The sequence below is a fragment of the Oscillibacter sp. genome, assembly GCF_028693505.1.
Classification (GTDB): Bacteria; Bacillota; Clostridia; order Oscillospirales; family Oscillospiraceae; genus Oscillibacter.
The window spans coordinates 1-55,670 of record NZ_JAQUVF010000007.1 but is presented as its reverse complement, the minus strand read 5'-3'; the positions used below and the strand labels follow the sequence as shown (position 1 = coordinate 55,670).

Annotated in this window: 56 protein-coding genes, 5 tRNA genes and 1 riboswitch (1 of these 62 running past the window's edge); of the genes, 40 read left to right on the top strand and 21 right to left on the bottom strand. The window is 58.5% G+C overall.

The window, feature by feature from the left end:
• The 7 genes from PHI30_RS03470 to PHI30_RS03440 all read right to left on the bottom strand — a co-directional run.
• Positions 1–319, bottom strand: partial view of a hypothetical protein gene (locus PHI30_RS03470; protein ID WP_300023932.1) — the beginning only. The gene continues 734 nt to the left of window position 1, outside the view; only the first 319 of its 1,053 coding nucleotides appear in the window; the start codon lies at positions 317–319; its stop codon lies beyond the left edge, outside the window.
• On the bottom strand, positions 309–590 hold the full coding sequence (locus PHI30_RS03465) for a YlxR family protein (protein WP_300023930.1): 282 nt from the start codon (positions 588–590) through the stop codon (positions 309–311). The genes PHI30_RS03470 and PHI30_RS03465 overlap by 11 nt, the downstream gene beginning before the upstream one ends.
• Before the next feature lie 22 nt (positions 591–612).
• The gene (nusA, locus tag PHI30_RS03460) at positions 613–1,773 is read right to left on the bottom strand and encodes a transcription termination factor NusA (protein ID WP_300023928.1); all 1,161 of its coding nucleotides are present in this window, start codon (positions 1,771–1,773) and stop codon (positions 613–615) included.
• Between the two features lie 53 nt (positions 1,774–1,826).
• The gene (gene rimP / locus PHI30_RS03455; protein WP_300023925.1) at positions 1,827–2,288 is read right to left on the bottom strand and encodes a ribosome maturation factor RimP; all 462 of its coding nucleotides are present in this window, start codon (positions 2,286–2,288) and stop codon (positions 1,827–1,829) included.
• Between the two features lie 243 nt (positions 2,289–2,531).
• Positions 2,532–3,344, bottom strand: a complete 813-nt coding sequence (locus tag PHI30_RS03450; protein WP_300023923.1) for a metal ABC transporter permease — start codon at positions 3,342–3,344, stop codon at positions 2,532–2,534.
• The gene (locus PHI30_RS03445; RefSeq protein ID WP_300023920.1) at positions 3,341–4,054 is read right to left on the bottom strand and encodes a metal ABC transporter ATP-binding protein; all 714 of its coding nucleotides are present in this window, start codon (positions 4,052–4,054) and stop codon (positions 3,341–3,343) included. Before PHI30_RS03445 ends, PHI30_RS03450 begins: the two co-directional genes overlap by 4 nt.
• The gene (locus PHI30_RS03440; RefSeq protein ID WP_300023918.1) at positions 4,041–4,460 is read right to left on the bottom strand and encodes a Fur family transcriptional regulator; all 420 of its coding nucleotides are present in this window, start codon (positions 4,458–4,460) and stop codon (positions 4,041–4,043) included. Before PHI30_RS03440 ends, PHI30_RS03445 begins: the two co-directional genes overlap by 14 nt.
• Before the next feature lie 160 nt (positions 4,461–4,620).
• Here PHI30_RS03440 and PHI30_RS03435 point away from each other — a divergent pair, with 160 nt between their 5' ends.
• The 5 genes from PHI30_RS03435 (at position 4,621) to PHI30_RS03415 (ending at position 9,575) form a co-directional block, all read left to right on the top strand.
• Positions 4,621–5,538, top strand: coding sequence for a sugar phosphate nucleotidyltransferase (locus PHI30_RS03435; RefSeq protein ID WP_300023915.1), 918 nt, complete (start codon positions 4,621–4,623; stop codon positions 5,536–5,538).
• A gap of 170 nt (positions 5,539–5,708) precedes the next feature.
• On the top strand, positions 5,709–6,545 hold the full coding sequence (locus PHI30_RS03430) for a GDSL-type esterase/lipase family protein (RefSeq protein WP_300023913.1): 837 nt from the start codon (positions 5,709–5,711) through the stop codon (positions 6,543–6,545).
• A gap of 219 nt (positions 6,546–6,764) precedes the next feature.
• Positions 6,765–8,048 (top strand): DUF362 domain-containing protein, encoded by a 1,284-nt coding sequence (locus tag PHI30_RS03425; protein WP_300023910.1) that lies wholly within the window; start codon positions 6,765–6,767, stop codon positions 8,046–8,048.
• 62 nt (positions 8,049–8,110) lie between these two features.
• Positions 8,111–8,392, top strand: coding sequence for a UxaA family hydrolase (locus PHI30_RS03420; protein ID WP_300023908.1), 282 nt, complete (start codon positions 8,111–8,113; stop codon positions 8,390–8,392).
• Between the two features lie 22 nt (positions 8,393–8,414).
• Positions 8,415–9,575 carry a UxaA family hydrolase gene (locus PHI30_RS03415; RefSeq protein ID WP_300023905.1) on the top strand — a complete coding sequence of 387 codons (1,161 nt, stop codon included), beginning with the start codon at positions 8,415–8,417 and terminating at the stop codon, positions 9,573–9,575.
• A 117-nt stretch (positions 9,576–9,692) separates the two neighbouring features.
• On the opposite strand, the gene fabZ is transcribed toward PHI30_RS03415, so the two are convergent.
• Positions 9,693–10,136 carry a 3-hydroxyacyl-ACP dehydratase FabZ gene (gene fabZ, locus PHI30_RS03410; RefSeq protein WP_300023903.1) on the bottom strand — a complete coding sequence of 148 codons (444 nt, stop codon included), beginning with the start codon at positions 10,134–10,136 and terminating at the stop codon, positions 9,693–9,695.
• Between the two features lie 296 nt (positions 10,137–10,432).
• Here fabZ and PHI30_RS03405 point away from each other — a divergent pair, with 296 nt between their 5' ends.
• The 5 genes from PHI30_RS03405 to PHI30_RS03385 all read left to right on the top strand — a co-directional run bounded on the left by PHI30_RS03405 (position 10,433) and on the right by PHI30_RS03385 (position 16,488).
• Positions 10,433–11,200 carry an IclR family transcriptional regulator gene (locus PHI30_RS03405; protein ID WP_300023901.1) on the top strand — a complete coding sequence of 256 codons (768 nt, stop codon included), beginning with the start codon at positions 10,433–10,435 and terminating at the stop codon, positions 11,198–11,200.
• 61 nt (positions 11,201–11,261) lie between these two features.
• Positions 11,262–12,071 (top strand): SDR family NAD(P)-dependent oxidoreductase, encoded by an 810-nt coding sequence (locus PHI30_RS03400; protein WP_300023898.1) that lies wholly within the window; start codon positions 11,262–11,264, stop codon positions 12,069–12,071.
• 373 nt (positions 12,072–12,444) lie between these two features.
• The gene (locus PHI30_RS03395; protein WP_300023895.1) at positions 12,445–12,885 is read left to right on the top strand and encodes a MarR family winged helix-turn-helix transcriptional regulator; all 441 of its coding nucleotides are present in this window, start codon (positions 12,445–12,447) and stop codon (positions 12,883–12,885) included.
• On the top strand, positions 12,879–14,615 hold the full coding sequence (locus tag PHI30_RS03390) for an ABC transporter ATP-binding protein (RefSeq protein ID WP_300023893.1): 1,737 nt from the start codon (positions 12,879–12,881) through the stop codon (positions 14,613–14,615). The genes PHI30_RS03395 and PHI30_RS03390 overlap by 7 nt, the downstream gene beginning before the upstream one ends.
• 82 nt (positions 14,616–14,697) lie before the next feature.
• Positions 14,698–16,488, top strand: coding sequence for an ABC transporter ATP-binding protein (locus tag PHI30_RS03385; RefSeq protein WP_300023992.1), 1,791 nt, complete (start codon positions 14,698–14,700; stop codon positions 16,486–16,488).
• Positions 16,489–16,717: 229 nt separating this feature from the next.
• On the opposite strand, the gene PHI30_RS03380 is transcribed toward PHI30_RS03385, so the two are convergent.
• The 5 genes from PHI30_RS03380 to thyA form a co-directional block, all read right to left on the bottom strand.
• On the bottom strand, positions 16,718–17,824 hold the full coding sequence (locus tag PHI30_RS03380; protein WP_300023890.1) for a DUF4179 domain-containing protein: 1,107 nt from the start codon (positions 17,822–17,824) through the stop codon (positions 16,718–16,720).
• Positions 17,821–18,291, bottom strand: a complete 471-nt coding sequence (locus PHI30_RS03375; RefSeq protein ID WP_300023887.1) for an RNA polymerase sigma factor — start codon at positions 18,289–18,291, stop codon at positions 17,821–17,823. The genes PHI30_RS03380 and PHI30_RS03375 overlap by 4 nt, the downstream gene beginning before the upstream one ends.
• Before the next feature lie 155 nt (positions 18,292–18,446).
• Positions 18,447–20,543, bottom strand: coding sequence for an ATP-dependent DNA helicase RecG (gene recG / locus PHI30_RS03370; protein WP_300023885.1), 2,097 nt, complete (start codon positions 20,541–20,543; stop codon positions 18,447–18,449).
• 69 nt (positions 20,544–20,612) lie between these two features.
• Positions 20,613–21,110, bottom strand: coding sequence for a dihydrofolate reductase (locus PHI30_RS03365; RefSeq protein WP_300023882.1), 498 nt, complete (start codon positions 21,108–21,110; stop codon positions 20,613–20,615).
• Positions 21,111–21,120: 10 nt separating this feature from the next.
• Entirely contained in the window at positions 21,121–21,951 is an 831-nt protein-coding gene (gene thyA, locus PHI30_RS03360; RefSeq protein WP_300023879.1) for a thymidylate synthase, read from the bottom strand.
• Between the two features lie 272 nt (positions 21,952–22,223).
• Between thyA and PHI30_RS03355 the strand changes: the two genes are divergently transcribed.
• Both PHI30_RS03355 and PHI30_RS03350 read left to right on the top strand, forming a co-directional pair.
• Positions 22,224–23,072 carry an AraC family transcriptional regulator gene (locus PHI30_RS03355; protein WP_300023877.1) on the top strand — a complete coding sequence of 283 codons (849 nt, stop codon included), beginning with the start codon at positions 22,224–22,226 and terminating at the stop codon, positions 23,070–23,072.
• Positions 23,073–23,094: 22 nt separating this feature from the next.
• On the top strand, positions 23,095–24,444 hold the full coding sequence (locus tag PHI30_RS03350) for an MATE family efflux transporter (protein ID WP_300023874.1): 1,350 nt from the start codon (positions 23,095–23,097) through the stop codon (positions 24,442–24,444).
• A gap of 50 nt (positions 24,445–24,494) precedes the next feature.
• Here PHI30_RS03350 and PHI30_RS03345 read toward each other — a convergent pair whose 3' ends face one another.
• The 3 genes from PHI30_RS03345 to PHI30_RS03335 all read right to left on the bottom strand — a co-directional run bounded on the left by PHI30_RS03345 (position 24,495) and on the right by PHI30_RS03335 (position 28,418).
• Entirely contained in the window at positions 24,495–25,679 is a 1,185-nt protein-coding gene (locus PHI30_RS03345; protein WP_300023989.1) for an iron-containing alcohol dehydrogenase, read from the bottom strand.
• A 46-nt stretch (positions 25,680–25,725) separates the two neighbouring features.
• Complete coding sequence (locus PHI30_RS03340; RefSeq protein ID WP_300023871.1) at positions 25,726–26,700, bottom strand: D-2-hydroxyacid dehydrogenase; 975 nt, start codon at positions 26,698–26,700, stop codon at positions 25,726–25,728.
• Between the two features lie 116 nt (positions 26,701–26,816).
• The gene (locus PHI30_RS03335; RefSeq protein WP_300023868.1) at positions 26,817–28,418 is read right to left on the bottom strand and encodes an NAD(P)/FAD-dependent oxidoreductase; all 1,602 of its coding nucleotides are present in this window, start codon (positions 28,416–28,418) and stop codon (positions 26,817–26,819) included.
• A 326-nt stretch (positions 28,419–28,744) separates the two neighbouring features.
• On the opposite strand from PHI30_RS03335, the gene PHI30_RS03330 reads away from it, so the two are divergent.
• A complete protein-coding gene (locus PHI30_RS03330; RefSeq protein ID WP_300023865.1) occupies positions 28,745–30,166 on the top strand; it encodes a trypsin-like peptidase domain-containing protein in 1,422 nt (473 codons plus the stop codon).
• 593 nt (positions 30,167–30,759) lie between these two features.
• Here PHI30_RS03330 and PHI30_RS03325 read toward each other — a convergent pair.
• Together PHI30_RS03325 and PHI30_RS03320 are read right to left on the bottom strand one after the other, a co-directional pair.
• Positions 30,760–31,215, bottom strand: a complete 456-nt coding sequence (locus PHI30_RS03325; RefSeq protein ID WP_300023863.1) for a DUF3888 domain-containing protein — start codon at positions 31,213–31,215, stop codon at positions 30,760–30,762.
• Positions 31,216–31,407: 192 nt separating this feature from the next.
• Entirely contained in the window at positions 31,408–33,078 is a 1,671-nt protein-coding gene (locus PHI30_RS03320) for a nucleoside kinase (protein ID WP_367186326.1), read from the bottom strand.
• A 344-nt stretch (positions 33,079–33,422) separates the two neighbouring features.
• On the opposite strand from PHI30_RS03320, the gene PHI30_RS03315 reads away from it, so the two are divergent.
• The 6 genes from PHI30_RS03315 to PHI30_RS03290 all read left to right on the top strand — a co-directional run bounded on the left by PHI30_RS03315 (position 33,423) and on the right by PHI30_RS03290 (position 37,606).
• Positions 33,423–33,911 (top strand): MarR family transcriptional regulator, encoded by a 489-nt coding sequence (locus PHI30_RS03315; RefSeq protein WP_300023862.1) that lies wholly within the window; start codon positions 33,423–33,425, stop codon positions 33,909–33,911.
• A gap of 161 nt (positions 33,912–34,072) precedes the next feature.
• Positions 34,073–35,404, top strand: coding sequence for an MATE family efflux transporter (locus PHI30_RS03310; RefSeq protein WP_300023859.1), 1,332 nt, complete (start codon positions 34,073–34,075; stop codon positions 35,402–35,404).
• Positions 35,391–35,546 carry a hypothetical protein gene (locus PHI30_RS03305; protein WP_300023856.1) on the top strand — a complete coding sequence of 52 codons (156 nt, stop codon included), beginning with the start codon at positions 35,391–35,393 and terminating at the stop codon, positions 35,544–35,546. Before PHI30_RS03310 ends, PHI30_RS03305 begins: the two co-directional genes overlap by 14 nt.
• A 222-nt stretch (positions 35,547–35,768) precedes the next feature.
• On the top strand, positions 35,769–36,860 hold the full coding sequence (gene ychF, locus PHI30_RS03300; protein WP_300023853.1) for a redox-regulated ATPase YchF: 1,092 nt from the start codon (positions 35,769–35,771) through the stop codon (positions 36,858–36,860).
• 136 nt (positions 36,861–36,996) lie between these two features.
• A complete protein-coding gene (locus tag PHI30_RS03295) occupies positions 36,997–37,290 on the top strand; it encodes a DUF2089 family protein (protein WP_300023850.1) in 294 nt (97 codons plus the stop codon).
• Between the two features lies 1 nt (position 37,291).
• Positions 37,292–37,606: a hypothetical protein gene (locus PHI30_RS03290; RefSeq protein ID WP_300023847.1), complete on the top strand. Its 315-nt coding sequence runs from the start codon at positions 37,292–37,294 to the stop codon at positions 37,604–37,606.
• Positions 37,607–37,875: 269 nt separating this feature from the next.
• Here PHI30_RS03290 and PHI30_RS03285 read toward each other — a convergent pair whose 3' ends face one another.
• Both PHI30_RS03285 and PHI30_RS03280 read right to left on the bottom strand, forming a co-directional pair.
• Complete coding sequence (locus tag PHI30_RS03285; RefSeq protein ID WP_300023844.1) at positions 37,876–38,505, bottom strand: TRIC cation channel family protein; 630 nt, start codon at positions 38,503–38,505, stop codon at positions 37,876–37,878.
• A gap of 9 nt (positions 38,506–38,514) precedes the next feature.
• A complete protein-coding gene (locus tag PHI30_RS03280; RefSeq protein WP_300023841.1) occupies positions 38,515–39,402 on the bottom strand; it encodes a LysR family transcriptional regulator in 888 nt (295 codons plus the stop codon).
• Positions 39,403–39,564: 162 nt separating this feature from the next.
• Here PHI30_RS03280 and PHI30_RS03275 point away from each other — a divergent pair, with 162 nt between their 5' ends.
• From PHI30_RS03275 to PHI30_RS03245, 7 genes are all read left to right on the top strand, one after another.
• A complete protein-coding gene (locus tag PHI30_RS03275) occupies positions 39,565–40,338 on the top strand; it encodes a TIGR00282 family metallophosphoesterase (protein WP_300023839.1) in 774 nt (257 codons plus the stop codon).
• 15 nt (positions 40,339–40,353) lie between these two features.
• Positions 40,354–40,839, top strand: coding sequence for a YbaK/EbsC family protein (locus tag PHI30_RS03270; protein WP_300023836.1), 486 nt, complete (start codon positions 40,354–40,356; stop codon positions 40,837–40,839).
• 1 nt (position 40,840) lies between these two features.
• Positions 40,841–41,938: a DNA repair exonuclease gene (locus PHI30_RS03265; protein WP_300023833.1), complete on the top strand. Its 1,098-nt coding sequence runs from the start codon at positions 40,841–40,843 to the stop codon at positions 41,936–41,938.
• 6 nt (positions 41,939–41,944) lie between these two features.
• Positions 41,945–42,940, top strand: a complete 996-nt coding sequence (locus tag PHI30_RS03260; RefSeq protein WP_300023831.1) for an asparaginase — start codon at positions 41,945–41,947, stop codon at positions 42,938–42,940.
• A gap of 14 nt (positions 42,941–42,954) precedes the next feature.
• Positions 42,955–43,749 (top strand): ZIP family metal transporter, encoded by a 795-nt coding sequence (locus PHI30_RS03255; protein WP_300023828.1) that lies wholly within the window; start codon positions 42,955–42,957, stop codon positions 43,747–43,749.
• 113 nt (positions 43,750–43,862) lie between these two features.
• On the top strand, positions 43,863–45,137 hold the full coding sequence (locus tag PHI30_RS03250) for a serine dehydratase subunit alpha family protein (protein WP_300023825.1): 1,275 nt from the start codon (positions 43,863–43,865) through the stop codon (positions 45,135–45,137).
• 228 nt (positions 45,138–45,365) lie between these two features.
• Positions 45,366–45,458: riboswitch (glycine riboswitch) on the top strand.
• Between the two features lie 92 nt (positions 45,459–45,550).
• Positions 45,551–46,936: a sodium:alanine symporter family protein gene (locus PHI30_RS03245; RefSeq protein ID WP_300023822.1), complete on the top strand. Its 1,386-nt coding sequence runs from the start codon at positions 45,551–45,553 to the stop codon at positions 46,934–46,936.
• Positions 46,937–46,985: 49 nt separating this feature from the next.
• Here the strand turns inward: PHI30_RS03245 and PHI30_RS03240 are convergent, their stop codons facing one another.
• Positions 46,986–47,678, bottom strand: a complete 693-nt coding sequence (locus tag PHI30_RS03240; RefSeq protein ID WP_300023819.1) for an RsiV family protein — start codon at positions 47,676–47,678, stop codon at positions 46,986–46,988.
• Between the two features lie 204 nt (positions 47,679–47,882).
• Here PHI30_RS03240 and PHI30_RS03235 point away from each other — a divergent pair, with 204 nt between their 5' ends.
• The 14 genes from PHI30_RS03235 to PHI30_RS03170 all read left to right on the top strand — a co-directional run bounded on the left by PHI30_RS03235 (position 47,883) and on the right by PHI30_RS03170 (position 55,577).
• A complete protein-coding gene (locus PHI30_RS03235) occupies positions 47,883–48,179 on the top strand; it encodes a YerC/YecD family TrpR-related protein (protein ID WP_300023816.1) in 297 nt (98 codons plus the stop codon).
• A complete protein-coding gene (locus tag PHI30_RS03230; protein ID WP_300023814.1) occupies positions 48,176–48,940 on the top strand; it encodes a class I SAM-dependent methyltransferase in 765 nt (254 codons plus the stop codon). The genes PHI30_RS03235 and PHI30_RS03230 overlap by 4 nt, the downstream gene beginning before the upstream one ends.
• Before the next feature lie 4 nt (positions 48,941–48,944).
• Positions 48,945–49,844 (top strand): Hsp33 family molecular chaperone HslO, encoded by a 900-nt coding sequence (gene hslO, locus PHI30_RS03225; RefSeq protein WP_300023811.1) that lies wholly within the window; start codon positions 48,945–48,947, stop codon positions 49,842–49,844.
• Between the two features lie 68 nt (positions 49,845–49,912).
• Positions 49,913–49,989 (top strand) — tRNA-Val (locus tag PHI30_RS03220).
• Between the two features lie 12 nt (positions 49,990–50,001).
• Positions 50,002–50,078 (top strand) — tRNA-Asp (locus tag PHI30_RS03215).
• A gap of 85 nt (positions 50,079–50,163) precedes the next feature.
• A tRNA-Phe gene (locus tag PHI30_RS03210) sits at positions 50,164–50,239 on the top strand.
• 3 nt (positions 50,240–50,242) lie between these two features.
• Positions 50,243–50,318: transfer RNA gene (locus PHI30_RS03205), tRNA-Gly, on the top strand.
• 92 nt (positions 50,319–50,410) lie between these two features.
• Positions 50,411–50,485 (top strand) — tRNA-Cys (locus PHI30_RS03200).
• Positions 50,486–50,625: 140 nt separating this feature from the next.
• Entirely contained in the window at positions 50,626–51,060 is a 435-nt protein-coding gene (locus tag PHI30_RS03195; protein ID WP_300023809.1) for a hypothetical protein, read from the top strand.
• Positions 51,051–52,334, top strand: a complete 1,284-nt coding sequence (locus PHI30_RS03190; RefSeq protein WP_300023806.1) for a hypothetical protein — start codon at positions 51,051–51,053, stop codon at positions 52,332–52,334. The genes PHI30_RS03195 and PHI30_RS03190 overlap by 10 nt, the downstream gene beginning before the upstream one ends.
• Positions 52,334–52,993: a hypothetical protein gene (locus PHI30_RS03185; RefSeq protein ID WP_300023803.1), complete on the top strand. Its 660-nt coding sequence runs from the start codon at positions 52,334–52,336 to the stop codon at positions 52,991–52,993. The genes PHI30_RS03190 and PHI30_RS03185 overlap by 1 nt, the downstream gene beginning before the upstream one ends.
• Before the next feature lie 275 nt (positions 52,994–53,268).
• Positions 53,269–53,952, top strand: coding sequence for a hypothetical protein (locus PHI30_RS03180; RefSeq protein ID WP_300023801.1), 684 nt, complete (start codon positions 53,269–53,271; stop codon positions 53,950–53,952).
• 568 nt (positions 53,953–54,520) lie between these two features.
• Positions 54,521–55,267: a LytTR family DNA-binding domain-containing protein gene (locus PHI30_RS03175; protein WP_300023798.1), complete on the top strand. Its 747-nt coding sequence runs from the start codon at positions 54,521–54,523 to the stop codon at positions 55,265–55,267.
• Positions 55,260–55,577, top strand: a complete 318-nt coding sequence (locus PHI30_RS03170; protein WP_300023795.1) for a hypothetical protein — start codon at positions 55,260–55,262, stop codon at positions 55,575–55,577. Before PHI30_RS03175 ends, PHI30_RS03170 begins: the two co-directional genes overlap by 8 nt.
• Positions 55,578–55,670: the final 93 nt, after the last annotated feature.

The window sequence follows — 55,670 nt, the reverse complement described above, 5'->3', positions numbered from 1 at the left end:
GTTCCGGGTCCCGGTCCGCCAGACGGCGGACCAGCGCGGCGGCAAGGCCGATGTCCGTCACAGCCACAACGGCCACGGAGGCGCGCCCCACGGCGCGGCCCAGCTGTTCCTTCGTAAAGGGCACCCGAATCCAAATGCACTGTCCGGCGTCGGCAAAGCGCTCGATGCGGCGGCGCGTATTGTCCGCGGCGTCGCCCGCCAGCAGCAGCACCCGGGCATCCCGGGCGCGGGCCACAGATTCCACAGGTTCCTCGCCAACGGCCAGATGGCTGCCCCGAAGGGCCAGCCCCAGCAGGGAGAGAATCGGATCATTGCTCATTTTCGGCACCTCGCAGTTCTGCCTCCATGGCGTCATATACCTCCGCCGGAATGGCGGTTTCAAAGGCTCTTTCCAGCGCCCGGCTCTTCCGGGCCTTCCGGAGACAGTCCACGCTGTGGCACACATAGGCGCCGCGGCCGGGCTTTTTGCCGCCAAAGTCAAGGCTGACAGCCCCTTCCGGGGACTTCACGACCCGCAGCAGCGCTTTCTTTTCTTTCATTTCCCGGCAGCCCACACACTGCCGCTGGGGAATCTTTTTTACTTTCGGCATCCGTCAGGCCGCCTTTCCTGGGTTATTCTTCCACCGGGGCGCCGGACTCATCCAGAATCTCCACGTGATCCTCGTCCACGTCCTCTTCCGGCTCCTTGTAGCTTTGGGGTTTGATGTCAATTTTATAACCGGTGAGGCGGGCTGCCAGACGGGCATTCTGCCCCTCCTTGCCGATGGCAAGGGAGAGCTGATCGTCCGGTACCATGACGCGGCAGGCCTTGCCCTCGTCCGCCATCCACACGTCCACCACGTCGGCGGGAGCCAGCGCGGCGGCGATGAACTGGGCGGGGTCCTCATTGTATTTTACAATGTCGATCTTCTCGCCGCGAAGCTCCTCCACGATGCTGCCGACGCGGACGCCCTTGGGGCCCACGCAGGCGCCGATGGGGTCCACGTTGTCGTCGTTGGACCAGACGGCCATCTTCGTGCGGCTTCCGGCTTCCCGGGCAATGGACTTGACCTCGACGGTGCCGTCGTAAATTTCGGGGACCTCCAGCTCGAAAAGCCGCTTTACAAGACCCGGATGGGTCCGGGAGATCAAAACCTGAGGACCGCGGGTGAGACGCCGGACGTCTACCACATAGACCTTGATGTGCATGCCCTCTTCCAAACTCTCGCCGGGGACCTGCTCGCCCGCCATCAGCAAAGCCTCGGTGGACTCGGTGCCTGTGCCGATGCGCAAAGACACGTTGCCGTTGCGGGGATCGATGCGGGTGATGACGCCGGTGAGAATCTCGTGCTGCTTGGAGTTGAACTCGTCATACACCATGCCGCGCTCCGCTTCCCGCAGACCCTGAATGATGACCTGCTTGCCGTTTCCGGCGGCGATGCGGCCAAACTCCACATTGTCCACGGGAATGTTGACGATGTCGCCGATCTCGTACTTGGCGGACAGGTGCTTGGCTTCCTCCAGGGACATTTCGTTGACGGGGTCCACATAATCCTCTTCGGCAACGACGTTCCTCTGCACGTACATCTTCAGTGCCTGGTGCTCCTCATCCGTCTCCACAATGACGTTTTCCACGCCCTCGTGGTCCCGCTTATAGGCAGTGGTCACGGCCTGAATGATTTTGCTCATCATGAAGGACTGGGGAATGCCCCGCTCCTTTTCCAGCATTGCCACAGCGGCGAAGATTTCCGCAATGTTCATGCCTGCGGGCTCCTTCTGCTTTTTGCCTCTCATCAGTTGACTCTCCTTATATTAAAATACATCTTTTTAAATGTTCGTTGCAGCGTTTAAAACTCCACCCGCAGACGGACCAGCGCCACGTCCTTCTTTTCAAAGGACATGGTGTTCTCTCCCACGGTGATGGACACCTTGCCGGTGGCGGCGTCGTACGCGGCGAGATTGCCGGCAAATTCCTTCCGCCCGTCCAGATTCCGATACAGCTTCACCAGAACGGGACTGCCCAGATACCGCTGAAAGTCGCCGGGACGCTTCAGCGCCCGCTCGGCGCCGGCGGAGCCGACTTCCAGCGTGTAGCTGCCCTCAATGGGGTCGGCTTCGTCCAAAAGGTCTGAAAGCTTCCGGGAGATGGTCTCGCAGTCCAGAATGTCCACACCGCCCTCTTTATCCAACAGTAAGCGCAGATACCAGGCACCGGCCTCCTTGACGTATTCCACGTCCCAGAGGGTGCAGCCTGCCTCCGCAATGGCGGGGGCGGCCAGCTCGGCGGTCAGTTCCGTGATTTTCTTCATAGGGGGTGTCTCCCTTCTTTTGACAGAATTTTAAAATTTTGACCCACGCAAAAAGGCCAATAAAAAAAGCGGACCATGGGTCCACTCCACTACTTACTCTTTACTAACATATGCAAATATATCACAACTTGGGTAAAAGCGCAAGCCTTTTGCCTGATAAAAATGAAGTTTTTGACCGGTTTTTTACGGGAATTTTAGGAATTGTGGGGCGGATGGGACGCAAAGGTCCCGTCCGCCCCCGTCTCACCGGCGGCGAAGCGCGCTTGCCGCGCAGGAGAGAAGAAACAGCACCAGGTCAGCGACCACCACGGTGGCCCCCACCGGGGTGGAAAAGGCGAAGGAAATGGTCAGACCCGCGCAAAAGCAGACCACCGCCGTCACCGCAGCGCAGATCACCACGCCCCGGAAGCTGTTGAACAGCCGCATGGCGGTGAGCGCCGGGAAGATGACCAGAGAGGAGATCAGCATCGCGCCCATCATCCGCATGCCCAGAACGATCGTCAGCGCGGTGAGAATGGCAAGGAGCGTGTTGTACCGGTCCACCCGCAGTCCTGTGGCCCGGGAAAAGCTTTCGTCGAAGGTGACGGCAAAAAGCTTGTGATAGTACCGCAGAAACAACACCAGCACCGCCGCGCACAGCGCCACGGAAAGGCCCACGTCCGTTGGGGACATGGCCAGCACGCTGCCAAACATATAGTTGTCCACGTCCGTGGTCATGCCCGTGGTGCGGGAGATCACAAGAATGCCCAGCGCCAAGGCTGAGGCGCTCATGGCGGCCACGGCGGCGTCGCTGTTCCAGTGGGGACGGCCCGCCATCCGCAAAAGCCAGAAGGCGGCAAGAATCACCACCGGAATGGAGAAGTACAGCGGCGTAATGCCCAGCGCCACAGCCACGGCCAGCGCGCCGAAGGAGACGTGGGAAAGCCCGTCGCCGATCATGGAATACCGCTTTAAAACCAGAGAGACCCCCAAAAGCGCGGCGCAAAGACTCACCAAAACCCCGGCGATCAGGGCCCGCTGCATAAAGGGATAGGAAAACATCTGCAAAAGATTCATTGCTCCGCCTCCCGAAAGCGCCGTCCCTGGGGGGAGGCGAGATAGTCGGCCACCGTGCCGGAAAACAGGCTGCTGCGCCCGATGTGCAGCACGGTCCGCGCGCCGCGAAGGGCGGATTTCAGATCGTGGGTCACCATCACCACCGCCATGCCCTCTTTTTCGTTGAGGTAGGAGAGGGTTTTATAGAGATCCTGCGCCGCGGCGGGGTCCAGCCCGGTGATGGGTTCATCCAGAATGAGAAGGCGGCTGGCGGCGCACAGCGCCCGGGAGAGCAGCACCCGCTGCTGCTGTCCGCCGGAGAGGTCCCGGTAGCACTGGTCCTTCAGCTCCAAAATGCCCAGCTTGCCCATATTCATCAGGGCTTCGGATTTCTGCGCCGCCGAGTAAAAAAACCGCGTGCCGGGACGGTTCAGACAGCCCGAGAGCACCACCTCAAACACGGTGGCGGGAAAATCCCGCTGGGCCCGGGTCTGCTGGGGAAGATAGCCCACCGCGCCCCGGCGCAGCTCCTCCGCCCGCCAGATCTCGCCGCTCTGGGGCGCAAGCAGACCCAAAAGGCCCCGCAGTAACGTGGATTTGCCGGAGCCGTTGTCGCCCACGACGCAAAGGTAGTCCCCCGCCTGAATCGTGAGGTTCAGGTGGGTGAGGACGCTTTGTCCCTCATATCCCAAGGAGACGTCCCGGCAGACGATCAGTTCATTGCGCTCCATGGGCGGCCTCCTTTTCGGCGCAGACGCCGCATAGTCCCATCAGCACCGTGCGGTTGGGGTCGATGCGAAAGTGGTGGTCCTGCTCCAGATGCTCGTAAAGGCTTTTCAAATGGGAGCAGTCCAGATGCACGATCTGCCCGCACTGCTCGCAGCGCAGCAAAAAGCAGCCGTGGCAATGCCCCGTCTGATGGGGACAGAACTGGTAAAAGGCGCCCTCTTCCGTGTTCACCTTGTGGACGCGGCCCTCCTGCTCCAGCTTTTCAAGCTGGCGATAAACGGTGGCCAGCCCCACGGGACTGCCCAGGCGGCGCAGCTCCTCCGCCAGCGCGGCCGCGGTGAGCGCTTCGCCGCTTCGCTGGCTGAGACAGTGCAGCACCGCCTGCTGCTGTTTGGTACTATATGACATAAAACGACCTCACAAATATGAAAATGAAAATCATTTTCATATTATAAGCGCATTTGCAAAAAAGTCAAGAGTGGTTGCAAAAAAGCGGAAAATGCGGTATGGTAAAGAAAAACAAAAACCGTTGCGCAAGAGCGCGTAAAAACGATAAGGAGAAAATGGCATGAAAGTCTCACTGGTCATCATGGCGGCGGGTCTCGGCTCCCGTTACGGCGGCAGCAAGCAGGTGGACGGCATCGGGCCGCAGGGTGAAATATTGATGGAGTATTCCATTTACGACGCGCTGCGGGCCGGCTTCAACAAGATCGTGTTCATCATCAAACCGGAGATGGAGGAGATGATGCGCCGCCTGTGTGGGGAGTATCTCGCGAAAAAGACGGATAAGGACGGAAATCCGGTGGAAGTGGCCTATGCATTTCAGGATTTTTCCTCCGTACCGGCGTTTTATTCCATTCCGGCGGGGAGAACGAAGCCCTTTGGCACGGTCCATGCCCTCTTGTGTGCGGCGGATGTGGTGCACGAGCCTTGCTGCGTCATCAACGCGGACGATTACTACGGCCTGGACGCCTACCAGACCATTTATGACGAGCTGGTGAGACTGCCCGCAGAGGGAAAAGCCACCATGGTTGGGTATCTGCTGAAAAACACCGCCAGCCTGCACGGCACGGTCTCCCGGGGGGTGTGCACCGTGACGGACGGAAAGCTTGCTTCCGTGCGGGAGGCGCTGAAGGTGCAGATGTATGAGGACGGCACGCTGCGGGATCTGGCGGAGGATCGGGCCTTGGCGCCGGATACGGTGGTCTCCATGAATTTCTGGGGCTTCATGCCCAGTATTTTCCCCGCGCTGCGGGCGTATTTTGAAAATTTCCTCCAAACGCAGGCGGGGGAGGATCTCAAGGCGGAATGTCTGCTGCCGGTGATGGTGGACCGGGAGATGAAGGAAGGCAAGCTGGAGGTGTCCGTCCTGCACTCGGTGGACAAATGGTTTGGCATGACCTATCATGAGGACCGGGAACTGGTGAAGGCGGCGCTGGAGCAGCTTCACAACGAGGGCGTCTATCCCGCCAGCCTCCGGGAGTAAAGCGACTGCCCAAATACCTGTGCCCGCCATGGCGGACACAGGTATTTTTTAGAAAGACTGGAAAATAAAGAGCAACAATTTGATACCGATTTTTCATAATTTGTTTCGACTTTTTTCGCTCTGGCGCGTCTATAATAGTAGAGAAGAAATTGCGGTACGGAGGGGCACGCATGACGGAGAAACGGAAAAAGAAAAAAGGCAGGGTGCGGCTGCCCGGGATTTTAGCGCTGCTGGGTATTTTGGCGGTGCTGCTTTCCCCGGTGGGACCGGCGGGCGTGGCGGCGGATTCCCCGGCGGCGCTCCAGACCGAGGAACCGGCGGCTATGGCGGAAACGCCGCCGGAAGAGAGCGGAGAGACGGCGGATTTGGAACTGCCGGAAGCCCCACCGGCGCCGGAGGCGCCGTGGGCGCCCGTGCCGGAGAGCCTTCCTGTGGAGGATACATATTTCACCAGCGCGGTGTTTCTGGGGGACTCCCGGACGGAGGGCCTGTTTTTGTACAGCGGATTGCGCCAGGGCGCCTTCCTCTATGCCGTGGGCGCCACGGTGGAATCGGTTTTTTCCAAAAATGTATGGGAAACGGAGCTTGATGAAAAGATTCCGCTTCTGGACGCGCTGGCGCAGGCGGAGTGCGAACGCGTGTATGTGATGCTGGGCGTCAATGAGCTTGGCTGGTCCAAGGTGGAGACCTTCCACGATCAGTACGCCAAGGTCATTGACCGCATCCGATCGGACCACCCCGGGGCCGAGGTGGTGCTGCAATCTCTCCTGCCCGTCAGCGCAAAGCAGGAGGCGAAGAAGAGCTATGTGAATAATAGCCGCATCCTCGCCTATAACGACGCTGTGATGGCGCTGGCGCAGGAAAAGGAGTGCCCCTATCTGAATGTGGCGGAGGCTGTGACGGGGGAGGACGGGTGCTTAAAGCCGGAGCTGACCTCCGACGGCGTCCACCTGAATATCGCGGGCTGCCGCATCTGGGTGGAGTATCTGCGGACCCATTCCGTTTGAACAAAGGACCGAAACTTTTCCGGAGTTTCGGTCCTTTTTCCATGTTTTACATGAGGGGATGAAAATGACGCGGGGTTTGCGCAGGAGTGCTTGACAAGCGGGCGAACGGGCCGTAAACTAGAAGCGGGAAACCTAAAAAAAACATGGAAAACGATACCGGCTTATGCCCCGACGAGAATTCGGTTTCAAAGCATCCGAATCGGAAAAGGAGGATTTTAGATGGAAACAATTACGGACCTGATTCGCAATGTTCCCGTGCCCAAAATGGTCAAGGTTCGCCAGCACTTTGACGATACCCATATTCCAACGCAGGAGCTGGCCGCCACACTCACCCGGGAACTGGATCGGGAGGAGATCGGCGGAAAAATTAAGCCCGGGCAGAAAATTGCCATCACCTGCGGCAGCCGCGGCATCAACCATTACGCCATCATGGCAAAGGCCATCGTGGATTTTGTGAAGTCCAAGGGAGCGGAGCCTTACATCGTGGCGGCCATGGGCAGCCACGGCGGCGCCACCGCCCAGGGGCAAAGCCAGATCCTGCGGGATTACGGCATCACGGAGGAGGCCATGGGCTGCCCTGTGAAAAGCTCCATGGAGACGGTGGAAATCGGACGCTCCGGCGTCCGGGGTCAGAGCGTCCGCATCGACAAATACGCCTCCGAGGCGGACGGCATTCTGCTTTTCAACCGCGTCAAGCCCCACACCTCCTTCCGGGGGCGGTATGAAAGCGGATTGATGAAGATGATGGCCATCGGCCTTGGCAAGCAGCACGGCGCGGAAAACATCCACCACCAAAGCCCCGGCATCATGCACGAGCTGGTGGAGGAGTACGGCAAGACCATTTTGCAAAACTGCCCTGTGCTGGGCGGCATCGCCATTGTGGAAAACGCATACGATGAGACCTACATTATCAAGGGCATGAGCCCGCAGGAGATCATCGACGAGGAGCCGAAGCTCCGGGACCTCTCCTATGAGACCATCGCCCACCTGCTCTTTGACAAGTGCGACGTGCTGGTGGTGGATAAAATCGGCAAGAACTTCTCCGGCGACGGCATGGACCCCAATATCTCTGGCCGGTTCGTCCAGCCCAAATACTGCTCCGGCGGCATCGAGGCGGAGAAGGTGGTGGTTTTGGACCTGAGCGACGAGACTCACGGCAACGCCCAGGGCATCGGTTTGGCGGAAGTCACCACCCGGCGTCTGTTCAACAAGATGAAGCTGGAGATGACCTATCCCACCGGCGTCACCAACACGTTTTTGCACCTGATGAAGATCCCCATGATTATGGACAACGACCGCGAGGCGCTGCAGCTGGCCCTTTGCTGCTGCCCGGACGCGGAGGACCCCGACAATCTCAAGATGATCCGCATCCCCAATACCGCCCACATCGACGATATCGAGGTTTCCGAGGGGATGCTGCCCTTGGTACGCGCCAACCCCCAGCTTGAGATTCTCTCCGAGCCCTATGAGCTGCCCTTCGACGAATCGGGCAATCTGTTTTAATCTACATACGGCCAAACACCAAACTGCGGTCCACGGACCCAAGAAAAGGAGCGAACAACACCATGCGCAACGCCATGATCATTGACGGCAAGGACAATGTCGCCGTCGCCATCGAGCCCATTGCCAAGGGCGACACCGTGACCTATCTCTGCGGCGGGAAAGACGAGAGCCTCACCGCTTTGCAGGATATCACCATCTATCACAAGCTGGCCATTCGGGACATCGCCAAGGGCGAGCCGGTGGTCAAGTACGGCGAGCATATCGGCGTCGCCGCCTGCGACATCAAGGCCGGTGAACACGTCCACGAGCACAACGTGGGCAACCACCGGGAAGAGTTGAAGTAACGTCTGAAAGAGAGGAAATAGTATGGAATTTTACGGATATCGCCGCCCCGACGGACGCGTGGGCGTGCGCAATAAGGTGCTGATCCTGCCTGCCAGTGTCTGCGCCTCCGATACCACCCGCATCATTTCCCAGCAGGTGGTTGGCTCTGTCACCTTCAACAACCAGCAGGGCTGCTCTCAGGTTGGCCCGGACCAGCAGCTGACCATGGACGTGATGGCGGGCTACGCCGCAAACCCCAATATTTACGGCACCGTGGTGGTGTCCCTCGGCTGCGAAAACTGCCAGATGGATCTGGTGGTCAAGGCCATTGCGGAGCGCACCAACAAGCCCCTCCAGCAGGTCATCATTCAGGAGGCCGGCGGCACCCTCAAGGCCATCGACAAGGCGGTTCGCTTTGCCAAGGAGATGGTGGCGGAGGCCTCCCTGCTCCAGAAGGAGAAGTTCCCGATTTCCGAGCTGATCGTGGGCACCGAGTGCGGCGGCTCCGATCCCACCAGCGGCCTTGCCGCCAACGTCCTGATCGGTCAGCTGAGCGATCTGATGGTGGAAAACGGCGGCACCTCCATCCTCTCCGAGACCACGGAGTTTATCGGCGCGGAGCACATTCTTGCCCGCCGCGCCGCCACGCCCGAGGTCCGGGACCGCATTTTTGACATCGTACATCGCTACGAGAAGGCGCTCCAGCTGGTGGGCGAGGAGGTCCGCGAGGGCAATCCTTCTCCCGGAAACAAGGCCGGCGGCCTCACCACGCTGGAAGAGAAGTCTCTCGGCTGCATCCATAAGGGCGGACACACCCCTGTGATGGAGGTCTATGACTATGCCAAGCAGGTGACGCCCAAGAGCGGCCTCGTGGTCATGGATACCCCGGGCAACGACCCCTCCTCCGTGGCGGCCATGGTGGCCGGCGGCGCGCAGGTGATCGTGTTCTCCAGCGGTCGGGGCACACCCACCGGCAACCCCATCGCGCCGGTCATCAAGATCACCGGCAACCGGATCACGTATGCCAACATGATCGACAACATCGACGTGGACGCCTCTCCGCTGATTTACGGCGGCGATCTCAAGGACCTGGGCGACGAGTTGATGAAGCTGGTGGTGGAAGTCGCCAGCGGCAAGCAGACGAAGGCGGAATCTCTAGGCTATACCGAGATGGCCATTGCCCGCGTGTGCAACTACGTGTAATCATTTCCAAAACCAAAGCGTCCCCTGTACCGAAAGTACAGGGGACGCTTTTTACGCGAGGCATAAAAAAGAGGCCCGTTTCAATGCGAAACGGGCCTCTTTAAAAACGGGATTTGCTCAGCGCATGGCGATGGTGACTTCGGACTCCACCGCCAGATCGCCGCCCACATAGATGGCGCACTTGCAGGTGGCAATGGCCTTTTCGGGCCGCTCGGAAGCAAGCTCGGAATGGATTTCCAGCGTGTCGCCGGGGAGAATCTTCTTCCGGAAGCGGACGTTGTTGATGCCGAGGAACAGGGGGGTCTTGCCGATGTAAGCGGGCTTGGTCATGAGGACCAGATCGGTTGCCTGCGCGCCGGCCTCCACGGAATAAACGCCGGGGAGAACGGGATCGCCGGGGAAGTGGCCCTTAAAAATTTCACGGGCGGGGTCTACGTAGAATTTTGCGACGATCCGCTCGCCGGGGACAAACTCAGTGGCCTCGTCGATCAGCAGCATGGGGTCCCGGTGAGGGATGATCTCCATCACCTGCTCGTGACTCAGTGTTTTGACTTCAGACATAAAGAAACCTCCTTAATTTTCGGCGCCCGGAGGGCGCCTGCGCCATCCGGACGATCTGCGGCGACCCTGCGTTCTTTCCAACAGAACAGGACGCGCGACCCGGGAAAAAACCGACCGCCGGACAAAAGGAATGCACTTCCACGATGCGGAATAAATTTTGAGGAAAGGCACAGAAAAATATTCACAAGCGGTCAGCATTGTGGTATATTTATGATAGGCTTTTTACGTAGGCTTGTCAAGTAACGATAAAATTCCCCGCAAAAAATGAGTACTTTGCACGAAAGGCGGAGAGAAATATGGCAAAAGAACAGGTATCCAGTATTTTGAGATCCCTCCAGATACTGGAATGCTTTATGGATGGCGACACGGAATGGACGCTCAAGGCGCTGGTGGAGCGGCTGGGCCTGCCCACCACCACGGTTTTCCGGCAGGTTTCCACGCTGACGGAGCGCAGGTATCTGGAACAGGACCCCGTTCGCAAAAGCTATCGGCCCGGAGCGCGGCTGCTGCTGCTCTCCAGCGCGATTCTGGGCCAGTCCGACCTGCGGTGCACCGCCCGGCCGGAGCTGGAGCGCTTGAGCGACACGCTGCAGGAGACCATCAATCTCAGCGTGCTGCTGGAGCATGATATTTTTTATCTGGATAAGGTGGAGACCCACCGCTCCATCGTCTGCAACACGCAGGTGGGCAGCCGCGCGCCGGCCTATGCCACCAGCGGCGGCAAGGCCATGCTCTCCTGCCAGAGCGAGAGCTATATCGAGGAGTATTGCCAGTGGATGCGTCAGGCGGCCCACCCGCTCACCGGCAACACCATGACGGACCCGGAGCAGCTGCGCGCCGAGCTGGCATTCGCCAAGCTTCACGGCTATGCCATCGACAATGGGGAGATCGAGGAGGGGCTGATCTGCGTGGCGGCGCCCATCTGCGATATGAACCACCGGGCGGTGGGGGCGGTGAGCGTGTCTGGCCCGGATTACCGGATGCGGGCGGATCAGGAGATCATGATCCGCGAGGTGTGCCAGACGGCGCAGCACATTTCCCGTCTGCTGGGATTTCGGGGATGAACAGACGGCGCCCCGAAGGCGGCGCCTGCTGATAAAACAAAGGAAAAGGGGCGGCTTGGCAATGGAAAACGGTACGTATCTCAAATCGGTATTCGGGCTGGAGGGGAAAACGGTCCTCGTCACCGGCGCGGCGGGGGGAATCGGCGCGGCCATCAGCGAGGGACTTGCTTACGCCGGGGCGGAGGTGGCCGTGTGCGGCCGGACCTTGGCAAAATGCGAGGCGCTGGCGGAGAAAATTCAATCTGGCGGCGCAAAGGCGTCCGCGCATTTTCTGGATGTGGCCGATATGGCCTCCATCCAGTCCTGTGTGGACGCGGTGATGGCACGCTACGGCAAGATCGACGTCCTTTTTAATGTGGCGGGCATCAACAAGCGGGAAGGAATGCTGGATGTGGAGGAGGCCACCTATGACCGCATCATGGATACGAACCTCAAGGGCGTGTATTTCATGACGCAGGCGGTGGCCCGGGAGATGTACAAGCGCAAAAACGGCAGCATTGTCAATATCGGCTCCCACAATGACGCGGCCATGCTGGGCGGCTGCTCCGTTTACGGCGCCGCCAAAAGCGGCGTCATCGCCCTGACGCGGTCCATGGCGGTGGAGTGCGCCCGGTACGGCATTCGCTGCAACGGCATTAGCCCCGGCCACATCATGACGGAGCTGACCAAGGTCAGCTGGGACAGTCCAAACCGCGCGCCCTACATGCGCGAGCGCATCGCCATGGAGCGGGGCGGTCAGCCGGAGGAGTTGGTGGGCATGGCGATCCTGCTGGCATCCGACGCTTCCAGCTATATGACCGGACAGACCTACCACATCGACGGCGGCTGCCTTTGCGGCGGCACCCCCTGGGAATACGATACGAAATACTGAGCGCAGGAAAGACCGGCCAAATCTGGCCGGTCTTTTTTTGCGCGGCTGGGGAAAAAATCCCGTGGCGGCAGTACAGCAAAGCGGACGGTTTTTTCAACCGTCCGCTTTGCTGTATGATATAGAGAAAGGAGAGGGAAAATGGTGTGTGTCACAAGCTTTGTGCTTGTTGAAGTCATCATACCGGCCGCCGCCGGGAAAGTCAACGGTGAAAGACGATGCTTCACAATTTGTTTACAATGCAACACGTTTTCAAAATTTTGTTCATGAATCGTTCAAAAAATATCATCAATTTAGACATTGACGAATGAAACGCCACGTGTTATTATTTAGCACACTAACTATTTGACCGAGGAGGCGGGAAAGGAGGAGGGCCATGGAGCATTTAAATGCGTGGGGCCCGCTGTTGGGGCGGACGGCGCATCTGGCCCGGGAGCGGATGGAGGCGCGGCTGTCCCACTATGACGTGACGCCGGCGCAGACCCACGTGCTGCTGTATCTCTATCATCACGGCGGGCAGGCGCCCCAGTGCGAGGTGACGGAGTACCTGAAGGTGCGCCCACCCACTGCCAACGGAATTCTGGACCGGATGGAGGAAAAGGGACTGGTAGAGCGCAGCGTCAGCGGAAAAGACGCCCGCCGCCGCCTCATCACCCTGACAGACAAGGGGCGGGAGCAGCAGGCGAATTTCCGCCGCAGCTTTCAGGAAGCGGAGGCGGTGATCGTGCGCGGCATCTCGCCGGAGGCGCTGGAAGCGCTGCGCGGGACACTGGAACAGATCATTCAAAATCTCGAGGAGGATCGAACAATATGCTAAAAAAACTTTGGCTGCACGCCCGGGCCTATTCCCCGTGGATTCTGGCGGGCGTGGCGTGCTCGGCGGCGGAGGCGGTCTTTGAGCTGCTGATTCCGCTGGTGATGAGCGACATCGTGGATGTTGGCATCGCGGGCGCGGATCAGAACTATATTCTGCGCAAGGGCGCATTGATGGTGGCAATGGCGCTGGTGTCCCTTTGTCTGGGACTGGGCAGCGCCGTGTGCTCTTCCGTGGCCGGACAGGGCTTTGGCGCAAATCTGCGCCGGGCGGAGTACGACCACATCCAATCCTTTGCCTTTTCCAACATTGAAAGGTTTTCCACGGCGTCGCTGGTCACCCGGCTCACCAACGATGTAAACAACATGCAGATGACCTTGATGATGGGAATGCGGTTGCTGGTCCGGGCGCCGGTCATGCTGGTTTCGGCCCTGATTTTATCCATCCGCATCAGCTATCAGCTGAGCAATGTCTTTCTGGTGGCACTGCCACTTTTGATCGTGGCGGTGGCGGTCATCCTCGTGAAGGTGGGCCCCATGTTCCGCTCCCTTCAGGAAAAGACCGACGCGCTGAATCTGGTGGTGCAGGAAAACCTCACCGGTATCCGGGTGGTGAAATCCTTTGCCCGGGAGGATTACGAGCGGGAGAAATTTGCCGAAAAGAACAGCGACCTGCAATCCACCTCGAAAAAGGCGTTTGGCACGGTTGTGGTCAACATGCCCATCATGATGCTCATTATCTACGGCACCATTATCGCCGTGATGTGGTTTGGCGGGCAAATGGTCTACGCCGGCACGCTGGAAACCGGAAAGCTCATGACCTACTTCACCTATATCACCCAGATCATGATCTCGCTGATGATGGTGTCCATGGTGTTCATGATGATGACCCGGTCCGTGGCCTGCGCCAAGCGGATCGTGGAGGTGCTGGACGAAACCCCCGCCATCCATGATGACGCGGCGAAAAAAGACGCCGCGGTGGCGGACGGCAGCATCGACTTTGACCACGTCTCCTTCCGCTATGACCGGGAAAATCCGGAATGGATTTTACAGGACGTGGACCTCCACGTCTCCTCCGGAAAGACGGTGGGGATTCTGGGCGGCACCGGCAGCGGCAAAACCACGCTGGTGTCCCTGATCCCCCGGCTGTACGAGGCGGAGCAGGGAACGGTCCGGGTGGGCGGACGAGCGGTGCAGGACTACACCATGGAGCATCTGCGAAACGCGGTGAGCGTGGTGCTGCAAAAGAACACCCTCTTTTCCGGCACGATCCGGGAAAACTTACGTTGGGGCGACCCCAACGCCACGGATGAGGCGCTTTGGAATGCCTGCCGGGCGGCCTGCGCCGACGAATTTTTGGAGCGGATGCCGGACGGACTGGATACAGACCTGGGGCAGGGCGGCGTCAACGTCTCCGGCGGCCAGAAGCAGCGGCTTTGCATTGCCCGGGCCATATTGAAAAAGCCCAAGGTGCTGATTTTGGATGACTCCACCAGCGCGGTGGATACCGCCACCGACGCGAAAATCCGCGCCGCCTTTGCCCATGAGCTGAAGGACACCACGAAAATCATCATTGCCCAGCGGGTGAATTCCATCTGCGAGGCGGATTGGATTTTGGTGATGGACGACGGCCGCGTGGCGGCCCAGGGGACCCACGAGGAATTGATGAAGCAGTGTGAAATTTATCGGGAAGTTTATGAGTCCCAACAGGAAGGGGTGAGCATCGGTGGCTGAAGGAAGACATGGAGGGCCTGGCGGAGCGCCCAGAGGCGGTTTTCGCAAGCCCAAGAACCTGCGGGGGACCCTGCAAAAGCTGATGCGGTATCTCGGCCGGTACAAGGCGCTTTTGGTACTGGTGGTCCTTTTGCTGATCGTCAGCGCCGCCTGCACGGTGGGCGGGTCCTATCTTATTAAACCGCTCATCAACGATTATATCCTGCCCGGCGATTTTCCGGGCCTTGCCCGGATGCTGGCGCTCATGGCGGGGGTATATATTCTGGGGGCGGCGTGTTCCTTCGCGTACGCCCGCATCATGGTCCATGTGTCCCAGAATACCGTGGCAAAAATTCGCACGGACCTGTTTGACCGGATGCAGGCGCTGCCACTGCGCTATTTTGACGCCCACACTCACGGCGAGCTGATGAGCCGCTATACCAATGACATTGAAACGGTTTCCGAAGCCCTGAACAACAGCTTCGCAAGCCTCATCTCCTGCGCGCTGACCTTTGTGGGAACGCTTACGATGATGCTGGTCCTCAGCCCCACTTTGACCCTGGTGACCGTGGCGATGCTCGCGGTGATGCTGGTGGTGGTAAAGACCGTGGGCAGCCGCAGCCGCCGGTATTTCGCCCAGCAGCAAAAGGCCGTGGGCGAGGTCAACGGCTATATTGAGGAGATGATTGAGGGCCAGCGGGTCATTAAGGTGTTCAACCACGAGGAGGCAGCCCGGCAGGGCTTTGAGGCGCGCAACGCGGCCTACCGGGAAGCGGGCACCCGCGCTCAGGTTTTCGCCGGCGTCATGATGCCCGCCATGGGCAACCTCAGCCATATCAATTACGCCCTGACCTGCTGCGTGGGCGCACTGCTGGCCATCAACGGCGGCGGGTTTTATCTGGGCGATCTGGCGGCCTTTTTGCAGTACACCCGGCAGGTGAGCCAGCCCATCACCCAGATTTCCCAGCAGGTGAATACCATCCTTTCCGCCGTGGCGGGCGCGGAGCGGGTGTTTGAGGTGATGGAGGCCCAGCCGGAGACGGACGAGGGACAGGTGACGCTTTGCCGCGTGACGGAGGGACGTGACGGCGCGCTCACCGAGGCGGCGTTTGACACCGGTGAGTGGGCGTGGAAGCAGCCGGACGGCACGCTGGCGCCCCTGCGGGGCGACGTGCGGCTGGACCATGTGGTGTTCGGCTACGATGAGCGCAAGATCGTTCTAAACGACATTTCCCTCTTCGCAAAGCCCGGGCAAAAGCTCGCCTTCGTGGGGTCCACCGGCGCGGGAAAAACCACCATCACCAGCCTCATCAACCGCTTTTATGAGATTCAAAGCGGCGCCATCACTTACGACGGCATCGACATCCGCAGCATCCGAAAGGAGTCCCTGCGCAAGTCCCTGGGCGTTGTATTGCAGGATACCCACCTCTTCACCGGCACTGTGGCGGACAACATCCGCTACGGCAGACTGGAGGCCACCGACGAGGAGGTGCGCGCCGCTGCCGCACTGGCGGGCGCGGATTCCTTCATCCGGCACCTGTCCCATGGCTACGAGACGACGCTCTCGGGCGATGGCGGCAATCTCAGTCAGGGGGAGCGGCAGCTTTTGAACATCGCCCGGGCGGCCTGCGCCAATCCGCCGGTGCTGATTTTGGATGAAGCCACCAGCTCCATCGACACCCGGACGGAGAAGATCATCGAAAAGGGCATGGACCGGTTGATGGCGGGCCGGACGGTGTTCGTCATCGCCCACCGGCTTTCCACCGTCCGCAACGCCAAGGCCATTATGGTTTTGGAGCAGGGCCGGATCATGGAGCGGGGCGACCACGAGGACCTGATCGCCCAGCACGGAAGATACTATCAGCTCTACACAGGCCAGATGGAGCTGGATTAAAGCTGAGCGCCCCGGCGAAAGCCGGGGCGCTCAGCTTGTCGAAAAAATTTTTTCGACAAGCTGAGCAAGATTTTTTGAACTTTAAAAGTTCAAAAAACTTATGATTGAAAACGAGAGGAACCCTTCCTGGGTTCCTCTCGTAGCTCTCTTCCTTCCCGTCATCGATGATTGCAGGGTTTATCGACAGCCACAGCGCCCCGGCGAAAGCCGGGGCGCTGTGCTGTTTTTTTCAGGAAAGGGAAATCTCAACGTCCCCGATGCGAACGGCTTTCACCGTGCGCACATCCAGGAGGTTGGAAAAGTGGGCCGTGAAGGACGCGGAGGAGAGGAGCTGCTTGTCGGAAGGACCGCTGCTGCTGCCGCCGTAGGAAGCGCTGAGAGAGGAAATGGCAAGGGTCTCGCCGGAGCGCAGGACCAGCGCGGTGTCCTGCCGGAGGGCTTTCACATCGGCGTAGATGCCCCGCCGGGTCTCCACGCAAATGGCGAAGGGGGAGAGGGTGACGTTTGCGTGGAAGATACCCGCTTCCTCCCGCGTGGAACCGGAGAGGGTCTGGGCGGTGTAGGCGGGCTGGAAGGTGATAGTGGCGGGGGTGTCCGATAGCGGAAGGAGGGCGCCGCCCGTCTCCAGCACCGGCGGCGTCACCAGCAGCGTCAGGGGCTGGGCGGAAAGGGTTTGCGTGCCCTCCGTCGTGAAATATTGAAGATAGGTGAGGGTGTTGGTCTTGGAATCGTAGCCCCGGCTCTCACCGCCAGACGAGCTGCCCCCGTGGAAGGCATAGGGGGCAAGGGGGGAGAGGGGGCGAAATGCCAACGCGGCGGTAGGATCGGCCCAATCCGTGCCTTGCGCCGCCTCCGCCACGTCCGTCCAGTTGACGTCTCCCGTGGCGTAGAAGGAAATTTCCGGCGGGCGCACAAAAGCGGTCTCACTCTCCTGCGCCGCCGCAACGGCGGCACGGTCCACGGCATCCGGAAGCTGATAGTCCAGCACCAGATAGATGGTCTTGTCGTCGCTCAGGGCCTGCCGCACCGTCACCGTCACGTTCCCGCAGACGGCGGAGACGTTCACGTCCTGAAAGGCGGCCTCCGCCATGGGCGTGGCCGCCGCGCCGCGGCCAAAGCGGGTTTGAAAGACGGCGTCCCATGCAACCACCGCGCCCACGGACACGGTGAAAACCACCGCCAGAATCGCCGCCAGCAGGGCCTTTGGGGCAAAGCCCCGGGGGCGGAACACGGCGCGGGCCGTAACCGGAGGTGTATGCAGTGCCCTCTCCCGCAGCCGCTGTTCCAGCCCTTCGGGCAAAGCGCAGTGTTCCATGGCACTGTGATAGAGATTCATGCTTCTTCCTCCCATCCGTTTCGCAGCGCCTCACGGCCCCGCTTCATCCGCATTTTCACCGTGGAGACGGTGACGCCCAGCAAGGCGGCGATTTCCCTGACGGAGTACCCTTCGTAATAATGCAGGTGGAGGGCCGTGCGCTGGGCCTCCGGCAGATTTGCCACCTGTTCCAAAAGATTTAATTCCGCCGGTGTGACGGCAGCGCCGACCGCCGTTTCCAGAGGAAGCTCGGAGCGGCTGGCGCGCTTCCACGCGTCCCGGCATTGGTTCAGTGCCACCCGAAAGAGCCACCGCCGCTCGTGCTCCGGGGAGGCGAAGGCGGGCGCACGGTAGAGCCGCTTGCAAAAGACCTCCTGCATCACGTCCTCCGCGTCCGCCGGATTTTTCATTTGCAGCAGGCAAAACCGGTAGAGCGCCGGACCGTACGTCCGGTAGAGCTGTTCAAATAAATCCGCTGTCTCCGCCACGGCGCGCACCTCCTTTTAAACTAGAACGATTGAAGCGGGGAAATGGTCACAAAGAAGAAAAAGACCGTCTGCATGAGACGGCCTTTTCGCGTTTTTTCCAAAAGGGTCCATGCGGAGGGACTCCCGCTCCGTGCTTCCCTGCCGCATTGCGGCCCTCAGTTGAGGGTGTCCGCCTTCTGGGCGAACAGCGCCGCCACCCGCTCTCTGGTGACGGGGTGGCTTGAGAGGTCCACGTCCCGGGCCAGCAGCGCCTCCGCGGCGCTCTGGGCCTCTCGGAGCAGCTTTGTGTCGCAGCCGAGGTCCGCGATCTTCAGCCCGGGCAGTCCGTGCTGACGCGTTCCGAAAAAGTCCCCCGGGCCGCGAAGATGCAGGTCCTCCTCCGCGATTTGAAAGCCGTCGGCGGTGCGGGCCATGACCTTGAGCCGGGCGCGGGTCTCCTCGTTTTGATTGTCGGAGATCAGCACGCAGTAGGACTGGTGAGCGCCCCGGCCCACCCGCCCCCGCAGCTGGTGAAGCTGGGAGAGGCCGAATCGCTCCGCGTTTTCCACCACCATCACAGCGGCGTTGGGCACGTCCACGCCCACCTCAATGACGGTGGTGGAGACCAGAATGTCGGTTTCCCGGTTTGCGAAGGCCGTCATCACCGCGTCTTTTTCCCGGGGCTTCATCTTGCCGTGGACAAAGGCGATCTTCAGGTCCGGAAAGACCTCCTGCTGGAGCATTTTTGCGTAGGCCGTCACCGCCTTTCGCTCATCCGACGCCTCGTCGCTCTCGTCCACCATGGGGCAGACGATATAGGCCTGCCGCCCCTGGGTCACCTGTTTGCGGATGAAATTGTACACCCGGGGGTGGTAGCTGCCGGGAACCGTGTAGGTTTCAATGGGACGCCGCCCGGGAGGCAGCTCGTCGATGACCGACACGTCCAGATCGCCGTAGAGGATCAGGGCCAGCGTACGGGGGATGGGCGTGGCGGACATGACCAGCGTGTGGGGGTGGACGCCCTTGGCGGCAAGGGCCGCCCGCTGGCCCACGCCGAAGCGGTGCTGCTCGTCCGTCACCACCAGCCCCAGGTCCGCGTATTCCACGCTGCCAGTGATGAGGGCGTGGGTGCCGATGATAAAGGGAAGCGCCCCGGAGGCAAGATCCGCGGCAAGCGCCCGCTTCTCCTTTGCCGGGGTGGAGCCGGTCAAAAGGGCGCAGCGGATGCCCAGCGGCTCCAGCAGGGGAGATAGCCCCGCGTAGTGCTGGCGGGCCAAAATTTCGGTGGGCGCCATCAAGGCCGCCTGCCGATGGTTTTTCACCGAGAAATAGACGCAGGCCGCCGCCACCATGGTCTTGCCGGACCCCACGTCGCCCTGACAGAGGCGGTTCATGGGGACGCCGGAGCGCATGTCGCAAAGCGCCTCGTCCACGCAGCGCCGCTGGGCCTTGGTCAGGGAGAAGGGGAGGGCATCATAGAAAGCGCCCATGTCTACCTCCCGGCAGGGCGGCACGTGAACGATTTCCCGGCTTTGGCGCAGCCGCTGCAATCCGATGGTGAAGAGGAACAGCTCTTCAAAGGCCAGCCGCCGCCGGGCCAGCGCCAGCGCCTCGGCGCTTTCCGGAAAGTGGATGTTTTCGTAGGCAAAGTTGATGCGGCACAGATGGTGCGACAGGCGCACCTCGTCGGGCAGCGCGTCGGGCAAAATTTCCGCGCAGGCGGACAATCCCTGCCGGATGGAGCGGGAGAGGATCAGCTGACTGACGCCGGCGGTGAGCGGGTAGATGGGCACGATGCGGCCAGTGGACTCCCGGCGGCCCTCCGCCTCCACGATGGGGGAGACCATCCGGCGGCGGAGCAGATCCCCCTCGGCCTTGCCGTAAAAAATATAGGTTTCGCCCTGACAGAGCTGATTTTTCAGCCACGTCTGGTTGAAGAAGGTGACGTCCAGCACGCCGGTGGCGTCCACCGCCCGGAGCTTTATGAGGTCCATGCCCTTGCGGATGTGGGAGACGGTGGGCGGCGAGGCAATCATGGCGGCGACGCAGGCCGTCTCGCCGGGGGCCAGCTGCGCGATGGGCTTGCAGGCGGTGCGGTCGTCATATCTCCGGGGAAACCAGCCGATGAGGTCCCCCAGCGTGACGATGCCCAGCTTTCCCAGCGCCTTTGCCCGCTGCTCGCCGATGCCCTTGATAAACTGTACGCCGGTATCAAGCTCTGCCACGGCCGCCGCCCCCTTCCTGAAAGTCCTTTCATTATAATCGATTTTCAAAGGCTTGGGAAGAGCCTTTCACCCCGCAGGATAAAAAGAAGAACGCCCGCCGGGGCGGCGGGCGTTCTCTCAAAGCTTTGTATTGATGTAGTCGATGAAGCGATAGGCGTATCCGTTTTCCTCCAGCGGCTCCCCGGCGGATTCGATCCGCCAGCCGGGAAGCTTATCCAGATTGGGAAAGAAGGTGTCGGCCCCCTCCGCCGCGGCGTCCACCTTTGTGAGGTACACCCGCTTGCAGCGGGAGAGCAGGGCGGTATACACGCTGCTGCCGCCGATGACCCACTTTGCATCCTCCGGCGCTTCCCGGGCGGCTTCCAGCGCGGCGTCGGGACTGGGGACCACCTCGGCGCCCGCCCGGTCAAAGTCCACGTTATGGGTGATGACGATGTTTCTCCGTCCGGGCAGAGGCCGCCCGCCGGGAAAGGAGTCCAGCGTCTTGCGGCCCAGAATTACGGTGCCGCCCAAGGTCAGGGAGCGAAAGCGCTTCATGTCGGCAGGCAGGGAGAACAGCAGTCCGCCGTCCCGCCCAATGGCCCAATTGCCATCCACAACAACAATGGCATTCATGAAAATCACCTCAAATGGCAATCGGAATTTTTTCCTCAAAGGGAGCGGGGATATACCCCTCCAGTGTGAAGCTGTTTCGCGTAAACGCGTAAAAATCCGTCACGGACGGGTCCACGGTGAAGGTGGGGGCGCTTGCGGGCGTCTGGGCAAGTATCTTTTCCACGATGGGCACGTGCCGGTCGTAAATATGGGCGTCCGCAATGACGTGGACCAATTCGCCGGGCACCAGACCGCTCGCGCGGGCAAACATGTGCACCAGGACGGCGTACTGCACCACGTTCCAGTTGTTGGCGGCCAGCATATCCTGACTGCGCTGATTCAAAATGGCGTTGAGCACGTTGCCGGAGACGTTGAAGGTCATGGAATAGGCGCAGGGATAGAGGTGCATCTCATGAAGGTCTTGAAAATTATAAAGGTTCGTCAAAATCCGGCGGGAGGCGGGGGTGTGCTTCAGGTCATACAAGACCCGGTCCACCTGATCCATCTCCCCTTCCGGGTAGTGATGCTTCACGCCCAGCTGATAGCCGTAAGCCTTGCCGATGGAACCGGACGCGTCGGCCCACTGGTCCCAGATGCGGGCGTTCAGGTCGTGGATGTTGTTGGACTTTTTCTGCCAGATCCACAGCAGCTCATCCACCGCGGTTTTCCAGTAGGTCCGCCGCAAGGTCAAAATGGGAAATTCCTCCCGCAGGTCATATCGGTTCACGATCCCGAATTTCTTAATGGTGTGGGCAGGCATGCCATCCTCCCAGCGGGGGCGGACCTCCTGCTCGGTGTCCCAGACGCCGTTATCCAGAATGTCACGGCAGGTTTGAATGAAAAGCGCGTCGGCGTGACTCATGAGGCGCCTCCTTTCTCATGCATTGGACCAAGTATACCAAATTCCGCCGGAAATAACAAGCGGGGACAGCAAATCCGTTTTATCAAAACGGAGCAGTTCTGTGGGTGCGAATAGAAAACGGAACGCGCATAAATGCAAAATTTGTTGGATATTTCCGTTGTAAAAATGCAAAAAGTGCGATACCATCAAGAAACACATCGGCTGTGCCCCAGACGCTCCCACCCCAGTCCGTACGCGGCGGGGGGCGTTTGGATTGCGGAAGGAGGAAGCGTATGCTGGATCAGAGCGAAGTGGGAAAGCGGGGATACCTGCATGAAAATTTCCGGCTGTTCCATCTCAAGGACAGCCGCGCCCAGAAGCTGGACTACCACTACCATGAGTTCGACAAGCTGATTTTGCTGCTGGGCGGCAAGGTGACGTATGTGGTGGAGGGCGTGACGTACTTTTTAAAGCCGTGGGATATCCTTCTGGTGCAGCACAACATGATCCACCGCCCCGTCATCGACCCGGCGGAGCCATACGAGCGGATGGTGGTGTGGCTTGGCAGCGAGTGGATGGCGTCCAGAAGCGACCCGGGAGAGGCGCTGGACACCTGCTTCCATACCACCCGGGAGCGGGGCTTCCATCTGCTGCGGACCGACGCGGAACGGAGACTCTATTATATGCAGACCATCCGGAGTCTGGAAGAGGCGCTGCGCTCTTCGGACTTTGGCGCGGCCCGGCTGTCGGATACGCTGTGCCAGCAGCTGCTCATCGGCGTGAACCGGGACGTGCTGCACTTTCGCACCGCTCAGGAGGACGCGGACAGCTATCGGGTGGACCCGAAGATGGAGGAGATTTTGCAGTATCTTGCGGGACATCTGGAAGAGGAGCTGTCCGTGGACGCGCTGGCAAAGCGCTTTTTCCTCAGCCGGTACTACCTGATGCACCGGTTCAAGGCGGTGACGGGCTATACGGTCCACCAGTATATCAGTCAAAAGCGGCTGCTGCGGGCGGGGGAGCTGATCCGCGCCGGCGTGCCGGTGATGAAGGCGGCGGAGCAGGCGGGGTTTGGAGAGTACTCCACCTTCCTGCGGGCGTTTCAAAATACATTCCACACAAGCCCCCGGGAGTTCCGGTGACCGCGTGGACGGGGGAGAAACCATGGAGACAAAGCAAATCAATGTGGAATTTTCAAAGCGGGAATTGCGGAGATTGATCGTGCCGCTGGTAATCGAGCAGCTGCTGGCCATCACGGTGGGCCTTTGCGATTCGGTGATGGTGGCGCAGGTGGGGGAGGCGGCCATTTCCGCCGTGAGTCTGGTGGACACGGTAAACGTGCTGCTGGTGAATGCCTTCGCCGCGCTGGCCACCGGCGGCGCCGTGATCGCGGGGCAGTATCTGGGTCGTCGGGAGACGGAAAAGGCGGCCCACTCCGGAGAGCAGCTGGTGCTGTTCATGGGAGAGCTTTCCCTTTTGATCACGGCGCTTTTTTATCTGGGGAAGGGCTTTGTGCTGGGCGTGGTGTTCGGGCAGGTTGCGCCGGATGTGGCGGCCTACGCCAACACCTACTATCTGATCGTGGAGGCGTCCATCCCCTTTCTCGCGATTTACAGCGCCGGGGCGGCGCTGTTCCGGGTGATGGGAAACTCCAAAATCTCCATGTGGGTGTCCCTTTGGATGAACGCCATCAACGTTTTGGGCAACGCCATCTTGATCTTCGGGCTGCACCGGGGCGTGGAGGGCGTGGCCATCCCCACGCTGATCTCCCGCTTCGTCGCCGCCGCGGCAATGGTGGCGCTGCTGCGGCGGGAGGACCTGCCGCTGCGCGTGCGCCGCATCTCCCTCCATCACGACCCCTATGTGGTGAAGCACATTCTGCACTTCGGCGTGCCCAACGGCATGGAGAGCAGCATGTTTCAGCTGGGAAAGATTTTGCTGCTTTCCACCGTGTCCGTGCTGGGCACGGCCTCCGTTGCCGCCAACGCCATCGGCAACACCATGGCTTCCTTCCAGTGTGTGGCGGGCAATGCGCTGGGGCTTGCCATTGTGACGGTGGTGTCCCGCTGCGTGGGCGCGGGCAGCTATGAGCTGGCCCGGCGCTACACCAAAAAGCTGGTGAAAACCACGTATCTCTACATGTTTGCCACTGTGGTTTTGACGCTGGCGGTGCTGCCGCTGGTGCTGCAGCTCTACAACGTTTCGCCGGAGGCGGAGGCCATCGCGAGAAAGATCATCTGGCTCCACGGCTCCATGAGCGTTTTCATCTGGCCCATCTCCTTTACCTTGCCGCAGGCCCTCCGGGCGGCGGGAGACACCCGCTACACGCTGGTGGTATCCAGCGTGTCCATGTGGACGGTGCGGGTGGGCGTGGGGATTTTGCTGGGCCGCTGGTGGGGCCTTGGGGTGTTTGGCATCTGGCTTGCCATGATGCTGGACTGGGTGGCGCGCTCGGCGTTCTTTATCCCCCGCTTCCACGGGCATCGGTGGGAGACGATGGGCTTGCAGGAATAAAAAAGGAAGGTCCTCCGCCGCGGCGGAGGACCTTCCTTTTATGTACAACGTTAAGCCTTCATGCTCAGGCGCAAGATGGCCTCCATCTCGCTGGGACCGATCTTCACGAAGCCGCCGAAGGGGAAGCCGTTTGGCTTTTCACCCCGGTGGGCCACCATGGCGGGGATGTCCTCTTCCTTCGCGCCGATCTCGGCAAAGGTGGTGGGCATTCCCAAGGAGCGGAAGAAGGCGCGCAGACTGGCGATGCCGGCCTTGGCGGTGCGCTCGGGATGGGCAAAGTCCATCTCGCAGCCGAATACCTCCACGGCGAATTTGGCAAAGCGCATGATGTCGTGCTCCATCACAAATTCCATCCACGCGGGCATGACCACCGCGAGACCCGCGCCGTGGGCGCAGTCATAGAAGGCGGAGAGCTCGTGCTCGATCTGGTGGCTGGCCCAGTCCTGGGCGCGGCCAACGCCGCAGCTATTGTTGTGGGCCAGCATGCCGCTCCACATCAGGTCCGCCCGGGCGGCGTAATCGCCGGGATCGGCGATGGCCCGGGGTGCGGCGTCGATCACGGTTTTCAGCAGCGCCTGGCAAAGCCGGTCCGTCAATTCTACGTCGCTTGTGTTGGTGAAATACCGCTCGCAGATATGGGCCATCATGTCCACCGATCCGCTGGCGGTCTGATAGGCGGGCAGAGAGCAGGTGAGCCGGGGGTCCAGCACGGAGAACTTGGGCCGGATCACGTCGCTTTTGGGGCAGCCCCACTTCAAGTTGCCCTCCTCCAGCGTGATGACGCAGCTGTCGCTGCCCTCGCTGCCGGCGGCGGCGATGGTCAGCACCGTGCCCACGGGGAGCGTTGTTTCAAAGGTGGCCTTGCCGCAGAAAAAGTCCCAGAAGTCGCCCTGATAGGGCACGCCGAAGGCGATGGCCTTGGCGGTGTCGATCACGCTGCCGCCGCCGATGGCCAGCAGGAAGTCCACGCCCTCTCGGCGGGCAAGCTCAATGCCCTCGTATACCTTGCCGCTGCGGGGATTGGCCTGCACGCCGGACAGCTCCGTATAGGAAATGCCCTCCGAGAGCAGGGAAGCGGTCACCGCGTCGTAAGCGCCGTTGCGCTTGACGGAGCCGCCGCCGTAGACCAGCATCACCTTCGTGCCGCCAAAGCGCCGCACCAGCTTGCCGGTGTTTTTCTCCTCGCCGTCGCCAAAGGAGAACAGGGTGGGGGAATAGAATACGAAATTATCCATCATCAAAACCCTCTTTCTTTATTATAACAAGTAAAGCTTGTAATGCTCAATAGCCCCGGCTCCGGTCCACCAGATGGGTAAGCGGGCGGCCGGCGGCGTAGTTTCCGAGATCCGCGCAGAACATGTCCACGTTGGCCTCGCAGGTGTAGCCTAGCGTCAGGTTGCCGGAGGTGTGGGGCGTCAGGACCAGATTTTTGGCGTTCCAGAGCGGGTCGTCCTTGGGCAGCGGCTCCGGGACCATCACGTCCAGCCCGGCGCCGGCGATCTGCCCGGCGTTCAGCGCGTCTACCAGAGCGCTCTGATCCACGGCGGTGCCCCGGCCCACGTTGATGACGATGGCGTCCTGGGGCAAAAGCGCGATGCGCTCCCGGCTCAAAATGCCAAAGGTCTCCGCCGTGCTGGGCAGCGCCATCACCAGAATGTGGGTGTTTGGCAATACCTTGTCCAGCTCGCTGGTGGGGTACAGCTCGTCGTAAACGGCCTCCCGGGCCTTGCCGCTGCGGCTGAGACCCACGATCCGCGCCGCGCCCATGCCCCGCATCCGCTGGGCCACGTTGCTGCCAATGTTGCCGGTGCCCAGCACGGTGATCTCGCTGTCCCGAATGGAGCGGATGGCCCGGGGAGGCGCCCATTCGTGATTGCGCAGCGGCTCCGTGTACTCCGGCATCCGCCGCAGCAGCATCAGCGTCACCATGACCACATACTCCGCGATGGTCACGCCGTAGGCATTGGAGTTGGAGAGCAGGCAGTCGGGGTTTGCAAAGATCCCGTCGTTTTTGCAGTAGACATCCACCCCGGCGGAGGAGGCGCAGTACCACTTCAAATTTGCGGGAGCGGCCCGCAGCAGCTCGGGGGATTGCGCATAGAGCACCTCGCAGTGGGGAAGGCAGGCCTTGGCCTCCTCAAAACGGTCCGAGGTAAAATAGTGGACGGCAAAGCCCGCGTCTGCCGCAGCGGTATCGATCTTTGCGCGAAGGGCGTCGGTGAGGAAATCCTGAAAAACACAAATTTCACGACTCATACTGGATAGCACTCCTTATTATAATTTGTATTGGTATCGTAGACGCGGCAAAGAAAGCCGCGGGACCAAACACAAAGGCGGTGGAAAAGGGATGGAGAGGGCGGCGTATTTGCCGATTACCCGTTTTCCCGCACTGCCCCGCAAAGATGCTCGGCGGCGCGCATCCCATCCGCCGCGGCGGAGAGAATGCCGCCAGCGTAACCGGCGCCTTCCCCGCAGGGATAGAGGCCGGGAAGGGAGGCCTCGTACCCTTCATTCCGGAGGATGCGGGCCGGGGAGGAGCTGCGGCTTTCCACGGCGGTGAGCACCGCGTCGGGATGGTCGTAGCCCCGCAGCTTCCGGCCTAGAATTGGCAGAGCCTCGGCCAGCGCGCTTGCCACAAAGGGCGGCAGGCACCGGTGCAGGTCCGTCCACACAACGCCGGGACGGTAGCTGGGCTGGACGCAGCCGGGGCCCACCGAGGGCCGCTGGGCCAAAAAGTCCTCCACCCGCTGGGCGGGAGCCAGATAGCCGCCGCCTCCCAGGGCGTAAGCCGCCCGCTCCAGCTCCCGCTGGAAGGCGATGCCCGAGAGCGGGGAGCCGTCGGCGCCGAAGTCCTCCGGCGTCACGTTCACCAGCAGCGCGCCGTTGATATTTTCCTTACTTCGGGCAAAGGCGCTCATGCCGTTGGTCACCACGCCGCCCGCTTCCGACGCGGCGGCGACCACTTCTCCGCCGGGACAGACGCAAAAGGAGAAGGCGGCCCGGCCGTTTGGCAGGTGGCAGGAGAGCTGATAGGAGGAGGCGGGCAGGCCGGGATGCCCGGCGTACTGCCCGTACTGGGCGGCGTCGCAGTCCGACTGGCGCTGCTCAATGCGCACGCCCACGGCGAAGGGCTTTGCCTCCATGGCGATTCCCCGCTCAAACAGCAGCTCGAAGGTATCCCGGGCGGAATGCCCGGGGCACAGGATCAAATGGCGGCAGGGAAGGGAGGAAACCCCCTCCGGCCCGGTTACCGTGATACCCGAGAGCGCGCCGTCCTTCGTTTCAAGATCGGTCAGCCGGGTCTCAAAGCGGATGTCCGCCCCCAGCTCCAGCAGTTTGGCCCGCAGGCTTTGCAGGGTGGAATAGAGATAATCGGTGCCCACGTGGGGCTTGGCGTCGATGAGGATGTCCTCCGGCGCGCCGCAGGCGACCAGCGTTTCCAGAATGAAACGATGGCGGATGTCCTTGGTGCCGGTATTCAGCTTCCCGTCGGAAAAAGCGCCGGCGCCCCCCTCTCCGAACTGGACGTTGGAGCGCTGGTCCAGTTCCCCAGCAGACCAGAACCGCTCCACGTCGGAGCGGCGCTGTTCCACCGAACGTCCCCGCTCCAGCAGGATGGGCCTAAGTCCCGCCCGGGCCAGCACCAAAGCGGCGAACAGCCCCGCAGGTCCCGCGCCCACCACCACCGGCGGCTGGGCCTGCGTGGGGACGGGGACGGGCAGCAGGTACCCCGTGCGCCGCTCCAGACGGGACACTTTTTTGTTGTGACAGCGCTTTAAAACAGCGCCCTCTTCCTTGACGGCGGCTTCCACCGTGTAGACCACGGCCACGCCGTCCCGGGCGTCCACGCTGCGGCGCAGAACCCGCAGGGAAAGAAGCTCCTTTTCCCGGACCTTCAAAAGGCGGGCAACCTCGCCGGTGAGGGACCCCATGTCGGCGCCGGGCGGCAGCTTGATGTTTTCAATTTTCAGCAAGACGGATAAATCCTTTCCAGTTATCTGATATCTCTCAATATAGCACAGATTTCCCTGTTGTGAAACTGCTTTTCAAAATTTTAAGGGAACACCGCACAGAGATTGTGGGGCGTTGTTCGAAGCAGCCGCACGTTCACAAATGGTTTAAAATTCTTTCAGGCATTTTTAAGATAACCGGCCTATACTAAGGCCAAAGAACAGGAAAGAACCCCGACAAGGCGGAAATTCAGAAAACGGTTAAGCGTTTTTCATACTTCCGACAGCATTCCTTGCGATCCTTTGTTCTAACAAAAGGAAAAACGGGATACATAACAGGAGGAATCAATATGTATAACGACGAAGAAAATCTGTATCATTACACCTATCGGAAAGACGGCAGCGAGGCCGGACAAACGGACCACGCTTCCGTGGAGGAACAGCTCCATCAGTATCAGTCCGGCGCACACGAGAGCGTGCAGGAGATGAAAATTGTGAAAAAGAATCGAGTGGGAATGAAGCTCACCGCGCTGGCTTTGAGCTGCGCACTGGTGGGCGGCGCCGTGGGCGGCGGCGTGGTATGGGCCGTAGGCGGCGGCTCTGATGGCAGCGACACCAGCGTCAATGTCAGCAATCGGCCCGTGACGCAGGTCGCCATCAAAAGTGTGGACGGCAAAAGCGCCATGACCGACGCGGAGGTGTACGCTTCCAACGTCAACAGCGTCGTCTCCATCAACGTCACCGGCACCAGCGGCACCAACTTCTTCGGTCAGGCGGTGCAGACCGCCTCCGCAGGCTCCGGCTTCGTGCTTACCAAGGACGGCTACATCGTCACAAACTACCATGTGGTCAAGGACGCGGACACCGTGAAGGCCACCATGTACAACGGCGACACCTATGACGCCAAGTTCATCGGCGGGGATGAAGATTACGATATCGCCGTCATCAAAGTGGATGCAGCGGAGCTGCCTGCGGTGACGCTGGGCGACAGCGACAAGCTCAATGTGGGCGACCACGTGCTGGCGGTGGGCAATCCGCTGGGCGAGCTGACGTTCTCCATGAGCGGCGGCATGGTCTCCAGCGTAAACCGGGCCATCAATGTTTCCGGAACGCCCTTCAACATGATCCAGACCGACGCCTCCATCAACCCCGGCAACTCCGGCGGACCCCTTTTCAACCAGTACGGCGAGGTGATGGGCATCGTCTCCGCCAAGTATTCCAGCTATTCTTCCTCCGAATCCGTGGAGGGCCTGGGCTTTGCCATCCCCATCAACGACGTGGTGGCCATGATCGAGGACATTATGACCAACGGCTATGTCACCAACAAGCCGTATCTGGGCATTACCGGCGGCACCATGAGCGAGGCCATGGCCGCCCAGTACCGCTATAATGTGAAAAGCGGCGTGTTTGTCTACTCCGTGGAAGAAGGCGGCGCCGCGGCGAAGGCGGGGCTGAAAATGGGCGATGTGATCACCAAGGTGGACGATCACCAAATCGCCACCATGGAGGACCTCACAGCAGTCAAGAAGCAGTATTCCGCGGGTGATACCGCCACTGTCACCATCTACCGGGAGAACAAGGAGACCACGGTGGAGCTCACATGGGACGCCGTTCCCGCCAATCAGAAGAGCGAGGACGAAACCCAGCAGCAGATCCAGCAGACCCCCGACAACGGACAGTCCGGCGGCAGCTACGGAACGCCCTTTGACGACCTCTTCCGCTACTTCTATGGCGGCAGCTACAACGGCAGCAGCGCCAAGAACGCAGCCTGATCGCCCCCTCGTTCGTGTCTGAAGGCGGCTTCGCGGCAATCGCTGCGACAATGCCAAAGCCGCCCTTGCGGCAGACACCTGAACTAAAAAGCGCACCGTGGAAGCACGGTGCGCTTTTATGTATGCTTGCAGGGAAGGAGAAAACTTACTGCTCGTCCGCAGTGCCGTCGTCATTGCCCTTTTTTCTGTTGAGAACTGCAACAACCACCATGATGACAATGAATGCAACAATCAGAATACCACCGGGTTCCATAAGAATACCTCCTTCTCGATTTAACGGTTAATTATCAAGATTTTAATTTTCTTAGCGAAATCTTTACAATCAAAGTATAAAGGAAGTTTCCACAAAAATCAAGCCTTTTTTCTGCATTTTTTCATCAAAATGTCAGAAGGGCTTGCGGCGCCCTGATTTTACAAATCCAAAGCGCTCCACAAAAGTCCTCAAAACCGCATGGGGGCTGGGTTGTACGTTTAAAAGGGGCATGAATTCTCAAGCGAATCCATGCGCCTTCACACCGGAATGGGATAGACGGCAGAGCGGCAATCCCATAAAAAAGCACGCTGATTTTAAATCAGCGTGCTTTTACGCGGCGTCAGTAGGCCGGCAGCGGCTTTTTCATCAGGGACTGATAGCTTGGCGTAAGGGGATAACTCTCCAAATGCTCATAGTTTTTTACAGTTACACCGGCGACTTGCACATCCAGTGTGATTCTGTCCTTCCCAACGGAAAGGTGAGGTCCAACGTATAGGAAAACCTCAACGGTAACGGTATAGTGAGAATTGGATATGCCCGCATGGATTTGCTCGCCGCCTTGGATACTGACGATTTTTGATCCGTAATATGGGACCACGGTGGGTTCAATCGTTAAATAGGGTTCGTAAAACCTGTTTACAGCATCTTCGATGGGGGGCATCAAGAGAGTGATAACCATGTCATTGAGCCGGACGGGATCCTCCAATGCCAGAGCGTCTGTCGCGTCTGCGCGCACAAGAAACAAGGGGTTTGCCATGATTGCCGCCGCGAACAGAAAGAAAAGCGTTTTTTTCATTCTCATTTCCATCACCCTGACTAGTATTTGTTTGATGACGGAAATTATCATGGGCGATGATTTTGAAAGGTGTGAATCAAGGATGGCAGGCGTGAAACAAAATTTTCATGCTTTAGCAGAATTGCCTGGATCAGTCCGCAGGCAGATGTTGCTGTCCGCTCCCGGGCATTTCCGGCGGGAGCGTTTCGGCCTTTAGGCTTTGTAACAGCCGCCGCCCACAAATTCCCGCAGAAGCGAGGTCTTTGGCACGTCGTCCGCGGGAATGGGCATAAAGTAATTCAAAAATTTCAGCAGGCGTTTTGCCTCTATGTATTCGTCGCAATCCTTTGGAACGCCAAAAAGCAGCGGCTCCACGTAAGGCTTCAGGAGCGCCGTTTCATAAATCAGGGCGGAGTTGAAAATCACATCCGCGCTGTCCTGAAACGGGAAAATATTGTGCTCTTCCCCCGCTCTTACCGAAGGCCACATCTGAATGGTGGCTCTGGCGCTATACCCCCGGGTGCGCGCGTCCCGTTCAACTCTGCGCAGCAGCCGCGCGTCCGTCGTCGGAATGCGGTTGTGATCGTCGATGTTGAGCGTTGTGAGACAGCTGATATAGATTTTATACTGGCTTTCCTTCGGGAGCGCATATGCGAATTGATCGTTCAGGCAATGGATTCCCTCAATCACCAACACATCCTGCGCATCCAGATGCAAATACTCGCCTGTGTACTCGCGAACGCCCTTTTTAAAGTTAAACTGGGGCATTTCAACCGTTTCGCCCTGCAAAAGCCGTGCCATGTCCGCGTTAAACTGCTGAAGATCCATTGCCCCCAGCCCTTCAAAATTGTACTGCCCATTCTGGTCCCGGGGCGTTTCGGAGCGGTTTTTGAAATAGTTGTCCGTCGAAATGGAGTGGGGGCGCAGACCACAGGCCAGCAGCTGCGTGGATAGCCGGTGAGAAAACGTTGTCTTTCCGGAAGAGGACGGGCCTGCAATCATCACAAAACGGATGTCCTTGCGATTTGCGATTTCTTCGGCAATATCCCCAATCTTCTTTTCCATCATGGCCTCGTGGGCCAAGATCATCTGCGTGGCATTTCCGTTGGAAACCACCTCGTTCATCTCTCCAACGTTGGAAACATGCAGCGCGGCGGATTTCACCGTGGCGTCATACAGCGCCCGGAACACCTTCATGGAGGGATTAAACGCGGCCAGCTGCCGGGGATTTTTCTGATCCGGCAGCCGCAAAATCATCCCGCTTTCAAAGGGCTGCAACGCAAAGCAGCGCAGATACTTGGTGTTGGGGACCATATATCCATAGAAATAGTCCGTGAATCCGTCCAGAGAATAGACATTTACGTGAGAATCAATGCGGAAGCTGAGCAGCCGCGCCTTGTCATCAAGCTTCTTGCGGCGAAACAACTCCACCGCGTCCTCTGTGCCGATGGACTGCTTTTGGATGGGGATTGCCTGCGCCGCAAGGGCGCTCATACGCGCTTCGACCTGATGCAAAAGCGCCTCGCTCAACTCGAAATTCCCCGTTGCCCGCATAAAGAGCGCGTGGCTGATGGAGTATTCCACCGAGATGCGTTCAACATTGTCCGCTCCAACCACATCATAAAAAGCCTTCAGCATCAAAAAGACCACGCTGCGCTCGTAGGTCTGCATCCCCGGTTTATCCAGTGCCGTCACCAGTTTCAGCGTGCAGTCCCGATCCAGCGTCTTGTGCAGTTCACAAAGCTTCCCGTCCCGATTGACCAGCAGAATATCCTGCTGACAGGATTTTTGAAAATCGGCGGCAATGGTTTGATAGCTCGTTCCGAACGGGTACTCACGTTCGACGCCCTCCACGCGCACCCGCATCATTCTTTTACCTTCCATTGTAGATCCTCCTCGCTTTATTTACGATGAAACGGACGGCGCACCTCTCGGCACGACCTTCCGATTGGCCTTTCACGGCTGGTTTTTGGTGTAATTGTTCCGGTAAAAACGCCCCGCGTTGTGCCATTTTGTACTTTGAGCAATGCATATATTCATGATTGTACCAGAATTGCCGGGAAGTGCAATGACTTCTTAACGGAATGACCTGACCGACTGCGCTGCGGTGCCCATCGCCTGACCAAAGCACAGCTGCAAGTTGCAACCCACAAAAAACTTGACAATATCCGAATTCGGACTTATACTAAATCAGTCCGAATTCGGACATTGAATGGAGAGGAGCCGCCATGTCGAAAAACATAGAGGAACAGCTCGCGGCTTTAAACCGCCTTTATAAAGAACAGGATGATTTGTACCGCACCTATGCTGTAAAAAAAGGAATTTCAGTTACGGAATTTTGGATTTTGTATGCCCTTTGCAGCTCTGATGATCCCCACTCCCAGCAGGAGCTGTGTGATACATGGTTTTATCCGAAGCAAACCATCAATTCCGCAATCAACAAGCTCACCCGGAACGACTATGTGGCATTGAAGCCGGCGGCGGGGGCGGGCAACCGAAAAAATGTGCAGCTGACAAAAGCGGGCAAAGCGTTCTGCCAGAGTCATATTGAGCCGCTGATCAACGCTGAAGAAGCGGCATTTTTGCGTTTTGGTGAAGAAGAACGCAACACCTATCTTTCACTGTTTCAAAAGCAAATCGCGTATTTGAAGGACGAAATTGAAACGAATAACAAAGAACTGTCATCGGAGAACCTGCGGTCGCAATCGCAGTGTTGATAAGATGTCGGGTGCGCCCGGTTACTGATTCCAGTAGCCGGGTATTCTTATGTCGGAAAGAAAATAAAAAATCGAAAGATCACCGTTGACCGCGGGTTTGGAAATATCGAATACTGCCTGTGGCGCGGCCGGCAGAGTGCTATTTTTAAGGAGAAAAAATAATGTCAATCAGTTTATCGGATCATTTTGGTTTTAGGCGGCTGTTACGCTTTGTGCTGCCGACAATCATCATGATGATTGTGACCTCCGTTTACAGCATTGTGGACGGATTCTTTGTATCAAATATTGTGGGGAAAAATGCGTTTGCCGCCGTCAATCTTATTATGCCGGTGCTGATGGCGCTGGGCTCTTTCGGCTTTATGATTGGGACGGGGGGCAGCGCCCTCATCGCAAAAACCCTTGGCGAAGGGAAGCGCCAAAAAGCCAACGAATATTTTACCATGCTCATTGAGGCCGTTGTTGTCATGGGTATCCTCCTGTCTGCTCTCGGTTTTGCTTTTATGCGCCCCATTGCAGCCGCGCTGGGCGCCAACGCCGCCATCATTGATGACTGCGTACTGTATGGCAGAACTCTGATCGTTGGCAACACCTTTTTTATGCTACAAAACAGCTTTCAAAGTTTTTTGGTGACGGCCGAAAAACCCAAAATGGGGCTTGGGATTTCTGTGATCGCAGGGCTTACCAATATTGTGCTTGATTTTCTCTTGATCTATCTCTTTAAAATGGGAGTATTCGGAGCCGCGCTGGCCACGATCATCAGTCAAACGGCTGGCGGTCTTGTGCCGCTCCTTTATTTCAGCCGGAAAAACACCAGCCTGCTGTGTTTGGTAAAAGCAAAGCCGGACTTTCATGCGCTGGGACAAGCCTGCCTAAATGGTTCCTCAGAAATGCTGACGAACCTTTCTACTTCGGTGGTCGGTATGCTTTACAACTTCCAACTCATTCGCATTGCGGCGGAAAACGGCGTGGCAGCCTACGGAGTCATCATGTATGTGAACTTTGTTTTCATGGGCTTTTTCTTCGGCTACGCCATCGGCAGCGCGCCCATCATTGGGTATCATTACGGCGCGCAAAATATAGCCGAGCTAAAAAATCTGTTCCGTAAAAGCCTCATCATTACCGCAGTTACAGCGATTATCATGACGGTATCAGGCATTTTGCTGGCAACGCCGCTGGCCAGGCTGTTCGTGGGCTATGACGCGGAGCTTCTCGCCATGACGGCCACGGGAATGCGCCTTTACGCACTGTCTTTCCTGCTGTGCGGCTTTAATATTTTTGGCTCAGCGTTCTTTACGGCCCTCAACAACGGGCCGGTATCCGCGCTGATTTCCTTCCTGCGGACGCTGGTGATTCAGGTGGCGGCAATTTTGATCCTGCCCATGGTGCTTGGGATGAACGGCATCTGGCTTGCCATTGCTGTGGCAGAGGGCTTGACAGTGATTGTGACAGCATTCTTATTTGTAAAATATCGCAAAAAATATGAGTATGCTTAGAAACAAAATCAACAAAATGAATGGCGTGCTGCGGGCGCCCAAGTGCCCGCCTGTCCGCTGCGCCGGTGGAAAAATGGGTGAAACGCAAGGCGCTTGCGGCGCTTGTCAGGAAGAAGCCGGTTATCTGAAGCGGGGCTATTGAGAAATAAAAGGCATTGTGCTAAAATACAACTATATTGCATGGGCTCTTTTTCCCGTGGCGGGAAAGCGGTTCCATAAATCAGCAAAAATCTGAAGGGGAAAGAATGCGGCAAAGGGATTTGCCAAAGAAGGGACGGTCAATGCTGCGCAAGCGCTTTTGCGCGGGCACACATCGCCCCACATACGCCGCAAACCCCTGAAAAATAAGGAGATGTAGAGATATATGAAATTAGGTATAGTAGGGCTTCCCAATGTGGGAAAATCGACCCTGTTTAACGCAATTACTAACGCGGGCGCGGAGAGCGCCAACTATCCCTTCTGCACCATCGACCCCAACGTGGGGATGGTGGCGGTACCGGACGAGCGGCTGGACAAGCTGGCGGAGCTGTACGAGCCGGACAAGAAAACGCCGGCAGTCATTGAATTTGTGGATATTGCCGGTTTGGTGAAGGGTGCCAGCAAGGGCGAGGGGCTTGGCAACAAGTTCCTTGCAAACATCCGGGAGACCGACGCCATTGTGCACGTGGTCCGCTGCTTCGACGATGAAAACGTCATCCATGTGGAGGGGGACACCGACCCCGCCCGGGATATTGAGATCATCAACATGGAGCTGGTGATGGCGGATCTGGAGATGGTCCAGCGTCGGGTGGACAAGGCCAGCAAGGCTATGAAGGGCGACAAGAAGTATGCCCACGAGGTGGAGCTGTTCACGGCGCTCCAGCAGCATCTGGACGGCGGAAAGCTGGCGCGGACCTTCCCCTACGACGAGGACGACGCCGCGCTGCTGCGCACCAGCGAGCTTCTGACCCTCAAGCCCGTCATTTACGCCGCCAACACCGACGAGGACGGCTTCATCCATCTGGACGGCAATCCGTATTACAAGCAGGTGTGCGACATTGCCGCCGGAGAGGGCAGTCAGGTGCTGCCCATCTGCGCCAAGATGGAGCAGGACATTGCCGAGCTGGAGGGCGAGGAAAAGCAGATGTTCCTGGAAGAGCTGGGCGTGGAGGAGTCTGGGCTGAACCGGCTCATCAAATGCTCCTATACACTGCTGGGCCTGATCTCCTTTTTGACCTACGGCAAGGACGAGTGCCGTGCGTGGACCATCAAAAAGGGCACAAAGGCCCCCCAGGCCGCCGGAAAGATCCACTCCGATATCGAGCGCGGCTTCATCCGCGCGGAGGTCATCGCCTACACCGACATGCTCCAGTGCGGCAGCGTCAACACCGCCAAGGAAAAGGGCCTCCTTCGCAGCGAGGGCAAGGAGTACGTGGTGCAGGACGGCGACATGATCTACTTCCGCTTCAACGTCTGAGTCATGGGCGCGGTGCCAAACTGAGCCGAAAAGTCTCCCGGGAAACCGGGAGACTTTTACTTTGTATTAAAAATATTTTATATTGACTTTGATAAAATTAAGTATTATATTAATATTATGAAAGGGGCGTGAGGGGATGGCAGCGAGTCCAACATGGATGGCGGCGCTGGAAGAAGAGGATTTGACGTTCATCAAAAAGTTCATTCTCTCCTCCGGGTCCTTGAAAGAGGTGGCGGCGGTGTACGGCGTCAGCTACCCCACGGTGCGGCTGCGGCTGGACCGGCTGATCCAGAAAATTCAATTGACGGAGTCCGCCGAGGCGGACCCCTACGTGTCGCTGGTGAAGCGGCTGGCGGTGGACGACCGGCTGGATTTCGACACGGCTAAAATTTTGATTTCCGCGTATCGAAAAACAAGGGAGGCGGAGTGACATGCTGATAGCAACGATCGTGATGTGGGTGGTGCTGCTGGTATTTGTGGTGGGCGGCACGGCGCTGCAAATTTTTCTCTCCCGGCGGGAAAAACGCTGGCCGGGACTACTGCTGCCCGGGGTGACATTTTTATACGCGGCGGCAATGGCGTGCAATGTGGGGCGGGTGGGCGAGACGTTTCCGTGGGGCGCGCTGCTGGGGGCCTTTGGACTGGGGAACATCCCAACGGTGATTTTGCTTGCCATCTACTTCTCCTGCCGGGAAAAGCGCCGCAAGCGCAGCGAGCTGGACAAAATGCAGATCGACGACCTTTGAAAAAGGACAGTGAAAGGCAGCCATCCTGATGTGTTTTCGTGGCTGCCGCCTTTTGTCTTGAGAATTTTTGGCACGCCCGGCAAGATGTTCCCTTGCCGCAGTCATTTCTCGCTTGATAAGGGAGACGGCGCAGTAGATTGTTTGTATTTGTTTGGTCCGTCTCCCCCCAAGGCGCAGCGAATGAACTTCACACAAAAGGGTATCACTGTTTTCTCAACGGTGATACCCTGAAAACATCCTTTTAAAGGGGGCCGACGCCGCCCCCTTTTTTAGTCGTGGGCTCGGGGCAGGTTCCAGCGGAAATGGGCGGAGAGACAGCGAATCAGCATCACCGTGCCCGCGCCCGTCAGCATGGCGGGGAGTTCCCCGGCCATGCGCCACAGCGCGCCGCATACCAACGCGCCCGCAAGAGACGCGGAGGCGTAAACGTGCTTGACGAAGATATAGGGGGTGTCCCCGGACATCACGTCCCGCAAAAGCCCACCGCCCACGCCGGTGACGACCCCCACGAAAATCAGCAGAAACAAGGTGGGGCGGACGGCGTGGGCATAGGCCACGCGGATGCCGGCAACGGTAAAAATTCCAAGACCCGCCGTGTCCATCCAGAAAAGGACCTTGTCGAAAAAAACCGGGTTCCACATCAGCAGACGGCGGACCCTGGGCAAAAACAACACCAGCGAGGTGAAAATCGCCACAGCGGCGTAGATGGGGTTTTGAAAGGTGGCGGGCGGCGTGTTGCCCAAAATCACGTCCCGTAAAACGCCGCCGCCCACCGCGGTGGTAAGCCCCAGAATACACACGCCGAACACATCCATGTTTTTTCGCAGACCGGTCATGGCGCCGGAGGCGGCAAAGGCCAGCGTGCCGGAAAGCTCCAGCAACAGAAAGAACAGTTCCATGGCGCCGCGTCACCGGGTACCCTGACGTACCATTTCCATGAAGGCGGCCGCCGCGGCGGTGGGCGTCACATCCCGCAGCGTGCACATATCCACGCTGCGCGCCGGAATTTCAAAGTCGGTCTTGAGCACCCGGATGTCCCCGGCATCCAGCGCCCGCTGTACAAATTCCAGCGTCACGCCCGCCACGCCAAGGCCGATGCGCGCAAGGGACACCAGCAGGCTTCGGGAGGAAAGCTCGATTTCCGGCGAGAGGGAAACCCCGTACTTCAAAAATTCCTGATCCAAAAAGACGCGGCTGCTGGCCTTGCGCTCCAACAGGATCAGGGGGAAGGCGGCAATCTCCTCCCGGGTGTATACGTGGTCGAAATCGCAGCGGTAGTCGCTGCCGGATACAAAGACGGAGTGGGTGGAAAAGCAGGACCAGCTCATGAGATTGCTGTCGGAAGGGGAAGAGGCAAAGGCGATATCCACTGCGCCGGAGCGGAGCATACTCAAAACCTTGGCGCTGCGGCCGCTGACGATTTTCAGCCGAATGCCGGGGTGCTGGCGGTGAAAGGCGTCCAGATACTGGGTGAGAAAAAAGCTGGTGACGGTGTCGCTGGCGCCGATGACCAGCGTGCCCAGCAGCAGCTGCTGGGCCTGAGAGAGCTTGTCCTCTCCCGTGGCGATCAGCCCGAGGGCGCTGCGGACGTACTGATAGAGCATCTGCCCCTCCCCGGTAAGCGTGACGCCCCGGGGGCTGCGGGCAAACAGGCGGGCTTGCAGGGCGTTTTCCAGCTGCTTGACCGACTGGCTCACCGCCGATTGGGAAATATACAGATTTTTTGCCGCAACGGAGATGTTGCCGGTTTCGGCAACCTCCTTGAAAACGCGGTACAATTCCAGCTTTACTGCCATGAAAACGCGACCTCCTGCAATCAGATGTTCTTATTACAACTACCCTTAGTATAAGCAAGAAATAATGGGGATGCAACCGCCTTTGGGAAATTTCGTCAGATTCTTTGCAAAGACACGGAAATTTGGTATACTACTACCCTAGAAGCAGAAGGAGGAACGGGTATGGTGTATCATGTGCTGGCAGTGGGAGATGTGGTGGGAGAGCCGGGGCTGCGGCATCTGGAGCGGACGCTGCGTCCGCTGCAAAAGCTGAAGAACATCGCCTTTACGGTGGTAAACGGCGAAAACGCCTCCGGCGTGGGACTTTCCCGGGAGCAGGCGGAGCGCATCCGCGACGCCGGGGCCGACGCGGTGACGCTGGGAAACCATGCCTTCGGCAAGAGTCAAATCGCGGACTTTCTGGAGGATACGGCGTGGCTGCTGCGGCCCGCCAACTTTACTGGCAGGGCGCCGGGCCACGGCTGCGAGATCTTCGATCTGGGGGGCGTCCGGGTGCGGGTGATGAATCTCATCGGACGGTGCGATCTCAGCTGGGGCGCGGACAACCCCTTTACCACGGCGGACGCGCTGCTCTCCCGGGGAGAGGCGGATTTTACGCTGGTGGATTTTCACGCCGAGGCCACCAGTGAAAAGCTGGCCATGAGCTATTATCTGGATGGGCGGGTGTCCGCCCTGTGGGGGACCCATACCCACGTGCCCACCGCCGACGAGCGGGTGTGCGCCGCCGGGACCGGCTATCTCACGGACCTTGGCATGACCGGCCCGGTGGAGTCCGTGCTGGGCGTGGACCCCCGGCAGTCGGTGGAGGGGTTTCTGGGCGGCCTGCCGGGACGCTTTCGCAGCGCGGAGGGCCCGTGTAAATTGCAGGGCGCGATCTTTACGCTGGACAGCGCCACAGGACTTTGCACCGCCGTGGAGCGGGTGGACATCCGATAAAAGGAGAGAAAGAGTATGTCGATTCAAAAGGTAAGGGCTTATTTTGAGCCGCTGGGACTTGCGGACCGGATTTTGGAGTTTGACGTGTCCTCCGCCACGGTGGACCTGGCGGCGGTGGCCGTCGGCGTGGAGGGCGCACGCATTGCCAAAACGCTGAGCTTTAAGCTGGAGGACGGTCCCATCCTCATCGTGGCCGCAGGCGACGCCAAGGTGGACAATGGCCGCTACAAGGCGCAGTTTCACACCAAGGCAAAAATGCTGACACATGAGGAGGCCCATGACCTCATCGGTCACGACGTGGGCGGCGTTTGCCCCTTTGCGCTGCCGGAGAATGTCCGGGTGTATCTGGACAGGTCCCTCCGGCGCTTTGAGACGGTGTTTCCGGCGGCGGGCAGCGATTCCAGCGCCATCGAGATGACCTGCGAAGAATTGGAGGAATGCGCGTCCAATTTTGTGGCGTGGGTGGATGTGTGCAAGGCCTGGCGGGGCGAGGAAGCGTGAGATGCTGAAATTCATCCACGCCGCGGACTTCCATCTGGACAGCGCCTTTGGCGCGCTGAGCGCCAAGCAGGCAGCGTCCCGCCGCCGGGAAAGCCGGGAGAGCGTCCTTCGCCTTGCGGACTATGTCAATCAAAACGGCGTCCAACTGGTACTGCTCTTGGGGGACCTGTTCGACAGCGCCAGCGCCTTCCGGGAGACTGGGGAGCAGCTGGCGCAGGCGCTTGGGCGGATGGAGGCCCGGGTGTTCATTGCGCCGGGAAATCACGACTGGTATGGCCCCGGCAGCCCGTGGCTGCGGGAAAACTGGCCGGGAAACGTGCACATTTTCTCCGAAAATGCCATGACCGCCGTGGAGGTGCCGGAGTGGAACCTTGTGGTCCACGGGGCGGCCTTCACGGCCCCGGAACAGACTGCGGGCTTGCTGGCGGGCTTCACAGCCCCAGCGGACGGAAAGGTCCATCTGGGCCTTTTGCACGGGGAGGTGGACATGGCGGAGAGCCGCTACAACCCCATTCGGCGGCAGGAGATCGCCCAAAGCAGCCTTGCCTATCTGGCGCTGGGCCATATCCACAAGCGGACGGAGCCGTTGCGTCTGGGGGACACCCTTTGCGCGTGGCCGGGCTGCATGGAGGGCCGGGGCTTTGACGAACTGGGCGAAAAGGGATTTTACGAGGGAAGCATCGGGCAGGACGGCGCGATTTCTTTGACGTTTGTGCCCTTTGCCTCGCGGCAGTATGCGTGTTTGACGGTGGATGTGACGGGGAAGGACCCTCTTGCCGCCGTGGCTTCGGCGCTGCCGGACGACACGGAGCGCCACCTCTATCGCCTCTGCCTCACCGGGGAGACCGGGGAGGGCGGTGTGGACGCGGCGGCCTTGCAGGCGGCGCTTTCCCCCCGGTTTTACGCGCTGGAGGTGCGGGACGGCACCCGCATGGCGGAGGATATCTGGCTGCGGGCGGAGGAGGATTCCCTGCGGGGACTGTTTCTCCGGGAGCTGCAATCGCTGTGGCGCCGAGCCAAGACAGAGGAGGAGCGGGAACGGGTGACCCGGGCCGTCCGGTTTGGGCTGGCGGCGCTGGATCACCGAGACCTTGGATAACGGATGATGAAACGGATTTTACTGATCGGCACTGGCGGGACCATTGCCTCCGAGGTGACGGAGGGCGGTTTGGCGCCGGAGCTGGCCACAAAGGACCTTCTGGCCCACATCCCGGAAATCTCAGAGATCTGCCGGGTGGACTGCGTGCAGCTTTTGAATCTGGACAGCACCAACATTGTGCCGGAACACTGGCTGATGATGGCGCGCTGCATCCGGGAGCACTATGGGGACTATGACGGTTTCGTCCTGACCCACGGGACGGACACCATGGCCTATACGGCGGCGGCGCTGAGCTATCTAATTCAGAAAAGCCCCAAGCCCATTTTGCTCACCGGCGCGCAAAAGCCCATCGGCTTTGACTCCACGGACTCCAAAATCAACCTGACGGACGCCTTCCGCTGCGCCACGGAGGACCTGCCGGGGGTATCCATCGTCTTTAACAACCGGGTGATTCCCGGGACCCGGGCGAGGAAAACCCGCTCCAAGAGCTTTCAGGCGTTCTCCAGCATCAATTACCCGTACCTCGGCGTTTTGCAGGGCGGCGTGCTGCTGCGCTATATCCGCCAGGAGTGCGGCGACGCGCCCGTCTTTTACGATGCGCTGGACCCCCGCGTGGCATTGATGAAGCTGACGCCGGGGGCGGACCGCGCCCAGGCGGATTTCCTGCTGGAGCAAAACGATGCCTTGATCATTGAGAGCTTTGGCGTGGGGGGACTGCCGGAGGGCGGCGGGTTTTACGAGTGTCTGCACCGGTGGATGGACGCGGGGAAAATCGTGGTGCTCACCACGCAGGTTTCCAACGAGGGGAGCGACCTTGGCGTTTACCACGTGGGGAGACGGCTGAAAAACAAGCTGCGGGTGCTGGAGGCCTATGATATGACCACCGAGGCGGTGGTGGCGAAGCTGATGTGGATTCTGGGCAGGACCCGGGAGCAAGCCGAGGTGGAGCGCTTATTTTATCAGCCGGTGGCGCAGGACATCCTCTGGCCGGCGGATACCTGACAAGGAGAAAAATGATGTTGCAGCGCGAATTGTTGTACGCGGCCCTTGGCACCGGGTTTACCTGCCTTGCGACGGTCCTTGGCGCGGCGATGGTGTTTTGCTTTCGCAAGGACATGTCCCACACCACGCAGAAGGTGTTTCTGGGCTTTGCCGCCGGTGTGATGACGGCGGCGGCCGTGTGGTCGCTGCTGATCCCCGCCATGGAGATGCAGAAGGCGGCGGGGCGGGGTATTTTGCTGCCGGTGGGCGGCGGCTTTGCCATTGGCGGGCTGTTTTTGATGGCGCTGGACGGTCTGCTGCCCCACCTGCATATCGGCAGCAGCGAGGCGGAGGGCCTGCCTGCCCGCTGGAAGCGCACCACCATGATCGTTCTGGCGGTGACGCTCCACAACATTCCCGAGGGCATGGCGGTGGGGCTTAGCTTTTCCGTGGCGGCGGGTTCCACCGCGCCCGGCGCGCTGGCGGCGGCGGTGGCGCTGGCTATCGGCATGGGCTTGCAGAATTTCCCGGAGGGGGCCGCCGTATCGCTGCCCATGAAGTCCCAGGGTGTGTCCAGCGGCAAGGCCTTTGCCTGCGGCGCGGCGTCCGGCGTGGTGGAACCGATTTTCGGGATTTTGACCGTGCTGATCGCCGGGAGCGTATCCGGGATCATGCCGGGGATACTGTCCTTTGCGGCGGGGGCCATGATCTATGTGGTGGTGGAAGAGCTGATCCCCGAGGCGCAGCTGGGAGAGCACTCTCACGCGGGTACTGCCAGCGTCATGGTGGGGTTTCTCGTCATGATGCTGCTGGATGTGGTACTGGGATGAAACGCCGCCGCCCGTCGGGCGGCGGTATTTTTTTGCGCTCGCCTTGAATCCGCCGGGGCGGCGTGTTATGATGCAAAAGAAAAGAGACCGGATTCGACAAGGAGGACCCCCTCATGGAAAAGACCCCTCACTATGAAAGCTACGTACAGATTTTAAAGGAAGAGCTGATTCCGGCGATGGGCTGCACGGAACCCATTGCCATTGCGCTGGCGGCCGCCAAGGCAAGAAAGGCGCTGGGCGCCCGCCCGCAGACGTGCCTTGTGGAGGTCAGCGGAAATATCATCAAAAATGTGAAGGCGGTCACCGTGCCCAACACCGGCGGACTCAAGGGTATCGAGGCCGCAGCGGCCGCCGGTATGGCGGCGGGCCGGCCGGAGCTGGAGCTGGAGGTCCTCTCCCGCGTGAGCGAGGCGGAGATATCCGACATGCGGACGCTGCTGGATACCTGCGCCATCGAGGTGCGCCCCTTCAAGGGGGACCGGGTCTTTTATATCTGCGTCACCGTGACGGCGGACGGGCACGCCGCCTGCTGCGAGATCGTGGATTATCACACCAACATCGTCCGCGTGCAGCGGGACGGGGAGGTGCTGTTCCGGGGCGGCGACGCCGGGGAGACGGCGGCGCAGACGGACCGCGCCCTTTTGAGCGTGGAGGAGATCATTCAGTTTGCGGATTGCCTGGATGCATCGGACGTTTCGGAGGTGCTGGGGCGGCAGGTCGCGTGCAACAGCGCCATTTCCACCGAGGGCCTCAAGGGCGGCTGGGGGGCCGAGATCGGCAGGACACTGCGCTCTTTATACGGAAACGACGTGTCCGTCCGGGCAAGAGCCGCTGCGGCGGCGGGGTCCGACGCCCGCATGAGCGGCTGCGGACTGCCGGTGGTCATTGTCTCCGGCAGCGGAAATCAGGGGATGACGGCGTCGCTCCCGGTCATTGAGTTTGCAAGAGACATGGGCGCTTGCGACGATTTGCTCTACCGGGCGCTGGCGGTTTCAAACCTGGTGACCATTCATCAAAAAACCGGCATCGGCCGCCTGTCCGCATTTTGCGGTGCGGTCAGCGCGGGCTGCGGCGCCGCCGCCGGCATCGCGTATCTGGAAGGCGGCCGCTATGACGTCATCGCCCACACCATCGCAAATACGCTGGCCATCTGCTCCGGCATGATTTGCGACGGGGCAAAGCCCTCCTGCGCCGCGAAGATCGCCTCTGCCGTGGACGCGGGGCTGATGGGGTATCACATGTACTGCGACGGCAGCCATCAGTTTGTGGACGGCGAGGGAATCATCCGCAAAGGCGTGGAAAACACCATCGGCAATGTGGGGCGTCTTGCCCGGCAGGGGATGCGCGGCACCGATGAGGAAATTTTGGAAATGATGGTCGGCAAGTAAAAATCAGCAAAAAAAGGGGGCGAAAGCCCTCTTTTTGTTTGTATGGCAAAAATAATCGTCGTTCTATGGCGGACAGATTGTCGAAAAACGCAATTGACAATTGCTGTATGGCATGGTAAGGTGGTACTACAATTTGATAACGGCAAATGAAGTTCTTAGGGGAATGGCGAAAGCCTGCCGAAGGAGTAAAACTCTCAGGCACTCGGAGACCGGGTGAGGACTAAGAATGGATGTGGCTCTGGAGAAGCTCGTAATTGAGTACCGAAGGTGCAAGGCGGCAATGCCGCTGAATCTCTCAGGTAAAAGGACAGAGTAGGGAAACACGGACAGGAATGTCCGTGTATGTCTGTACTTTCTTTTTCGGAGCGGCTGCGTATGCAGCTGGTCCGTTTATTTTTTTTGGAGGGGAAATCATGTTACTATCAGTCGTAAAAACCATCAACGCGTATCTCTCGGACTATATTCTCGTATTCCTGCTGATCGCCGTGGGCGTGTGGTACTCCGTCAAAACCCGCTTCGTGCAGGTTCGCTGCTTTGGCGAGGGCATGAAAAAGGTGTTTGGCAACCTGACGCTCAACGGTCGTAAGCACGAGAGCGGAATGAGCTCTTTTCAGGCGCTGGCCACGGCCATCGCCGCGCAGGTCGGCACCGGCAACATCGTCGGCGCCAGCGGCGCGATTCTGACCGGCGGCCCCGGCGCGATCTTCTGGATGTGGGTCATCGCCTTTTTCGGCATGGCCACCATTTACGCCGAGGCAACGCTGGCGCAGGTGACGCGGGTCAAAAATCCGGACGGCAGCATCCACGGCGGCCCCGTTTACTACATCACCACAGCGTTCAAGGGAGCCTTCGGCAAGTTCCTTGCCGGGTTCTTCGCCGTGGCAATCATTCTGGCCCTTGGCTTTTTCGGCTGCATGGTGCAGTCCAACTCCATCGGCTCCACCTTCCAGACCGCCTTCGGAATCCCTTCTAAGGTCGTGGGTGTGGTGCTGGTTGTGATCTGCGGCGTCATCTTCCTAGGCGGCGTGCAGCGTCTGGCTTCCGTGACTGAAAAAATCGTGCCCGTCATGGCGGCGCTGTTCATTTTGGGCGGCCTCGTGGTGCTCATTGCCCGCATTCAGTACCTTCCGGCGACCTTCGGCATGATCTTCCGGTATGCCTTCACCCCCAACGCCATCATCGGCGGCGGTCTGGGCGCGGCGCTGAAAATTGCCGTCAGTCAGGGCGCCAAGCGGGGCCTCTTTTCCAACGAGGCAGGCATGGGCTCCACGCCCCATGCCCACGCCCTTGCCAATGTGCCCACACCTCACGATCAGGGCGTTGTGGCCATGATCGGCGTGTTCATCGACACCTTTGTGGTGCTGACGCTCAACGCTCTCGTCATCATCTCCACGCTCTATACGTCCGGCGGAATCCTGGCGGACGGCTATACCGGCGCGGTGACCGAGACCATCGGAAAGGCCAATCTGGCGCAGACGGCCTTCGGCACGGTGTTCGGGCAGGGACTGGGCGCCGCCTTCGTGGCGATTTGCCTGTTCTTCTTCGCGTTTTCCACCATCCTCAGCTGGAACCTCTTCGGAAAGATCAACATGTCCTACCTCTTCGGTGAGAAGTCCACCAAGGTTTATACCGTGGTCGCGCTGGTGTTCATTTTCCTTGGAACGATGGCCTCCAACGATCTGGTGTGGGAGCTGTCCGATATGTTCAACCAACTGATGGTCATTCCCAACGCCATCGCCCTCTTTGCCCTGACCGGAGTCGTGGTCAAGGCGGTTCGCGGCGAGAAGCTCAAAAAGTAAGCGCTGCATACCCGAAAGGTCCGCCTTCCTAAAGGAAGGCGGACCTTTTTTACGCCGGGGGATCGGCAAGGCGGCCAAGGCCGTCCCTGCCGTAGGGCAGGACAAAAGCAGGGATGCCCTCCACTGCCGGAGCGAGGGCGTACATGGGGAAGAAAAAGGATAGACCTTCGTCGGTGAGATAATAGTTGCGGGCGCTGAAGCTCCGGCGCAGCCGCCGTTTCCAGTCGGGCAGATAGCGGGCCGTCCCCGCGCGCTCCTGCCGCTCGATCTCCGATGCGGCCAGGGCAAGGAGCCGCTTTTTCCAGAACGTGCGGGGCGGAAAAAAGCTGGGGAGCGAGACGGGATACCCACAGGAGAGGTCCCAGGTGTCCCCCCAGCGATTCAGCAGAGTCTGTCCGGGCACGGTACGCTCCCGGGACTGCGTGTAGAGACTCCAGAGCCCGGACTCGTTATAGGTCACGCGATACGTAAGCTCCGCATGAAAATGGGGCAGCGGCGCGCTGGCGGAGAGCGCGGCCCGGTATTCCGCCGCCGCCCACGGAAACAAAAAGTTTTCGCAGTAATGGAGAAAAGACCGGCATTGAAGCCGGTAATATCGCCGGATGCGCCGGGAAACGCCGTCCTGCGCCGGTACCGGCTGCGGAAGGGAGATTGCGGCGGTCAACACGGGAATCCCCTCCACGGCCCATTCCCGCTCCGCCGTGTATGGCTCCGTGTGCAGGGTTAGCAGGCTCCTCTTCATAGACGTGTGCTCCTCTCCGTGAAAATACCCTTTGTGTTAACGTATGCGGGGGCAGGAAAACGTGTGCGGAGGAACAGCATACTTTAAAGTGTGAAAAATTTTGCCCTGTAAGCCCTTTACTTTCACGCGGTACAATGCTAAAATCAAACTGGCGGTCAAAACGCCGCTAATTTTGCTGAAGAAATTCCAGAAAGGGTATACGATATGGTCAAGATCGGCAAGAAAGAGAAAAACGAGCAGCTGTACAAAGCCATTTTGCAGCTGAAGGACGAGCAGGAGTGCTATGATTTTTTTCAGGACCTGTGCACGGTGTCGGAGCTGCGGTCCATGGAGCAGCGCTTTGAAGTGGCGTCCCTGTTGGACGGCGGCATGATCTATAATGAGATTTTGGAGCGCACCGGCGCCTCCAGCGCCACCATCAGCCGGGTCAACCGGTCCTTAAGCTATGGAACCGGCGCGTATGCGAAAATTTTTGAACGCACCAGGGAACAGGAAAAATGAGCAGCTATGATGCGCTGGCGGGCAGCTACGACGCCTTGATGGCCGATGCGGCGCATCGGCGCCGGGCGGATTTTTTAGAGCGCTTGTTCCGGAAAAACAGGCATCCCGTCCACACGGTTTTGGACCTGGCCTGCGGTACCGGGACCATCGCGTGTCTCTTGGCAGAGCGGGGCTATCAGGTGACCGCCACAGACGGGTCCGAGGAGATGCTGACGCAGGCCATGACCAAAGCGGCGGCCCTTCCGGGGCAGCCGCCGTTGTTTCTGCACCAGACCATGCCCCGTCTGCGGCTGCTGGAGCCGGTGGACGCTGCCATATCGACGCTGGACTCCTTGAACTACCTCACCCGGGAGAAGGACCTGCGGGAGACGTTTGGCAGGGTGTACCGCTGTCTCAAGCCGGGCGGCTGCTTTTTTTTCGACGTCAATACGCCCCACAAGCTGCGGCGGATGGACGGAGAAGTGTATATGGACGAGACGGAAGAAAGCCTTTGCGTGTGGCGAACGTTTTTCTCGGAAAAGACCCAGGTCTGCACCTATCAGGTGGATTTGTTTCACGCCCGGGCGGACGGCGCCTGGGACAGGCGCTTTGAAGAGCACCGGGAGCGGGCGTGGCAGGCGGAGGAATTGCAGACATTTTTGGAAGAGGCGGGCTTTGAGAAGGTGACAATCACCGGCGATCTCACACAGCGCCCCCCGAAAGAACAGGAGGACCGGTGGATCGTTGCGGCGATTCGACCGGCTGCGGATAAAGGAGCATAGGACCATGAGCGATCAATTGATACGCGCCATCACGAGAGATGGCTTTGTAAAGGCAACGGCGGTCTCTACCCGGGGTTTGACCGAGCGGGCGCGGCAGATTCACAAAACGCTGCCCGTGGCCACTGCGGCCCTTGGACGGACGCTGGCGGCGGTTTCCATGATGGGAAACGCCCTGAAGGGCGACGGCAGCAGCGTGACACTGCAAATCAAGGGCGGCGGTCCGCTGGGAGCGATTCTGGCGGTTTCTGACAATGAGGGCAATGTCCGCGGAACGGTGGATAACCCCGCGGTGGACCTTCCGCTGCGGCCGGACGGGAAATTGGACGTGGGCGCCGCGGTGGGCGGCAGCGGCACGCTGACCGTCATCCGGGACCTGCACATGAAGGAGCCGTATGTTGGCAGCGTGGGGCTGCTGGGCGGCGAAATCGCCGAGGATCTGGCGGCTTATTTTGCGGAGTCCGAGCAGATTCCAACCGCTTGCGCACTGGGAGTTCTGGTGGACCGGGACCAAAGTGTTCTGGCAGCCGGCGGGTATCTCATCCAGCTGCTGCCCGGCGCCGGTGAGGACGTGATCGGGAAGGTGGAGGGCAGCTTGCTGGCTGCCGGAACTGTGACGGAGCTTTTGAAAAAGCAGGACGACCCGGAGGCCATGCTTCGCACGGCCCTGTCCGATTTTGATTTTGAAATCCTGGAAAAGCGCCCCATTGCTTATCGCTGTGATTGCAGCCGCGACCGGATGGAGCGGGCACTGATCAGCTTGGGGCCCACGGAATTGGAACAAATTTTGGACGAACAGGGGCAGGCAGAGCTGACTTGCCGCTTTTGCGATAACATTCAGATGTTTACCAAAACGGACCTGGAAGGCCTTTTGGAGGAAATGAAGAAAAAAAGCAAAAAAAATTGAAATTGGGGTTGACAGAACGGGAACTTTTTCGTATAATAACCCTTGCCGTCTGGCGAAAACGGCAACCTGGGAGCATAGCTCAGCTGGTTAGAGCACCTGCCTTACAAGCAGGGGGTCACTGGTTCGAGTCCAGTTGTTCCCACCACAGGTTATATATGGCCCGGTAGTTCAGTTGGTTAGAACGCTAGCCTGTCACGCTAGAGGTCGACGGTTCGAGCCCGTTCCGGGTCGCCATCTCCCACGAGATGGAACTTCCATCTCGTGGGACTCCTTTGCAACAAAGCTTCCCCATTGCACCGTTTGATCGGGGAAAAGACTTGCCCAGATAGCTCAGTCGGTAGAGCAGAGGACTGAAAATCCTCGTGTCGCTGGTTCGATTCCGGCTCTGGGCACCACTTGCGGGCGTAGCTCATCTGGTAGAGCGCCACCTTGCCAAGGTGGAGGTAGCGAGTTCGAGCCTCGTCGCCCGCTCCAGCTGGAATACCCACACAGTTTTGTGTGGGTATTCCAATCTAAAATAAGTGTGGACTTTTTTGAAAAAGCTGCATATAATAGAAGTAATTGATGGTGACATAGCCAAGTGGTAAGGCAAGGGTCTGCAAAACCCTGATTCCCCAGTTCAAATCTGGGTGTCACCTCCAACAAAAAGAACGCAGGTTGTCGAAAGACAACCTGCGTTCTTTTTTAGTAAATAGTGAATTTTTAAAACTGTTGCACGATTCCATGCAAGAATTCCTGATCGGTGCGCCTTTTATCAAGAACATTTTTAGGAGGCGCACGAATGAGTAAGGAAGCAACAGGCGAAAACGGAGCAATTTTAGGCGGCAGCGACTATTGGAGCCGGGTAAACCGCTCCACCTTCTTTGGCGGAGTGATGCGGCGGGAATCGGAGGCGAATTACCACGAAACCCTACGGGAGGTTGGCGGTCGTGCAGGGGATGCGGTCGAGGAAATCTATGACGACTTGCAGGAACACAGTAAGCAGCTCCGCTCCATCGACTCAGGCCAGAGAAATCAGCTTGCAAAGCAGGTGCGGGGGCTGTATGATGTGTGCAGGCTGGCTGGCGCCTCCTGCGGCCATTCCGGCGAGTGCGTTGCGCTGCTGTCCCTGTCCGGCCTTTTCAGCAACCCCTTTGGCGACGAGCGGGCTGTTCAAAACGCCATCCGCAAGATCAAAAACAATGCGGAGTTTTTGCCAGCGAATGCGTGGAGCTGATTCAAAACGCCGCGGACTGGAGCATTTCCTTTGCCGCGGGGAGCAGCGAGAAAAAACGGGCGTTTCTGGAGGATGTCTCCCAAGGCCGGGGCAAGGATTTTTTGCAGGGGGTTCTGGAGACCTATCAAAGCAGCAGCGGCACGGCGGATACCCGGGGAAAGTGCGGCTATCCCATCGGCAGCAGCGAGTACCTGACCCATATGGAGCGGGTTGTGTTTCGGCAGGATATCCCGACCATGCACAGCGCCCGCTGGGGAAGCCCTGATTATGAAGGCTTGCTGAAAGATGCGCTGGATGCCATTGCCAGCCAGCTGGAGCGGGATTTGGAGCGCAACGAGCGGGAGAACAACTATGTGACCGACGACACTACAAAAGAACTGAAATCTGCTGTCAGCGAGCTGGAGCACTGCGAAATCAGCACCGGCTCAGCAGGCAGCAAGATCGAGAAGCTTTCCTGGTTCGTGGGCGGCGACCCGGCAAAAATTCGGCAGCTACAGCAAAAGCTCAATGAGTTGGGGATCGGGGAGCATCTCACCGAGGACGGGGTCTACGGGAAGAAAACCGCACACAATATTTCAAACTTTTTCAATCATTTCCTTGAGGGTTCCATCCCATCGCTGAATTGGGTCGATCCTCTGCAGACTGAGTTCACTGGAATTTTAGTGGGTAGCAGTAAAGGTCAATGGAACAATGTGTTGCGTGATCAAAGCGGTTTTCAATATTTTAGAGTCGATCCCCCGCATTCCACAAAATCCGGCGGTTGGAAAAATGGCTATTACCGTGGTAATCGCCGTGCAATTGATTACAACCACGTAAATGTCAACTTTCCAAATCCCGCAAGCAAAATTGAAGGAAAACTTAAGGCTAAATATAATCACTACCCATTATCCGATCAGGTATATCATGTGCTTAGCAATATGGAACATTCAGCACAAATAGTAAAAATAGCAGGCAAGGCCTTTTTAATTACTGGAATTGTTTCTGACATTATGGAATTAGTACCAACCATTGAAGCTGACCTGCATGATGCAGATAGAAAATTGGGCTCGACAACCGATCATGCTGTTGCAAAAATGGAAGGACGCTGGGCGGGCTCTATTCTCGGTGGCAACTTGGGTGCTAAGTACGGCGCAATCATCGGTTCCGCAATATTTCCCGGTCCCGGGACAGCAATTGGCGGCTTCGCTGGTGGACTAATTTTAGGCATTGCAGGCTCGTATGGTGGTGACTGGTTTGCACAAAAAGTAATTGATATAACGGAAGTGGTTCAGTAATGTTCGAAAAACGAAAGTCTAAAATTGACCAGTATATTACGGCTGAACAAGCTGTATGGGAGTGCGATAAAAACATTCTTTCACGAAATAGCAGTGATAATTGCACAATTTCCATTGGGTACGCAACGCATTCTGTGGAAGATTATCAAGAACTGGTTCCTTTTGTTTTGGACGTGGCAGAAAGCCTTTTAAAAGACTGCACTGTTTTCACGTGGCTAAAGACTCCTTCAATTCAAACTGCCACGTCTCATTCCCTCTGGCCATGCAAAAAGTCAGCAAGGAACAATCTCCCCAATCTGGCCGCGCAATACGCGTCGGAAAATCACCCGGAATCATTTTTTGACAGAGACTGCGAAATTCTCACAAAAACGCAAGGGCTTAATCGAACGCTCATGCAGCGATTCTTTCAGATTCCGCATTGTGCAACAGCCTTTCAACATAAGCTTTACGGATTTTATATACCACCGGCCATCGACCGCAAGCGTTCCTATAAAGATATTCTGTTTTCTGTCGTGCACCCATTGCCTGACTTCGCTATTTCCTATGAGAATTTTCATGTAGAATTAAACATTCGGTTCAACCCTGAATCGGTATTGGAATCGGTTGTATTAGAACAAATACACCGAATTTGTAAAAGCCATGGCAAAGAGTTAATATAATGTTGGAAATATCTAAAGTGTTTGGGCTTTCCAACAAAAAGAACGCAGGTTGTCGAAAGGCAACCTGCGTTCTTTTTTATTATAATGAGTAAAGAAGCAGCGGTGAAACCAGCTTGCAAAGCAGGTGCGGGGGCTGTATGATGTGTGTAGGATACGGTCACGGTGGCGCCGGTGGCGATTCCGGTTTTGAGTCTTATAGAGGGTATCGGCGGAGCCTTTGGCGGCGACGCATTGGGAAAATACATTGTGGATATCACTTGCGCGGAGGACTGATTATGGATACATTATGGACGGTTTTCAAAGCGATTTTTTTCCCGCCCCGGCTTCCAGCGGCATCCGAGCCGCCGGAGGGTTGGCCGCCGGAAGGAAGCGTGAGCTTTATTCACTCTGCGCCGATGGGCGCTCCGTTGACTGGATATATCAAATGTGAGTTTTCTTCCAACTGGGATGAGAATGATTTTAGGTTGGTTGAACCATGCCTTGAAATTATGGAACAGCTTTGTGGCACCCGTCAGGTTTTGACAAAAATAATGTCTAAGAGAGAGTATTCCGAAAAAACCAGGCAGCACCCAGCACCATTTACTGTGCGATACCGCGAATTTTTGCGGCACACAAAGCCCACCCTATCCACATATACAAAAGACGAGCGAACACTGGAAATTTTGACGGAAGGATTTGACCAGAACATCTTTTGGGCGGAAAATTCCGATGCGGGAGATTACTGCTTTTTTGAGTTTTACGTTTTGCCGGATTTTCCTACACATGTAGATGCCCAAGCCGCCTCGGAGTCAGCGGCTGCAAAAAAGTGTGATTTAAAATTTGATTTGGCCCAATACGGTCCCTGTGCCTTATATGTCACCCTGAACCCCAAAACAGTGGATGTGGCGGCATTACAGGAAATCGTTGCAGCCGTTTGCAAGAAAAACAACATTTTACTTCAAAATCCGCCCCAGTCATGACGGCTTCGGAAAATATCTAAATTGTACCCCCTTTCCAGAAAGTCGCAACACTTTAGATATTTCTGACTGAAAGCCAGTGATATCAAGGTGCGGCGGCTTTTTTGCGCCGATTTTTTGCGGCGCTTTTTATGGACATTTTTGGCGGGTTTTTAGAAACCTACCAGATTTGAACCCCCTTTGAGGGGAAATCAAACTGAATGACAAGATTCTGTGCCCTTTTTGATGCTGTCAAAAGGGGCATTTTCATTCGTGGAAATCAGCTGGTTCCATACAATTGTTTCCTTGAGAAGTAAAGCAAATAAAAGGAACAAGCAGGAGCACAAAAACGAAGAGAGGGAGAGCGCTATGAAAGAAAACATGATCGGGTAACTTCATCGATGATAGTTGCATTGGCATAGTGGGAGCAGGATTGCTTTGGAATGCTAGCCTTGGGCAAACGGCTGGGGGCGGCGTGGTACATTATCGGTGAAAGCCCGCCATCGGCATTGACGGAAATTGATTCAAACTGTATAATTAAACCAAATATGACAAAGTTCGATGGAACATGCCCGCGGAAGGATGTGAGCCATTGCTCCAAATAGGAATTTGTGACGATAGCAGCCACGACCGCGCAGCGCTGCGCGATACGCTGTGCGACCTTCCCGGCTATCGGCGGTTCGGTGATTTGCATATCACGGAATACGCAAGCGGCGAGGCGCTGGCAATGGATGTGGAGGCAGGCCGCGGCGCCTTTGATTTGCTGCTTCTGGATATCTACATGACCGGGATGAACGGCATGGAAACCGCCAGGGAGCTGCGGGCGCTGGGCGTGAAAACGCCGTTGGTTTTTCTCACCACCAGCCCGGACTTTGCCTTGGAAAGCTATGATGTAGAGGCGGCGGGCTATCTCCTCAAGCCGCCAAATCCGGAAAAGCTTGGAAGGCTCCTGGAAAAACTGCTCTCTCCCCCGGCGCGGCCACGGCTGGCGGTCAAATGCGCGGGGCGGCGGCAGTACTGCGAATATGACGAGCTGCTGTATCTGGAAAGCAGCAACAATGTTACCATTCTCCATCTGCTGGATGGGCAGCAGCTCCGCTGCGGAGAACGGCTGAACGCGCTTCAAGCGGCTCTGGACGATCCCCGCTTCCTGCGCTGCCACCAGTCGTTTTTGGTCAATATGGACCACATCAAGCGGGTCGAGGAAGATTTCGTTCTCTGTGACGGCAGCTGCATTCCCATTCGGGTGCGCAGCCGGCGGGAGCTGACCGACGCTTACTACAACTATTTTGTCTCCAACACGGTGGCGAAACTTCCGGAGGAGGACGCATATGTTTGAGCTGAGCAGCGCAGCGGCATCCCTTGCCGACCTGATCTTTGGACCGACTACCATCTGGATGGCGCACACGCTTTACAAAACGCCCCGCAAGCGGTGGCAGGCCGTGTTGACCTGGGTGATCATCTATGCGGTGCTGATTCTCTTTACCCATTCGGTGGAGTCCTTGATGCCGGAGATGACCTATGAACGCGCCTCCATGGTTTTGGGCTTTTGCGGCATTTTTGCCTACTTATATCTTTTTCCCAACATTCCCATCAGCCAGCGCATCTTTACTTATGGCTCAACTCCAATTCTTGTTGATGACTGCTAAAACGGGCGCGGCACAGCAAGCTCCAATTTACCCGCAATGAGGTAAATCATGGAGGTATAGCCCTTGAATGTATTGAATCCGCGAGCCTTCCTC

Excerpts from the sequence above, each read along its gene's own strand:
- PHI30_RS03465 (WP_300023930.1), bottom strand. The coding sequence starts at position 590 with ATGCCGAAAGTAAAAAAGATTCCCCAGCGGCAGTGTGTGGGCTGCCGG.
- nusA (WP_300023928.1), bottom strand. The coding sequence starts at position 1,773 with ATGAGAGGCAAAAAGCAGAAGGAGCCCGCAGGCATGAACATTGCGGAA.
- rimP (WP_300023925.1), bottom strand. The coding sequence starts at position 2,288 with ATGAAGAAAATCACGGAACTGACCGCCGAGCTGGCCGCCCCCGCCATT.
- PHI30_RS03450 (WP_300023923.1), bottom strand. The coding sequence starts at position 3,344 with ATGAATCTTTTGCAGATGTTTTCCTATCCCTTTATGCAGCGGGCCCTG.
- PHI30_RS03445 (WP_300023920.1), bottom strand. The coding sequence starts at position 4,054 with ATGGAGCGCAATGAACTGATCGTCTGCCGGGACGTCTCCTTGGGATAT.
- PHI30_RS03440 (WP_300023918.1), bottom strand. The coding sequence starts at position 4,460 with ATGTCATATAGTACCAAACAGCAGCAGGCGGTGCTGCACTGTCTCAGC.
- PHI30_RS03435 (WP_300023915.1), top strand. The coding sequence starts at position 4,621 with ATGAAAGTCTCACTGGTCATCATGGCGGCGGGTCTCGGCTCCCGTTAC.
- PHI30_RS03430 (WP_300023913.1), top strand. The coding sequence starts at position 5,709 with ATGACGGAGAAACGGAAAAAGAAAAAAGGCAGGGTGCGGCTGCCCGGG.
- PHI30_RS03425 (WP_300023910.1), top strand. The coding sequence starts at position 6,765 with ATGGAAACAATTACGGACCTGATTCGCAATGTTCCCGTGCCCAAAATG.
- PHI30_RS03420 (WP_300023908.1), top strand. The coding sequence starts at position 8,111 with ATGCGCAACGCCATGATCATTGACGGCAAGGACAATGTCGCCGTCGCC.
- PHI30_RS03415 (WP_300023905.1), top strand. The coding sequence starts at position 8,415 with ATGGAATTTTACGGATATCGCCGCCCCGACGGACGCGTGGGCGTGCGC.
- fabZ (WP_300023903.1), bottom strand. The coding sequence starts at position 10,136 with ATGTCTGAAGTCAAAACACTGAGTCACGAGCAGGTGATGGAGATCATC.
- PHI30_RS03405 (WP_300023901.1), top strand. The coding sequence starts at position 10,433 with ATGGCAAAAGAACAGGTATCCAGTATTTTGAGATCCCTCCAGATACTG.
- PHI30_RS03400 (WP_300023898.1), top strand. The coding sequence starts at position 11,262 with ATGGAAAACGGTACGTATCTCAAATCGGTATTCGGGCTGGAGGGGAAA.
- PHI30_RS03395 (WP_300023895.1), top strand. The coding sequence starts at position 12,445 with ATGGAGCATTTAAATGCGTGGGGCCCGCTGTTGGGGCGGACGGCGCAT.
- PHI30_RS03390 (WP_300023893.1), top strand. The coding sequence starts at position 12,879 with ATGCTAAAAAAACTTTGGCTGCACGCCCGGGCCTATTCCCCGTGGATT.
- PHI30_RS03385 (WP_300023992.1), top strand. The coding sequence starts at position 14,698 with ATGCGGTATCTCGGCCGGTACAAGGCGCTTTTGGTACTGGTGGTCCTT.
- PHI30_RS03380 (WP_300023890.1), bottom strand. The coding sequence starts at position 17,824 with ATGAATCTCTATCACAGTGCCATGGAACACTGCGCTTTGCCCGAAGGG.
- PHI30_RS03365 (WP_300023882.1), bottom strand. The coding sequence starts at position 21,110 with ATGAATGCCATTGTTGTTGTGGATGGCAATTGGGCCATTGGGCGGGAC.
- thyA (WP_300023879.1), bottom strand. The coding sequence starts at position 21,951 with ATGAGTCACGCCGACGCGCTTTTCATTCAAACCTGCCGTGACATTCTG.
- PHI30_RS03355 (WP_300023877.1), top strand. The coding sequence starts at position 22,224 with ATGCTGGATCAGAGCGAAGTGGGAAAGCGGGGATACCTGCATGAAAAT.
- PHI30_RS03350 (WP_300023874.1), top strand. The coding sequence starts at position 23,095 with ATGGAGACAAAGCAAATCAATGTGGAATTTTCAAAGCGGGAATTGCGG.
- PHI30_RS03345 (WP_300023989.1), bottom strand. The coding sequence starts at position 25,679 with ATGGATAATTTCGTATTCTATTCCCCCACCCTGTTCTCCTTTGGCGAC.
- PHI30_RS03340 (WP_300023871.1), bottom strand. The coding sequence starts at position 26,700 with ATGAGTCGTGAAATTTGTGTTTTTCAGGATTTCCTCACCGACGCCCTT.
- PHI30_RS03330 (WP_300023865.1), top strand. The coding sequence starts at position 28,745 with ATGTATAACGACGAAGAAAATCTGTATCATTACACCTATCGGAAAGAC.
- PHI30_RS03325 (WP_300023863.1), bottom strand. The coding sequence starts at position 31,215 with ATGAAAAAAACGCTTTTCTTTCTGTTCGCGGCGGCAATCATGGCAAAC.
- PHI30_RS03320 (WP_367186326.1), bottom strand. The coding sequence starts at position 33,078 with ATGGAAGGTAAAAGAATGATGCGGGTGCGCGTGGAGGGCGTCGAACGT.
- PHI30_RS03315 (WP_300023862.1), top strand. The coding sequence starts at position 33,423 with ATGTCGAAAAACATAGAGGAACAGCTCGCGGCTTTAAACCGCCTTTAT.
- PHI30_RS03310 (WP_300023859.1), top strand. The coding sequence starts at position 34,073 with ATGTCAATCAGTTTATCGGATCATTTTGGTTTTAGGCGGCTGTTACGC.
- PHI30_RS03305 (WP_300023856.1), top strand. The coding sequence starts at position 35,391 with ATGAGTATGCTTAGAAACAAAATCAACAAAATGAATGGCGTGCTGCGG.
- ychF (WP_300023853.1), top strand. The coding sequence starts at position 35,769 with ATGAAATTAGGTATAGTAGGGCTTCCCAATGTGGGAAAATCGACCCTG.
- PHI30_RS03295 (WP_300023850.1), top strand. The coding sequence starts at position 36,997 with ATGGCAGCGAGTCCAACATGGATGGCGGCGCTGGAAGAAGAGGATTTG.
- PHI30_RS03290 (WP_300023847.1), top strand. The coding sequence starts at position 37,292 with ATGCTGATAGCAACGATCGTGATGTGGGTGGTGCTGCTGGTATTTGTG.
- PHI30_RS03285 (WP_300023844.1), bottom strand. The coding sequence starts at position 38,505 with ATGGAACTGTTCTTTCTGTTGCTGGAGCTTTCCGGCACGCTGGCCTTT.
- PHI30_RS03280 (WP_300023841.1), bottom strand. The coding sequence starts at position 39,402 with ATGGCAGTAAAGCTGGAATTGTACCGCGTTTTCAAGGAGGTTGCCGAA.
- PHI30_RS03275 (WP_300023839.1), top strand. The coding sequence starts at position 39,565 with ATGGTGTATCATGTGCTGGCAGTGGGAGATGTGGTGGGAGAGCCGGGG.
- PHI30_RS03270 (WP_300023836.1), top strand. The coding sequence starts at position 40,354 with ATGTCGATTCAAAAGGTAAGGGCTTATTTTGAGCCGCTGGGACTTGCG.
- PHI30_RS03265 (WP_300023833.1), top strand. The coding sequence starts at position 40,841 with ATGCTGAAATTCATCCACGCCGCGGACTTCCATCTGGACAGCGCCTTT.
- PHI30_RS03260 (WP_300023831.1), top strand. The coding sequence starts at position 41,945 with ATGAAACGGATTTTACTGATCGGCACTGGCGGGACCATTGCCTCCGAG.
- PHI30_RS03255 (WP_300023828.1), top strand. The coding sequence starts at position 42,955 with ATGTTGCAGCGCGAATTGTTGTACGCGGCCCTTGGCACCGGGTTTACC.
- PHI30_RS03250 (WP_300023825.1), top strand. The coding sequence starts at position 43,863 with ATGGAAAAGACCCCTCACTATGAAAGCTACGTACAGATTTTAAAGGAA.
- PHI30_RS03245 (WP_300023822.1), top strand. The coding sequence starts at position 45,551 with ATGTTACTATCAGTCGTAAAAACCATCAACGCGTATCTCTCGGACTAT.
- PHI30_RS03240 (WP_300023819.1), bottom strand. The coding sequence starts at position 47,678 with ATGAAGAGGAGCCTGCTAACCCTGCACACGGAGCCATACACGGCGGAG.
- PHI30_RS03235 (WP_300023816.1), top strand. The coding sequence starts at position 47,883 with ATGGTCAAGATCGGCAAGAAAGAGAAAAACGAGCAGCTGTACAAAGCC.
- PHI30_RS03230 (WP_300023814.1), top strand. The coding sequence starts at position 48,176 with ATGAGCAGCTATGATGCGCTGGCGGGCAGCTACGACGCCTTGATGGCC.
- hslO (WP_300023811.1), top strand. The coding sequence starts at position 48,945 with ATGAGCGATCAATTGATACGCGCCATCACGAGAGATGGCTTTGTAAAG.
- PHI30_RS03195 (WP_300023809.1), top strand. The coding sequence starts at position 50,626 with ATGAGTAAGGAAGCAACAGGCGAAAACGGAGCAATTTTAGGCGGCAGC.
- PHI30_RS03185 (WP_300023803.1), top strand. The coding sequence starts at position 52,334 with ATGTTCGAAAAACGAAAGTCTAAAATTGACCAGTATATTACGGCTGAA.
- PHI30_RS03180 (WP_300023801.1), top strand. The coding sequence starts at position 53,269 with ATGGATACATTATGGACGGTTTTCAAAGCGATTTTTTTCCCGCCCCGG.
- PHI30_RS03170 (WP_300023795.1), top strand. The coding sequence starts at position 55,260 with ATGTTTGAGCTGAGCAGCGCAGCGGCATCCCTTGCCGACCTGATCTTT.